The sequence below is a fragment of the Xanthomonas hawaiiensis genome (genome assembly GCF_031834635.1).
Lineage (GTDB): Bacteria > Pseudomonadota > Gammaproteobacteria > Xanthomonadales > Xanthomonadaceae > Xanthomonas_A > Xanthomonas_A sacchari.
Map to the genome: position 1 here is coordinate 3464483 of NZ_CP115873.1, position 57671 is coordinate 3522153.

Consider the following 57671-nt stretch of genomic DNA (forward strand, 5'->3'; position numbering starts at 1 on the left):
CGGCTTCTCAAACACCGCAATGCTCTCCACATGCGCGGTATGCGGGAACATGTCCATCGCGCCGGCGGCCTTGAGCTCGAAGCCCTGTTCGTTGACCAAATAACCGGCGTCGCGCGCCAGCGAGCCGGGATGACAGCTGACGTAGACGATGCGCTGGAACTGTTTCAGCGGCAGTTGCTGCAGCACCTCCAGCGCGCCGGAGCGCGGCGGATCCAGCAGCAGCTTGTCGAAGCCTTGGCGCATCCACGGTGCCTGGCGCTGGTCCTGGGTGAGGTCGGCGGCGAAGAACTGCGCGTTGTCCAGGCCGTTGCGCTGCGCATTCTCCCGCGCGCGCGCCACCAGCCCGGCGTCGCCCTCCACGCCGACCACCTCGCGCACGGTGCGCGCCAGCGGCAGGGTGAAATTGCCCAGGCCGCAGAACAGGTCCAGCACCCGGTCGCCGGACTGCGCATCGAGCAGCGCCAGCGCGTGCGCGATCATCTTCTCGTTGAGCGCAGCATTGACCTGGATGAAATCCAGCGGCCGGAACGCCAGCTCCACGTCCCACTGCGGCAGCCGGAACGACAGCGGCACGTCCTGCGGATACAGCGGATGCACGCTGTCCACGCCGCCGGGCTGCAGGAAGATGGCGAAGTCGTGTTGCTGCGCAAAGGCGATCAGCGCGTCCTGGTCGCGGGCGCTCAGCGGCTGCATGTGGCGGAAGGTCAGCGCCACCGCGGCGTCGCCGGCGATGAACTCGATCTGCGGGATGTCGCGCTTGCCGTCCAGGCTTTCGACCAGGTCCGCCAGCGCGGTCACCTTGAAGCCGATCTGCGGGATCACCGTGTGGCAGACCGACAGGTCGGCGACGAAGCGCGGGTCCTGCTCGCGGAAGCCGACCAGGGTCTTGTCCTTCTTCTCCACCCGCCGCACCGAGAAGCGGCCCTTGCGCCGGTAGCCCCACGGCGCGCCGGTCAGCGCCGGCAGCACCGCCTGCGGGGTCACGTGGCCGATGCGCTCCAGGTTCTCGGTCAGCACCCGCTGCTTGGCCACGATCTGCTGGTCCTCGGCCAGGTGCTGCAGCACGCAGCCGGCGCAGACGCCGAAATGCGGGCAGCGCGGCGTCACCCGCTGCGGCGAGGCCTGCAGCACCTGCACGGTGCGCGCCTCGTCGAAGTGGCGGTTGCGCGCGGTCGGTTCGGCCAGGACGGTCTCGCCAGGCAGCGCGCCGGCGACGAAGGCGACCTTGTCGCCCTCGCGGCGGGCCACGCCGCGGCCATCGTGGCTGAGGTCGGCGATGTCGGTCTGGAAGGGCGTGCGGTCGAGACGGTTTCTGGATCGGGCCACGTGGCAACAGGCTGCGGGCGGAAAAGGGCGGCCATTGTCGCAGATGGGCCGGGCCGGGACCGGCTTGCGATTGCCGCGCCGGCGAGGCAAAGTGGCGCGGACGCACGCGCGCCGCCGCGCGGGATGCGACACCACGCCGCATGGAGGCATCAGCATGGCATCGACCCAGGACCCGGTAACGCGACTGCTGCTCGTCGAAGACGACCCGATCAGCCGCGCCTTCTTCGACGCGACACTGCAGGCGCTGCCGGCCCAGGTGGACCTGGCCGACTCCGTCGCCAGCGCCCTCGACCGCGCGCAGACCCAGGCGCACGACCTGTGGCTGATCGATGCCAACCTGCCCGACGGCAGCGGCAGCGACCTGCTGCGCCAGTTGCAGCGGCAGCGCCCCGGCACCCTCGGGCTGGCGCACACGGCAGACGCCAGCGGCAGCGTTCGCGCGCAGTTGCTCGATGCCGGGTTCGCCGACGTGCTGCTCAAGCCGCTCAGCACCGAGCGGCTGCTGCAATCGGTGCGCCGGCTGCTGGCGCGCGGCCGCGCCGGCGGCACGCCCGGGACCGCCGAGCCGACCCTGGACTGGGACGAGACCACCGCGCTGGCCGCGCTCAACGGCGAACGCGCGCACCTGATCGCGCTGCGCGAGTTGTTCCTGGCCGAGCTGCCCGGCACCCGCGACGCGGTCGCCTCGGCCCTGCAACTCAGCGACGACCAGGCCGTGCGCAACCACCTGCACCGGCTGCAGGCCAGCTGCGGCTTCGTCGGCGCCGCGCGCCTGGCGCGCGCCGTGCGCCAGTTGCATGGCGACCCGGCCTCCTCGCAGGCCCGCCACCAGTTCAGCGAGGCGGTGGCGGCGTTGTTGCACTGAAAGCCGGGATTCGGGATTGGGGATTGGGGATGCCGATCGGCGTCCGCCTGGGCTGGGGGAGACGCGGCTTCGGTTGCGATGCGCGCGCTCCCGGACGTTGCCATAACGGTCCAAGCCGCGGTCGCCCTCGCCCACCTGCCGTCATCGATTCCTGCGACGGCGATGGTGCGTGATGGCACCGGCGGTGCGTGACCTGGGCATCTCCAATAACGTCACGAAATTCCTCGTAGGAGCGGCTTCAGCCGCGACAGGCTTCACTGGGAACGCCCATCGCGGCTGAAGCCGCTCCTACAGAAGAACAGCAGACGGTTGACGTGCGAGGAACCAGGTCGCCGGGGTACCCGGATGGCCGCGGCGCTCGCGCCGCCGACTCGGCGCGATCACGATGCCGCGGACGGCGGCACCTTCGCCTCTTCCGCCGTGGACTCCGCCATCGCGTCGGACGTGGAATCCGGATCGGCGTCCGCGTCCGGCGTCGCCGCGCGGAGCGCCGCCTGCGGCGCCGCGATGGCCGCGCTGCGCTGCCGTGCCAGGTCCTCGACCATTTCCCAGGATTTCAGACCACGGCCGCCGAGGTGATGCAGCAGCACCACGCGCATGCCGCGGCGCAGGCCGGGCAGATCCTCGGCGACCGGTTCGGTGTCGTCGGCCAGGGCCAGCAGGGCGCGGCCGGTGGCCATGCCGCTGCGCTGGTCGTGGCCGCGGTCGCTCAACAACCGGCGCGGCCCATGCTCGGCGTCGAGCACGTAGCGCGCGGCCGGGTCGATCGGCTCGCCGTCGCCGTCGTGACGCAGGTCGAAGCCCACGCCCAGCGCCTCCAGCAGATCGCGCTCGAAGCAGCGCAGCGACCAGGCCAGCGGCGCATCGGCGGCCAGCCGCGCGCGCACCCGCGCGTAGGCCAGGTACAGGTCCGGCGCCGGGTCGTCGCGCGGAGCCAGGCGCAGGGTCAGTTCGTTGATGTAGAAGCCGGCCAGCATCGCCTCGCCGCTCAACCGCGGCGCCGCATCCAGTGCCTCGGCCGCGCGCAGTTGCGCCAGTTCGCCGCGGCGCTGCGCGCTGAAGCGGATCGACTGCAGCGGCTGCAGCGCCGCGCGCAAGGCCTGCTTCTTCGGCCCCTGCACACCGCGCGCCAGCACCCCGAGCCGGCCGTGGTGCACGCTCAGCACCTCCACCAGCAGGCTGGTCTCGCGCCAGGGCCGGGCGTGCAGGACGAAACCGGGTTCGTGCTCGATCAAGGCGGCAGGGGCTGGGAATGGGGAGTGGGGAATACGGAATGGAACAGCATGCCGTCCCTAGCCGCATCATCGTTCAACGAACGGAAAGAGCCAGCGTCGTGTGGGAGCGGCTTCAGCCGCGACGGGCGTTACCGGGAAAGCGCGTCGCGGCTGAAGCCGCTCCTACGCGCACACCATGATTGTCCGGGAGGCGCGGAAATCCGATTCCCGATTCACCATTCCCGGCTTTACTCCCCGTACCCGAACGCCTTCAACGCCGCCTCGTCGTCGGACCAGCCCTCGCGCACGCGCACCCAGGTCTCCAGGAACACCTTGGCGCCGAACAGGCGCTCCATCTGCTGGCGGGCCTTGGCGCCGATGTCCTTCAGACGGGTGCCGCCCTTGCCGATCACGATCGCCTTCTGGCCTTCGCGCTCGACCCAGATCACCGCGCCGATGCGCAGCAGCGCGCCGTCCTCGGCGAAGCGCTCGATCTCCACGGTGGTCGCGTACGGCAGTTCCTCGCCGAGCTGGCGCATCAACTGCTCGCGCACCAGTTCGCCGGCCAGGAAGCGCTGGCTGCGGTCGGTGATCTCGTCCTCGCCGAACATCGGCGGCGCTTCCGGCACCAGGGCCAGCAGGTCGCGCACCAGCGCCTCCAGGCCCTTGCGCTTGAGCGCGGAGACCGGATGCACCGCGGCGAAGCTGCGGCCCTCGCTGACCTGCTGCAGGAACGGCAGCAGCGCGGTCTTGTCCTTGAGCCGGTCGACCTTGTTGACCACCAGCACCACCGGGATGCCGGCGTCGCTGAGCACGTTGAACGCCAGCGTGTCCTCCTCGTCCCAGCGCCCGGCCTCGATCACCAGCAGGCCGGCGTCCACGCCTTCCAGCGAGCCGCGCGCGGCGCGGTTCATCACCCGGTTCATGGCGCGCTTCTGCTCGCGGTGCAGGCCGGGGGTGTCGACCAGCAGCAACTGCCCGGCCGGGAAGCTGGCGATGCCCAGCAGCCGGTGCCGGGTGGTCTGCGGCCGGTTGGAGACGATGCTGACCTTGGCGCCCACCAGGGCGTTGGTCAGGGTGGACTTGCCCACGTTGGGGCGGCCGATCACGGCCACGCTGCCGCTGCGGTAAGGGGGAGTGGCTTGTTCGTTCACTTGCTCGAATCCAGTTGCTCGATGGCGGCGGCGGCGGCCTGCTGCTCGGCCAGGCGCCGCGAGGTGCCCTCGCCCTCGGTCACCAGGGCGGGCTCGGCGAGTACGCAGCGTACCCGGAATAGCTTGGCGTGGTCGTCGCCGGTCTCGCTGATCAGTTCGTAGGCCGGCAGGGTCCGCTGCCGGGCCTGCAGCCATTCCTGCAGGCGGGTCTTGGCGTCCTTCTCCACCTTGCCGACTGGCAGCGCCGCCAGCGCGGCCTCGAACCAGGGCAGGATGGTGGCCCGGCAGGTCTCGAAGCCGGCGTCCAGGTAGATCGCCGCAACCACGGCCTCGACCGCATCGGCCAGGATCGAGTCGCGGCGATGGCCGCCGGACTTCATCTCGCCCGGGCCCAGGGTCAGGCGTTCGCCCAGCTCCAGTTGCCGGCCGATCGCGGCCAGCGAGGCCTCGCGCACCAGTTCGGCGCGGGCGCGGGTCAGCGCGCCCTCGTCGGCCTTGGGCCAGCGCTGGTACAGCGCCTCGGCGATCAGCAGGTTGACGATGCCGTCGCCGAGGAATTCCAGACGTTCGTTGTGCGGCGCGCCGGCACTGCGATGGGTGAGCGCCTGCGCCAGCAACTGCGGCTCGGCGAAGCGGTGACCGATGCGGTCACCGCGCAGGATGGTCTTACTGGCCACCACGCGTCGTCAGGTCCTGGGTGGCGTCGAACTTGCCGACCACGTCCAGATTGGCGATCAGCGGGCGGCGCACTTCGTAGGCCACGTGCATCTTCACACCGGTATCGGTGCGCTCGAAGGTGACGTCGCTCGGCTTGACGTTGTCCGAATTGTTGATGTCCAGGCGCCGGAACAGCGAGGCCTTGGCCTGCGACGGATCCATCTCGGCGCTGCCGGCCTCGGTCGCCAGGCCCTTCATCGCCGAGCGCACGGCGTAGAACTCCATGTACATCGGGAACAGCTTCATGCCGATGTAGACGAAGAATCCGACCACCGCCAGCACGATCACGAACGAGGTCAAGGTCATGCCACTTTGCTTGTGCTTCATCGCGCTTCCCCTCACGCAAGTCACTGAATGGTCGTCCCGATCCGCGACGGATCGAAACTGCCGCTGCAAAACCAGCCTTCGCAATTGAGCCAGATCAGGAACGCCTTGCCGCGCAGGTTCTCCTCGGGCAGGAAATGGGTCTGGGTCCAGAACCGGCTGTCCTCGCTGTTGTCGCGATTATCGCCCATCACGAAGTACTTGCCCGGCGGGACCACCCAGTCGCCCTGGCCGGCCGGATTGTTGCGGTCGATCCACTCCAGCTCGGTGTGGGTCCGGCCCGGCAAGTACTCGGTGAGCAGCGTGGCGCCGGTCATTTCCGCGCCCTTGCCCTTGCCGACGTACTCGCCCATGACCTTGTACTTCATCGGCGTGCCGTTGATGTACAGGGTGTCGCCGTGGAAGCCGATGCGGTCGCCCGGCAGGCCGATCACGCGCTTGATCCAGTTCTCGTCCGGCTTGTGCGGCGGCTTGAACACCACCACGTCGCCGCGCTTGGGCTCGCCGACCGGAATGATCTTCTGGTTGGTGATCGGCAGGCGGAAGCCATAGGAGAACTTGTTGACCAGGATGAAATCGCCGACCAGCAGGTTCGGCATCATCGAGCTGGACGGGATCTTGTACGGCTCGGCGATGAAGCTGCGCAGGATCAGCACCACCGCCAGCACCGGGAAGAACGCCCGCGAGTAGTCGACGACCACCGGCTCGCTGTCGAGCAACCCGGCGCGCGCAGCGCGGCGCTTGGCGAAGAACAGCTTGTCCAGCAGGGTGATGATGCCGGTGGCGAAGGTCAGGACCACCAGCGCGATTTCAAACCATTTCATTCTTATTCCTTCGGAATGGGAATCGGGAATGGAGAATGGGGAATCGGGAAGGCAAGAGCATGCGCTCTTTCCATTCCCCATTCCCTATTCACGATTCCCAGCTACTTGTCCATCTGCAGCACAGCCAGGAAGGCTTCCTGCGGGATTTCCACGCGGCCGACCTGCTTCATGCGCTTCTTGCCTTCCTTCTGCTTTTCCAACAGCTTCTTCTTGCGCGAAACGTCGCCACCATAGCACTTGGCCAGCACGTTCTTGCGCATCGCCTTGACCGTGGTGCGGGCGATGATCTGCGAGCCGATCGCTGCCTGGATCGCCACGTCGAACATCTGCCGCGGGATCAGGTCCTTCATCTTCTCGCACAGTTCGCGGCCGCGGCGGTCGGCGTGGCTGCGGTGGGCGATCAGCGACAGCGCATCGACCTTGTCGCCGTTGATCAGCACGTCCACCCGCACGAACGGGCCGGCGTCGAAGCGCACGAAGTGGTAGTCCAGCGAGGCGTAGCCGCGGCTGACCGACTTGAGCTTGTCGAAGAAGTCCAGCACCACCTCGGCCATCGGCAGCTCGTAACTGATCTGCACCTGGCTGCCCAGGTAGTTGATACCGATCTGGCTGCCGCGCTTTTCCTCGCACAGCTTGATGATGTTGCCGATGTATTCCTCGGGGGTGAGGATGTTGGCGCGGATGATCGGCTCGCGGATCTCCTCGACCATGTTCAACTGCGGCAGCTTGGCCGGGTTGTCCATGCTGATGATGCTGCCGTCGGTCTTGAGCACCTCGTAGACCACGGTCGGCGCGGTGCTGATCAGGTCCAGGTTGTACTCGCGCTCCAGGCGCTCCTGCACGATCTCCATGTGCAGCATGCCGAGGAAGCCGCAGCGGAAGCCGAAGCCCATCGCCTCGGAGCTTTCCGGCTCGAAGCGCAGCGCCGCGTCGTTCAGGCGCAGCTTGTCCAGCGCCTCGCGCAGGTTGGTGTAGTCCTCGGCATCCACCGGGAACAGGCCGGCGAACACGCGCGGCTGCATCTCCTGGAAGCCCGGCAGCGGCTTGCTGGCCGGGTCGCCGGCCAGGGTCAGGGTGTCGCCGACCGGGGCGCCGTGCACGTCCTTGATGCTGGCGGTGACCCAGCCCACCTCGCCCGCGCGCAGCGCCGGCAGCACCTTGCGCTTGGGGGTGAACACGCCGACGCTGTCGACCTGGTGGGTGCGGCCGGTGGACATCACCAGCAGCTTGTCGCCAGCCTTGATCTCGCCCTGCATCACCCGCACCAGCGAGACCACGCCCAGGTAGTTGTCGAACCAGGAGTCGATGATCAGCGCCTGCAGCTTGTCGGTGTCGCGCGGCACCGGCGGCGGAATGCGCTGCACGATCGCCTCCAGCACGTCGCGCACGTTCAGTCCGGTCTTGGCGCTGACCGCGACCGCGTCGGTGGCGTCGATGCCGATCACCGCTTCGATCTCGGCCTTGGCGCGGTCGATGTCGGCGGTGGGCAGGTCGATCTTGTTCAGCACCGGCACCACTTCCAGGCCCTGCTCCACCGCGGTGTAGCAGTTGGCCACCGACTGCGCTTCCACGCCCTGCGCCGCGTCCACCACCAGCAGCGCGCCCTCGCAGGCGGCCAGCGAACGGCTGACCTCGTAGGAGAAGTCGACGTGGCCGGGGGTGTCGATGAAGTTCAGGTGGTAGACCTGCCCGTCCTGCGCGGTGTACGGCAGCGACACGGACTGGGCCTTGATGGTGATGCCGCGTTCGCGCTCGATCGGGTTGGAGTCGAGCACCTGCGCTTCCATCTCGCGCGCCTGCAGGCCGCCGCAGAGTTGGATGATGCGATCGGCCAGGGTCGATTTGCCGTGGTCGACGTGGGCGATGATGGAGAAATTGCGGATGTTCCGCATCGAATCAGAGGACATGAGGTGGGCGGCGGCCAGGACCGTCGTCAGGATAACGGGCCATTATCGCATGGCCGGCGGCCGCTGGTGACGGCCGCCGGATTCGCCCCTGCCCCGGGCGCCGACCCGTCTGGATCGGCGCCCGGGATGGCGCCCGGCCGCGGCCGGACGCGCGGGATCAACCGCCGGCGCGCACCGCGACGAAGCTGGTGGTGTCGCGCACGCGGATCAGCAGCATCACCACGTCGCCCTTCTTGTAGGCGCTCAGTTGCTGGTTCAGGGCGGCGACGCTGCCGACCGGGGTGCGCCCGACCTGCAGGATCACCATGCCCGGCACCAGTTGCGCGTCGCGCGCGGCGCGGCCGGTCACCGCGGTGATGCGCACGCCCTTGCCCGGCTCCACGCCCAGTTGCTGGCGGGTGGCGGCGTCCAGGTCGGCCACGTCGATGCCGAGCAGCGCGTTGGCGCCGGTGGCCGGGGCGGCGTTGTCGCCGACCGCCGGGCCGGCACTGGCCTGGGCGTCGTCGGCCAGCGCGGTCAACTGCACGGTCAGCTCGCGCGGCTTGCCGTCGCGCAGGATCCCCAGGCGCACCTTGGCGCCGGGCTGCATCGCGCCGATCATCGGCGGCAGGTCGCTGGAGGCGCCGATCTCGGTGCCGTTGACGGTGCGGATCACATCGCCCACTTCCAGTCCGGCCTTGGCCGCCGGGCTGCCCTGCACCAGTTGGTTGACCAGGGCGCCGCGGGTATCCGGCAGGCCCAGGCCCTGCGCCTTCAGCGAATCGATGGCGCCGACCATGACCCCGAGCTGGGCGCGGGTGACCTTGCCGGTCTTCTTGATCTGCTCGACCGCGCTCATCGCCAGGTCGATCGGGATCGCGAAGCTGATGCCCATGTAGCCGCCGGAGGCGGAGAAGATCTGCGAGTTGATGCCGACCACCTCGCCGCGGGTGTTGAGCAGCGGGCCGCCGGAGTTGCCCTGATTGATCGCCACGTCGGTCTGGATGAACGGCACGTAGCGCTGGTCGGCGTAGGGATTGCTGCGGCCGGTGGCGCTGACGATGCCGGCGGTGACCGAGTGATCCAGGCCGAACGGCGAGCCGATCGCCACCACCCACTGGCCGGGCTTGAGCAGGTTGGAATCGCCGATGCGCACCGTCGGCAGGTTCTTGCCGTCGATCTTCAGCAGCGCCACGTCGTACTGCTGGTCGCTGCCGACCACCTTGGCGGTGAACTCGCGGCGGTCGGTGAGCTTGACCTTGACCTCGCTGGCGCCGTCGACCACGTGGTGGTTGGTCAGCACGTAGCCGTCGGGCGAGATGATGAAGCCCGAGCCCATCGAGCGGCCCGCGGGGCCGTCGTCGTCCGGCGTGCCGCCGCGCGGCTGCCCGGGCATGCCCGGCATGCCGTCCGGGCCGAAGAAGCGGCGGAAGAACTCGGGCATCTGGTCGTCGTCGGGCATGCCGCCGCCGGAGCGCGCCGCCGCGGCGCGGCGGCTGATGGTGGTCTCGACGTTGACCACGCCCGGGCCGACCTGCTCGACCAGGCGGGTGAAGTCGGGAAGGTTGCCGACCAACTGCGGCGCCGGTGCGGACTGCGCGGCCGGCGGCGGGGTGCTGGCGGCACTGGGGCTGGGTTGCTGCGCACAGGCAGCCAACGGCACGGTCAGCGCCAGCAGGCCCAACAGATGGTGGCGGATACGGTGAGTCATCGGACGCGAGCCTCCGGTTCGGGAAGGGGAAGAACGAGGGGACGAAGCAACGGGGACCACGCGCCGGGACAAGACACGGACGCCGACCGGCGCGCGGGGTCAGGGCTGCTGCAGCGGCGGGTTGGCCGCGGCGTCGGCAGGCAATCGGGGTTCGAACGGATAGAACGCCGCCGGGTCCGCGCCGCTGCGCGGGAAGCTGGCGGTGAATTCACCGCCGGCGTCGGCGGCCGGCAGGGTCGAGCGTGGCCACGGCCGCGCCTGCAGCGGCGTTGCCGGATGTCCGAACGGATCGCTGGCGCGTTGCGCGACCATGGTGGGGGGCGCGACCGGCGCCACGAACGGGGTCTGCGTCGGCGCCTTGGCCTGCGACTTGGCGGGCGCCGCGGCGGCGTAGGCACGCTCGGCCGGGGCGTTGCGGGTGCGCACGGCCTGTTCGCTGCGGGTGGCCTCGCGTCGCGCTGCCGCGGCCGCCTCCTGGCGACGATTGGCGGCGATCGCCATGGCCGGCGCGGCGGCGACGGCCGCGGCGAGATCGCCCTGCGGATCGGCCGGCGCCGGTGCCGGCGTCGGGACCTGCGGCGTGGTGGCGGCAGGCGCCGGCGTCGGCGCGGTGGCATCGGCGACCTGCGCCGGCGGCAACGCCTCGGGCGTCTGCGGCAGGCGCTGGGTCACGAACAGCGCCAGCACCGCGACCGAAGCGGCCAGGGCCGCACTGCCGCCCCAGCGCCAGGTGCGGCGCTTGCCGGCCGCGCTGGCCGCCTCGGCACGCACGGCCTGCTGCGCTTCGGCGGCCACCGCCTGGCGCACGCGGGCGCTGAAATCGCTGGGCGCCGGCACGCTGACACGGCCGCGCAGGATGTCGCCGCACAGCTGCCAGCGTTCGTGGCAGCCGGACAATTCCTCGTCGTGCTGCAGCCGGCGCAGCACGAAGCGTGCTTCGTCGGCCGGCAGTTCGCCGTCGATCAGGGCGGACAGTTGCTGCCGGTAGTGCAGCTCGAACTTGTCCGGCGCTGCGCTGTCGGGCGCCGGCACTGGCTTGGGAAAGGGCGTGATATCGGTCATACGCGGTGTCGCTCACGGGTGGCGCTGTCGGTATCCAGCAGGGGACGGAGTTCGGCGTCGATGGCCTCGCGGGCGCGGAAGATCCGCGAACGCACGGTGCCGATCGGGCAGCCCATCTTCTGCGCGATGTCCTCGTAGCTCATGCCCTCCACCTCGCGCAGGGTGATGGCGGTGCGCAACTCTTCCGGCAAGGCGTTCACCGCCTTCATCACCGTTTGCTCCAGTTCCTGGCGCATCAACTCGCGCTCGGGCGTGTCGGTGTCGCGCAGCCGGGTGCCGCTGTCGAACTGCTCGGCATCGAGCACGTCGACATCGTCGGTGGGCGGCCTGCGGTTGTGCGCGACCAGATAGTTCTTGGCGGTGTTCACGGCGATCCGGTGCAACCATGTGGAGAACTGGGCGTCGCCGCGGAAACTTCCTATCGCGCGGTAGGCGCGGATGAAGGTGTCCTGGGCCACGTCCTGACATTCGCTCCAGTCGGCGATGTAGCGCCCGATCAGGCCGACGATCCGGTGTTGGTACTTGCGCACCAGCACATCGAACGCCGCGCTTTCGCCGCGCTGCACACGCCGGACCAGTTCCAGGTCCAGCTCCTGGGGTGTTTCGACATCGGCCATAGCGGGCCGCACTCCTGTCAGCCCAACCTACGTCGGACCCTCTGACCGCCAATTCGGAAAAAAGTTCAGCGCCCCTCAGCGGATCGCCGCCCCACGACGTTAACCGGCGTTCCGTTAGGCTGGCGCAAGGCCAGCGGTCGCGGGACGCGCCTCAATTCCCCTGCATTGGGATTTGACGCGACGGAAACAACCTCTGGATGATAACGATCTTCTCCATACACAAGCGGATGGTCCTCCCCATGCTTTCAGGCTTCGACGGGCTCCGATTCAGTCACTGGCAAGCGGATATCCGCGGCGACGGCGTCGTCGTGCTCAGCCTCGACCGCCAGGACGCGCCCGTCAACGCGCTGTCGCAGGACGTGCTGCTGGAGCTGGGCAATCTGCTCGAGCGCATCGCCATCGATCCGCCCAAGGGCGTGGTGATCCGCTCGGCCAAGGACAATGGCTTCATCGCTGGCGCCGACCTCAAGGAATTCCAGGAATTCGACCGCCGCGGCACCGTCAACGACGCCATCCGCCGCGGCCAGGCCACCTTCCAGAAACTGGCCGAGTTGCCCTGCCCCACGGTCGCGGCGATCCACGGCTTCTGCATGGGCGGCGGCACCGAGATCGCCCTGGCCTGCCGCTACCGTGTCGCCTCCAGCGATGCCGCCACCCGCATCGGCCTGCCCGAGACCAAGCTCGGCATCTTCCCCGGCTGGGGCGGCAGCGCGCGCCTGCCGCGGCTGATCGGCGCGCCGGCGGCGATGGACCTGATGCTCACCGGGCGCACCGTGTCGGCCTCGGCGGCACGCGCGATGGGCCTGGTCGACAAGGTCGCCGCGCCCGCCGTGCTGACCGACACCGCGGTGGCGCTGGCGCTGTCCGGCAGCACCCGCCCCTTCAAGCAGCGCGCCACCGCCTGGGCCACCAACACCTGGCCGGCGCGCAAGCTGCTGGCGCCGCAGATGCGCAAGCAGGTGGCGCGCAAGGCGCGCAAGGAACACTACCCGGCACCGTACGCGCTGATCGGGGTGTGGGAACGCAGCGGCGGCAGCGGCATCCAGGCGCGCCTGGACGCCGAGCGCAAGGCGGTGGTCAAGCTGGCCAGCACGCCGACCGCGCGCAACCTGATCCGCATCTTCTTCCTCACCGAGCGGCTCAAGGCGCTGGGCGGCAAGGAACACGGCATCCGCCACGTGCACGTGGTCGGCGCCGGGGTGATGGGCGGCGACATCGCCGCCTGGTCGGCCTACAAGGGCTTCGAGGTGACCCTGCAGGACCGCGAGCAGCGCTTCATCGACGGGGCGCTGAGCCGCGCCGGCGAGTTGTTCGCCAAGCGGGTCAAGGACGACGGCAAGCGCCCGGCGGTGGCGGCACGGTTGAAGGGCGACCTGGCCGGCGACGGCGTGCCGAGCGCCGATCTGGTGATCGAGGCGATCATCGAGAACCCGCAGGCCAAGCGCGAGCTGTACCAGTCCCTGGAACCGCGCATGCAGCCGCACGCGCTGCTCAGCACCAACACCTCCTCGATCCCGCTGACCGAACTGCGCGAGCACATCCAGCGCCCGGCGCAGTTCGGCGGCCTGCACTACTTCAACCCGGTGGCGCAGATGCCGCTGGTGGAGATCGTCTGTCACGACGGCCTGGCGCCGGAAAACCAGAAGCGGCTGGCCGCGTTCTGCAAGGCGATCGACAAGCTACCGGTGCCGGTGGCCGGCACCCCCGGCTTCCTGGTCAACCGCGTGCTGTTCCCGTACATGCTGGAAGCGGCCACCGCCTACGCCGAAGGCATTCCCGGCCCTGCCATCGACAAGGCCGCAGTCAAGTTCGGCATGCCGATGGGCCCGATCGAACTGATCGACACCGTGGGCCTGGACGTGGCCGCCGGCGTCGGCGCCGAACTGGCGCCGTTCCTGGGCCTGCCGATCCCGGCGGCGCTGCAGACGGTGGAACCGGGCAAGCGCGGCAAGAAGGACGGCCAGGGCCTGTACGCGTGGGAGAACGGCCGCGCCAAGAAGCCCGAGTTGCCGAAGGACTATCGCGCGCCGGACGACCTCGAAGACCGCCTGATCCTGCCGCTGCTCAACGAAGCGGTGGCCTGCCTGCACGAGGGAGTGGTCGCCGATGCCGACCTGCTCGATGCCGGCGTGATCTTCGGCACCGGCTTCGCGCCGTTCCGCGGCGGCCCGATCCAGTACATCCGCGCCGCCGGCGCCGATGTCCTGCTGGCACGTCTGCGCGCCCTGCACACGCGCTACGGCGAGCGTTTCGCCCCGCGCCCGGGCTGGGAGTCGCCGGCGCTGCGCGAACCGGTGGTCTGAGGCGCGCACGCGCGCCGACCTGCAGAAGTGGCTTCAGCCGCGACAGGCATGATCGAGAAAGCCCATCGCGGCTGAAGCCGCTTGTGTCAAATGAGGGTCTATCGTTGCAGGTGAGAGCGGAGTGCGGCAGGCCGTTTAGCCGTAGTGCCAGCAAGCACGAGTAGGAGTCAGCGCCGCCGCACCCCGTATCTCCTGCCTTATCAGCCCGAACAGTTGCCCGAGTCGCGAGCTCGAACTCCACAAGCATGGGCGTCGGCAGGAGTGCTCTCGTGACTGAGTCTACTGCGGAGAACGTCTATGCGACGCTATGTCGGGATCGATGTATCCAAGGCCGAACTGGTCATTCATGTCCTGCCGGACGAGCAGACCTGGACCCAAGCCAATACGCCACAGGGGCAGCGTGCGCTGGCCCAACGCCTGGCCGAGCTGGGCTGCGAGCGGATCGTGCTGGAAGCCAGTGGCGGCTACGAACATGCCGTGCTGCAGGTGCTCCGAGAGGCGGACCTGCCGGCAGTGCGGATGGCCGCTGATCGTCCGCGCAAGCTAGCCCAGGCCTTGGGCCTGCATGCCAAAACCGATGTCCTGGACGCGCGCCTGCTGGCCATCGCCGCCCAGCACATCCCGACCACCCCCACGCCCGTGGTGCCCGGGCACCAGCAGTCTCTTCGCGAACTGCTGGACCTGCGTGCCACCCTGGTGGGCCAGCGCGATGCCCATCGGCGGCGCCTGGAGCACATCACCCGCCCTGAGGTGCAACGCCACTGCCGAGAGGTGATCGCCCTGCTGAACCAGCAGATCCAGACGTTGACGCAGGAGATCGGGCAGCAGGGCAAGACCTGCTCGAGCCTCCCTAAGGTGCCTGGGCTCGGCACGATCCTGCGCGCGGTTCTGGCCGCGCGGTTGCCAGAGCTGGGCACGCTGCCGCCACGCAAGCTCGCTGCCCTGGTCGGGCTGGCCCCGTTCAATCACGACAGCGGCTGCTGGAAAGGCCAACGCCGCATCAAAGGCGGACGTGCCGACGTGCGGCGCGTGCTGTACATGGCCACCTGGGCCAGCATCCGCGCCAAATCCCCCTTGGCCAACACTTACGCGCGCCTGCGCGCAGGCGGCAAACCGGCCAAGGTCGCCATCGTCGCCTGCATGCACAAGTTCCTGCGCTGGCTCAACGCCATCGCGCGCGATCAGGCCCCGTACGCTCCTCCTGCCATCGCAGGTGCATGACAGTTGACTCCTACAAAAAACGCGTTGCGAGGACGGGCGCTTGCGCATGCGCCGTCCATCCACGTAGGAGCGGCTTCAGCCGCGACCGGCGTTCCCGGCGCGCGAAGGCGGCCGCTCGAGAAAGGGAAACATCGGTGGCGCCGGCATGCGCCATCCGCAACGTTATCGGCTATGGATGCGAATGCCCATGCGCATGACCGTGCCCGTGGTGGTCATGGGCATGACCATGATCGTGGTCCTCATGACCATGCCCATGAGGACCGTGACCACCACCCTCACCCGCCGCAGCGGGCGCGCCGCACGGCGTGGCGCCGCAATGGCCGGCTTCCATCTGCAGGGTGATGTGGTCGATGTCGAACTGCGCATGCAGGCCATCGCAGAGCGCGGCGCGCACTGCATCGGCGTCACTGCCGTCGGCGACCACCACGTGCGCGGTCAGCGCCGGGGTGCTGGAGGCCAGCGCCCACACGTGCAGGTCGTGCACGCTGGCCACGCCGGGCGCCGCTTGCAAATAGCCACGCACCGCATCCAGGTCCACGCCCTTGGGCACGCCTTCCAGCAGCACGTTGACCGCTTCGCGCAGCAACACCCAGGTCCGCGGCAGCACCCACAGGCCGATCAGCACCGCCAGGATCGGATCGATCAGCTTCCAGCCGGTGACGCGGATCGCCAGCGCGCCGACGATCACCGCGACCGAGCCGAGCATGTCGCTCCACACTTCCAGGTAGGCGCCCTTCATGTTGAGGCTCTCGCCGCTACCGGCCTTGAGCAGGCGCATCGAAATCAGGTTGATCAGCAGGCCGAACGCGGCGATGCCGAGCATGCCGACGGTGGCGATCTCCTGCGGCTGGCGGAAGCGCTGCACCGCCTCCCACAGGATGTAGCCGGCGACCACGAACAGCAGCGCGCCGTTGACCAGCGCGCCCAACGCCTCCAGCCGCGCGTAACCGTAGCTGCGCTTGGCATCGGGCGGGCGCCGGCTCAGCCGCACCGCGATCAGCGCGATCATCAGCGCCAGCGTGTCGGTGGCCATGTGCGCGGCGTCGGACAGTAGCGCCAGGCTGTTGGTGAGGAAGGCGCCAGCGACCTCCACCACCAGGAACAGCGCAGTCAGGCCGAGCGCCCACCACAAGGGGCGCTCGTGGCGGATTTCGGTGGGGGCGTGGCTGTGATCGTGTCCCATGGGGCGACCGGGCGGCGATGCGGAGGAAGATGGCCGCTACCTTAGGACGCCGTCTGCGCGGAGACTATTACACCACGGGCACCGCCGCCTGCCCCGGAACGAATACCGCGCGCACGCAGCCGTCCTGCTTGTGCTTGAACATCTCATAACCGCGTGCCGCCTCGTCCAGCGGCATGCGGTGCGTGGCCAGGAAGCGGGTCTTGAACGCACCGCTGCGCGCCAGCTCGAGCAGGCGCGGCACGTAGCGCTGGCCGTGCTGCTGCGCGGTGCGCACGGTCAGCCCCTTGTTCATCACCGCGCCCAGCGGGAACTTGTCCATCAGGCCGTAGACGCCGAGGATCGACAGCGTGCCGCCCTTGCGACAGGCCAGGATCGCCTCGCGCAACGCCTGGCCGCGATCGGTGTGCAGGTGCAGCGCCTGCTTGACCCGATCATAGGCATGACCGAGACCGGTGCCGTGCGCCTCCATGCCGACCGCATCGATGCAGGCATCGGGGCCGCGTCCGCCGGTCATTTCGCGCAGCATCTCGACCACGCTGTCGACGGCGCTGTAGTCGATCACCTCGTTGCCCAGCACGTCGCGCGCCAGCGCCAGCCGCTCGGGCAGGCGGTCGATGGCGATGACCCGCTCGGCCCCCAGCAGGCGCGCGCTCTGCTGCGCCATCAACCCGACGCCGCCGCAGCCCCACACCGCCACGGTCGTACCGGGCTGGATCGCGCAGAAATCCGCGCCCATGAAGCCGGTGGGACCGGCATCGGATAGGAACAACGCATCCTCGTCGCCGAGTTCGTCCGGGATGGCGAAACAGCCGACGTCGGCGTGCGGCACCCGGATGTACTCCGCATGCGAACCGGCGTAGCCGCCGAAGGCATGGGTGTAGCCGTAGATGCCGGCAGTCGGATAGCCCAGCAGCGGCTCCTGCATCTCCCAGTTCGGATTGGTGTTGTCGCACAGCGAGAACTCCTGACGCGCGCAATGCCAGCACCCGCCGCAGGAAACGAACGACGGCACCACCACACGCTGGCCGACGCGCAAGCCACGCACCTGCGGCCCGACCTCGACCACCTCGCCCATGAATTCGTGGCCGATGATGTCGCCTTCGCGCATCGTCGGCAGATAGCCGTCGATGAAATGCAGGTCCGAGCCGCAGGTGGTGCTGAGGCCGACCTTCAGGATCACATCGCGTGGATTGACGATGCGCGGATCGGGAACCGTTTCCACCCGCAGATCGTTGACCCCGTTCCAGCATAGTGCGCGCATGGCGGACTCCTAGTGTTCGTGGTGGTCGCGGCCGCGCGCGGATGGGTTGTCGCGCAGCGTCGGCACTTCGCCGCACTCGATCCAGGCCTTGAACCGGTGCAGCACCTTGCCGATCAGCGCATCCGGCGCCGCGCCCACCAACTTCGCCACGGCCTGGGCGAGCACCCCGCCCTCGACGCGATACTCCACCGCCAGCGTGGCCTCGCAACCGAAGCCATCGGGCGCGCGACGCACGCTCAACGTGGTCTGCAGGTGCAGTCCGTGCTCGCCGCTGCCGGCATAGCTGACCGACTCGCCGAGATGGACTTCGCCGCGCCGGTAATCCAGATCGAGATGGCGCTCCAGCGGCAGGCGCAGGCGCCATCGCGAAGCGTAGCCGTCGCCAGACTGCAGGTCGGCCAGGTCCGCCAGCACCTGCTGCTGGACGCCCATGTCGCACCAGGCGTCGAGGATCTGATCGGGCTCGCCGAGAATGCTGAGAGTGCGCACCAGGCGCGTACCGTCCAGGGTGACGGGCGCGTCGGCCGCCGGGGATTCGCGCATGAGAAGCTCCTGGCAGGACCGGAATGTTCGTGGTGCGGGTCACGGCGCATCGGCCGCGATCCGCAGCACGGCTCAGCGGGTGGAACCGGCCGGCGAGGCGGCGGCGCTCTGCAACTGCTGCGCCTTGGCCAGATGCTCGGCCACATGGGTACGCGTGGTACGCAGATGCGCGACCACCTCCGGGGTCTTGGCCGCGGGAATCAGGGTGCTGTCGAGCATCTGCAGGGCGGCCTGATGATCCTTGACCATCGCCATGACGTAGGCCTGTTCGAAGCGGTCGCCGTCCAGGGCCTGCAGCTTGCCTGCTTCCGCCTTGGCCTTCTGCATCTGCTGCTGCGCCGGCGCGGCCTTGGTGTCGGGTCCCCAGGGCGCGATCTTGGCATTGTTGTCGGAGTGCTCCTTGACCATCTGCATGGCGTAGTCGCGCACCGGCCCTTTGACCTGCTTCTGCAAGGCCAGGTTGCCGGCGTTGATCTCGCTGGTATTGATCGCCGACAGCACGCCGAGCGCCTGTTTCTCGTCGAGCGCGGACGCGCGTGCACCTTGCGCGCCCTGCATGCCGGACGACGTCTGCGCCGCAGACGTCGACGGCGCTTGCTGTTGCATCGCGCCGGGATCGTGGCCGCCGGCCTGGCCGGACGTATCGGTCTGCGCATGAGCGAGGCCGACGCCGAGAACCGACATCAGCGCCAGAGAGAAAGCGGAACGGGAATGACGCATGACAATCTCCTTTGCATGGCAGGTATCGCCATGCTCCGCCGCCTTTCGTGAGCGCTTGGTTGAACGTGGGTGCAGGCGATGCGAAATGCTGCAGATGCACCTGGACTGCGGCGCCACGCCTACGGCAACCAGCGCAGCAGCAACACGCTGAGGCTGGCCAGTGCCAGCAGCGACAGCGTGCCGGCTGCCAGTACGCGGCCGCCGGACGCGAGCACGGTGCGCAGATTCACCGACAGGCCCAACGCGGCCATCGCCACCAGGGTGAACAGCAGCGACAGCGACTGCGCCGCGTCGATGAGCAATGCCGGCAGCACACCCAGCGCGCGCAGGCCCATCATGCCGACGAAGCCGAACACGAACCACGGCACCAGCGCGTGCGCCGGGCGCCGCTGCGCCGGCGATCCACCACGGATCACTCCCAGCAGCAGCATCACCGGCCCCAGCATCAGCACCCGCATCAGCTTGACCAGCGCACCGACCTGCGCGCTCAGCGCACCCACCGGCACGGTCGCCGCCAGCACCTGCGGCACCGCGTACACGGTCAGGCCGGCGAGGATGCCGTAGTGGCGCTGGTCCAGACCCAGCACGGGCACCGCCAGCGGCAGCAGCAACACCACCAGCACGCCGAGCGCAGCGGTGAAGGCGATCGCCGCGGCGACGTCGTCGGAGTCGGCGTCGATCACCGGCGCCGCCGCCACGATCGCCGAGTTGCCGCAGATCGCATTGCCGCACGCGACCAGCGTGGCCAGCCGCGACGGCAGGCCCAGCACGCGACCGATGCCGTAGCCGAGGGCGATCGCCAGCAGCACCACCGCGGCGATGGCGCCCAGCAACAGGCCGCCGGCCGCGCCGATGGCGCCGATCCCGACCGAGGCGCCCAGCAGCACGATCGCCAGTTCCAGCGGCAGCTTGGCGGCGAAGGCGATGCCGGCGTGCGTGGACGGCGGCAGGCGCCACGCCGTGCGCAGCAAGGTGCCGAGCACGATCGCGAACACCAGCGCATCGATCCAGCGCCGGCCCAGCCACTGCAGTTGCACGCGCTCGGCCAGCCAGGCCAAGGCCGCCACGCCGATGGCCAGGGCCAGCCCAGGCAGCAGGGTCGAAGGTCGGTGCAGTGGCGCGTGCATGGAAGTCATCCGGATCGAAGTGGCGACAGGCTGCGCCCGCAAACCGTTCCGATCCATCGCATAATTGTGCACACTTCATTCGGCTCATCCGAACAGTTGCCCCTATGACCCTGGAACAACTCGCGCTGTTCGTGGCGGTGGCCGAGCGCCAGCATCTGACCCTGGGTGCGCAGGCCGCGCACCGCACGCCGTCGGCCGCCAGTGCGGCGATCAAGGCGCTGGAGCAGCAGTACGGGGTGGCGCTGTTCGACCGGGTCGGCCGCGGCCTGGTGCTGACCGCGGCCGGTGCGGCGTTCTGCGAGGACGCCAAGGCGATCCTGGCGCGCAGCCGGGCGGCCGAACTGGCCCTGAGCGAATGGCGTGGCGTGCTGCGCGGCACCCTCGACCTGCACGCCAGCCAGACCGTCGCCAGCTATTGGCTGCCGACCCGGCTGATGGCGTTCCATGCGCGCTATCCGCAGATCGAGATCCGCCTGAGCGTGGGCAACACCGACAGCGTGGCGCGCGCGGTGCGCGAGGGACGCGCCGAACTGGGCTTCGTCGAGGGCCGCGTGCAGGCCGCCGAACTGCTGAGTTCGGCGCTGGACCACGACCGGCTGCGCGTGGTGGCCGCACCGGACCACCCGCTGGCCGGGCGCCGCCGCCCCGGGCTGGCGCGGCTGATCGCCGACAGCACCTGGATCATGCGCGAACCCGGCTCGGGCACGCGCTCGGCGTTCGAAGCGGCGTTGCGCGATGCCGGCATCGCCCCGGAACGCCTGCGCGTGGCCCTGTCCCTGCCCTCCAACGAAGCGGTGCTGTCGGCGGTGCAGGCCGGGCGCAGCCTGGCGGCGATCTCGCAACTGGCCGCGGCGCCGTGGCTGGAGAGCGGCCGCCTGCAGGGCATCGAGGTGACGCTGGCCGAACGCACCTTCCATGTCCTGCGTCACCGCGAACGCGGCCTGGGCGCGGCGGCGGCCGCCCTGCTCGACCTGCAGGCGCAGGCAACCGCGGCCTGAGCGCCGCGTGGCGGGGAGGAACCCGCAGCGCGCGACATCCATTCCAAAACGAGATAGCCCTCGGCAAATGCTTCATTGGAATGGAATGCCTGTCGCTTCTATCCTCGCTCCCGGTCTCTCGCGCGCCAGGGCAGCGGAAAGGGGATGTCCACGGCGCCGCCGCCGGACATGCCGCGCACGCCCTGCCGTGTCGACCGACACGCCATCGAGGACAGCGATCGGGACAGCCTGCAGACATGCACGGCGCCCTGCCGATGCCTCCCGGGCCGGATGCCTCCGGCCCACGCCAACTTGCTCGGTCACTTTTTGTCCTGGGAGGGAACAAAAATGCCTTTGGAACAGTCCCGTCGCCCGCTCGGCCGGCGCGCGCACCGCCCTGCCGCCCGCACCCTGCTGGGCGCGGCCATCGTCCTGGCCCTGTCCGGCAGCTTCGCCGCGCACGCGCAAAGCGCCAGCGCCGATCCGGCAGCCACGCCACCCGCCAAGCCCGACGCCACGACCGACACCAAGAACGGCCAGCAACCGGTCACCCTGGACAACGTGATGGTGGTCGGCCAGCGCGCCAGCCTGGAACAGGCCGTGCAGGCCAAGCAGCTCGACGACCACGTGGTCGAGGTGATCTCCGCCGACAACATGGGGCAGATGCCCAACGTCACCGTGGCCGAGGCGCTGGTGCGCCTGCCCGGCGTCAACGGCACCCGCGACCGCGGCAACGAAAGCCTGGCCACCGTGCGCGGCCTGGGCCCGCGCATGACCATGGGCACGGTCAACGGCCGCGAGATCGCCTCCTCCGAACCCAACCGCGCGGTGCGCTGGGAGGTGTTCCCCACCGAGATCGTCTCCACCGTCAAGGTCTACAAGACCCCGTCGGCGGACCTGATCGCCGGTGGCATCGCCGCCACCGTGGACATCTCCACCATCAACCCGCTCGACCACACCGGCCCGACCTTCGTCGCCACCGCCGGCCCGGTCTACTACGACGAGGCCAAGGACGCGCGCGACTACTCGCCGTGGGGCCAGCGCCTGGGCGCGAGCTGGATCCACCGCATCAACGACAACCTGGCGGTCGCGCTCGGCGCCACCTACCAGAAGCAGAAGAACGCCGGCGTCTCGATCGGCAGCTGGGGCTACACCGACGCCAGCAACGCACGCGATGTGGATGGCGACGGCAAGGTCGACTACACGCCCTGGGGCGCGGCCGACCAGCTCAAGCTGACCGAGCAGACCCGCACCGGCGCCATGGGCACCGTGCAGTGGCGCTCGGGCAACCTGGAACTCAAGCTCGACGGCCTGTACTCGCGCATCCGCATCGACGAGGACCAGCGCCAGAACTGGTTCAACAACCTCGGCTACAGCATCTACTCGGCCAGCAACCCGTACACCACGCCCGGCTCGTCCTACACCATCGTCGACGGCGATGTGGTCGCCGGCACCCTGGCCAACTCCAACCTCCAGGTCGACCACGTCATCGCCAACTACAACGAGGTCAAGACGCTGGCCGCCGGCGGCCTCAACGCCAAGTGGAGCGGCGACGTGTGGACGCTGGGCAGCGACCTGTCGTTCTCGCAGGCCAAGCGCGACAACGACTGGCGCGCGGTGCGCTTCGGCAGCAACCCGGACACGGTGTCGTTCGACTTCCGCCACGGCGTCACCCCCACCATCAGCACCAGCTCCGATGCGCCGGAATGGGGCATCAGCGGCCAGACCGAACCGCAGGCGCTGCGCGACCGCATCGCCGCGCTGGCGCTGAGCGCCAGCCGCGCGATCGAGGATTCCCCTGTCACCGCGCTGGAGTTCGGCGCGCGCGCCTCGCGCCGCGAGAAGCAGAACCGCCACTTCACCAGCTTCCAGTCCGGCTACAGCCAGCCGATCTCGGCCTATCAGGACCTGATCTATCCGGTGACGATGCCGGACCTGAACGTGCCGACCCTGACCGGTGGCGACCTGGACGCGATCGCCAAGCTCGGCTTCGGCGGCTTCGATCCCAGCCTGGCCACCGAGCAGCGTCTGGATCACTGGAACGTCGAGGAGAACGTGCGCGAGGCCTTCGCCAAGGCGGTGTTCAGTGCGCAGTGGTTCGGCGTCGACGTCACCGGCAACGCCGGCGTGCGCGTGGTCCACACCGACACCGACAGCCATGGCTACGACACCGTCGGCGGCGTGGTGCAGCCCAGCAGCGCCGGCAAGACCTACACCGACGTGCTGCCCAGCGCCACGGTCAACTTCCTGATCGATCCCGAGCGCATCCTGCGCGTGTCGGTGGCCAAGGTGATGGCGCGGCCGCCGCTGGACGAACTGCGCACCGGGCGCGCGCTCGACGATCCCAACACCACCGTCGGCCAGCTCACCGGCAGCGGCGGCAACCCGCAGCTCAATCCGTTCCGCGCCACCCAGCTCGACCTGTCCTACGAGTGGTACTTCCACAAGGAGGCGCTGGCGGCGCTGGCGCTGTACCGCAAGTGGGTGGATTCGAGCATCGGCTACAAGACCCAGCACGAGACCATCGACGGCCGCGACTACCTGATCAGCGGCCCGTTCAACGGCGGCGGCGGCTACATCAACGGCGCCGAGCTGACCTTCCAGACCCCGTTCTTCTTCATCCCGCACATGGAGAACTTCGGCATCTACTCGAACTACTCGTACGTGGAATCCAACCTGCACGAGTTCTCGCCGGCGGACAATCCGCTGCCGCTCAGCGGCCTGGCGCGCAACACCGGCACGCTGGACCTCTGGTACAACAACAGCAAGTTCGAAGCGCGGATCGGCTACAAGTACCACAGCCCCTACACCGTGGTGTACGGCTGGAACGCGGCACGGCTGGCGCGGCTGGAGAGCGAAGGCACGGTGGACCTGAGCCTGGCGTGGCGGTACAGCGAGCACCTGGGCTTCAAGTTCCAGGTCGGCAACCTGACCAACGAACCGCTGCGCGCCTACAGCGACAACAAGCGCAACCGGCTCGCCAACCAGGACGATGGCGGTTACCAGCTGTTCGGCCGCCGCTTCGCCCTGGAAGCGACCTACACGTTCTGAGCCGGTGGAGACCCGCATGCGATCCAAACGCACCTGGCTGCCGGCGCTCGCGCTGGCCCTCGCCGCCGCCCTGGCCGCGCCCATGGCCGGCGCCGGCACGCTGTACCTGGGCGCCGACCTGTCCTACGTCAACGAGATGGAGGATTGCGGCGTGCAGTACCGCGACCACGGCGCGGTGCGCGACCCGTTCGAGCTGTTCCACGCGCACGGCGCCAACCTGGTGCGCGTGCGCCTGTGGAACGATGCACGCTGGACCCGTTACAGCGACCTGAGCGACGTCAAGAAGACCATCCGCCGGGCGCGCGCGCAGGGCATGCAGGTGCTGCTGGACTTCCACTACTCCGACGACTGGGCCGACGGCGAGAAGCAACTGATCCCCAAGGCCTGGGCCAACATCACCGACCAGGACGAACTGGCGCGCACGCTGTACGGCTTCACCTACGACACGCTCAGCGCACTGGACCGCGCCGGGCTGATGCCGGAACTGGTGCAGGTCGGCAACGAGAGCAATTCCGACCTGATGGACAGCCAGCCCTGGGACAAGCGCCGGCCGATCGACTGGACCCGCAACGCTAAGCTGTTCAACGCCGGCATCCAGGCGGTGCGCGACGCCGGCGCGCGCTCGACGATCAAGCCCAAGGTGATGCTGCACATCGCCCAGCCGGAGAACGTGGAGCCATGGTTCGCCGACGCCGCCAAGGCCGGCGTGCGCGACTTCGACTTCATCGGCATCAGCTACTACCGCAAGTGGTCGCGCGAGACCATGGACCAGCTCGGCGCCACCATCAAGCGCCTGCGCCAGCGCTATCCGGCCGAGGTGATGGTGGTGGAGACCGCCTATCCGTGGACGCTGGAAAGCGGCGACCCCTCGCCCAACCTGCTCGGCGCCGATTCGCTGATCAAGGGCTACCCGGCCACCCCGCAGGGCCAGTTGAACTACCTGGTCGACCTCACCCAACTGGTGGTCGACAACGGTGGCAGCGGCGTCGTGTACTGGGAGCCGGCCTGGACCAGCAACACCTGCAAGACCCGCTGGGGCGTCGGCTCCTCGTGGGAGAACGCCAGCTTCTTCGATTTCCGCCACGGCAACGAACTGCTGCCCGGCATCGGCTTCATGCAGCACGCCTACCGGCCGGCGCCGGCCACGACGACCGGCAAGCGTGCCGCGCCGGCGCAGGACGCGCAGCCATGATCGAACTGAGCCGCCGCGACCTGCTGCGCTCGCTGGTCGCCGGCGGCGTGCAGGTAGCGGTGCCGGGTGCCGCCGCGGCGCTGGCGCCGGCCGCGCTGGCCGCCACGCCCGCTGGCGGCAATGCCATTGCGCCGCTCTCGCCGGACCTGGACGACGACGCGCCGCGCCGGCGCCTGCTGTGCGATGGCGGCTGGCGTTTCCATCTCGGCCACGCCGACGACCCGGCGCGCGACTTCCATTTCGGCACCTTCCAGCGCACCTACGCCAAGGCCGGCAAGGACACCGCCGATGCGGCCCTGCTCGACTTCGACGACAGCGCCTGGGAGCGCATCGACCTGCCGCACGACTGGGCGGTGGCGCTGCCGCCGCGCCAGGATCCGACCTCCAGCCTGGTCAACGGCGAAGACCCGGCCGCCGCGCACGGCTACAAACCGCTGGGCCGCACCGATCCGCAGACCAGCATCGGCTGGTACCGGCGCGTGCTGGAGATTCCGGCCGAGGACCTGGGCAAGCGGATCAGCCTGGAATTCGACGGCGTGTTCCGCGACTGCATCGTGTTCTGCAACGGCCACATCGTCGGCCGCAACGGCAGCGGCTACTGCGGCTTCGAGGTCGACCTCAGCGACGTGCTCGACTACGGCGCCAGGAACATCATCGCGGTGCGCGTGGACGCCACGCTCGGCGAAGGCTGGTTCTACGAAGGCGCCGGCATCTACCGCCACGTCTGGCTGCGCACCACCGACGCGCTGCACGTACCGATGGACGGCGTGTACGTGCGCAGCGTGTGGGACGGCGGCGACGCGCAGGCGCTGGTGGAAACCGAACTCGGCAACAACGGCGGGACGCCACGGCAGTGCAGCGTGGTCTCGGTGATCCGCGCGCCGGACGGGCGCATCGTCGCCCAGGCCAGTTCGGCGCCGATCACGGTCGAGCCCGGCGTGGTGCAGCGCGTGCAGCAGACCCTGGACCTGGGCACGCCCGCGCCGTGGTCGCCGGAAAACCCGCAGCGCTACATACTGTCCACGCGCCTGCTCGGCGACGGCCGTACCTGCGATGCGACCACCACCCACTTCGGCGTGCGCCGCCTGCAGTTCGACCCGCAGCGCGGTCTGCTGCTCAACGGCGCGGCCTACAAGCTGCACGGCACCAACAACCACCAGGACCATGCCGGCGTCGGCACCGCCATTCCCGATCGCCTGCACGAATGGCGCCTGCGCCAGCTCAAGTCGATGGGCTGCAACGCCTACCGCAGCGCACACAACCCGGCCTCGCCGGCAGTGCTGGAGCTGTGCGACCGGCTGGGCCTGCTGCTGATCGACGAGACCCGGCGCATGTCCTCCGACGACGAGGCCATGGCCGAACTGACGGCGATGGTGCGGCGCGGCCGCAACCACCCCTGCGTGATGCTGTGGTCGCTGGGCAACGAAGAGCCGCAGATGGTCACCGCGCGCGGCGCGCGCATCGTCGCGCGCATGCAGCGCCAGGTCCGGCGCCTGGACCCGACCCGCCCCACCACCTTCGCCATGGACAAGGGCTTCGACGACGGCGTCGGCCAGGTCGTGGACGTGGTCGGCTTCAACTACCGCACCACGCAGATGGACGCCTTCCATGCGCGCCATCCGCAGATCCCGGTCTACGGCAGCGAAACCGGCAGCACCGTCGGCGTGCGCGGCAACTACCGCACCGACGACGTGCGCGGCTACGCCCGCGCCTACGACCTCGACTACCCCTGGTGGGCCAGCAGCGCCGAAGCCTGGTGGAGCTATGTCGCGCAGCGCCCGTACATCGCCGGCGGTTTCGTCTGGACCGGCTTCGACTACCGCGGCGAGCCGACCCCGTACAACCGCTGGCCGAACGTGGCCTCGCAGTTCGGCATCCTCGACAGCTGCGGCTTCCCCAAGGACAACTACTGGTACTACCGCGCGCAGTGGACCGCCGAACCGGTGCTGCACCTGTTCCCGCACTGGAACTGGGACGGCCTGCTGGAGGAGCGCGACAACGGCATGGTCGACGTGTGGTGCCACAGCAACCTGGACGCGGTGGAACTGCTGGTCAACGGCGTCAGCCAGGGCCTGCAGCAGGTGCCGGCCTACGGTCACGTCGAGTGGCGCGTGCGCTACGCGCCCGGCCGCATCGAAGCGCGCGGCTACCGCGACGGCAGGCAGGTGCTGACCCAGTTCCGCGAGACCGTCGGCGCCCCCGCCGCGGTACGCCTGCGCTGCGAACGGGCGAGTCTGCTGGCCGACGCCGAGGACGTGGCCGTGGTCGCGGTGGAGACCGTCGACGCCAAGGGCCGCGTCGTGCCGACCGCCAGCGACACCGTGCGCTTCGCCGTCCACGGCCCCGGCCGCCTGATCGGCGTGGGCAACGGCGACCCGTCCAGCCACGAACCCGACAAGGCCGACCAGCGCCGGGCCTTCAACGGCCTGTGCATGGCCTTGCTGCAGACCACCCGCGATGCCGGCACGCTGACACTGGAAGCGACCGCGCCCGGATTGATGCCTGCGCGGCTGGCGCTGAAGAGTGTGCGCACCAGGCCGCGGCCGTTCGTCGCCTGATGCGGGCGCGCGCGTTCAAGGAACTGCGCGGCGCCATCGTCATGCGCTCCCGACCCGGTGCTCCTACGCGGCGCTGACGCGCCATCTACGCGCGCCCAAGCCGTGGTCGGCACGATCGCGACGCACACTGAAGTGAGGCGGCTGGCGTTTCATTCCGAAGCCGGTCCACGACGCCTCGCCAGCATCGCCGCACCCACGAAGCTGCATCGCCCCAGCGATGCACGCTCCCCCACCGCGCAGCGCGGCGCGGGAGCGCCAGCCCTCACCGCAAGCGCGAGAAGGCACCGATACCGGCGATCGCCAGCCGCTCGGCGGGCAGCGCCGTTTCGGCGAACGACAGCCGCAGGTAACGGATCTGACGGACCTCGGGGAAATTCAGCCGCTGGGTCGAGAGCGCGTAGGCGATATTGGACAACTCGCCGCCGCCGGCCGGCTGCCAGTGCTGGCCATCCTCGCTGCTTTCGGCGCGATAGCCCTTCGGCGGCGCCGCACCGTTCATCACCGTGCGCGAAGGGGTGAGGCTGAAGCCGGCGACCTGGCGCAGCGCACCGAGGTCGATGGTCACCTGCGCGGGATGGCCCGGCGTGGGAGCGGGCACGACCCAGATCGTGCCGGCATCGTCGTCGAGCAACTTCTCCGCTCCCGGCGCGCTGGCCGCGACGATGCGCCAACCCGCGGTGGACAGCACGTCCGGCGCGCTCGTCGTGGGCCGCGCGACCGCAACGGGCGCCACCGCGCGGAACAGCGCGAATTCGCTGATCGCCGGACAGACCGGTGCCTCGAGCACACGCAGGCGCACACGGCGCGCGGCAACCGGACGATCGAGCCGCAGGATCCGCTGCGCGCCGATGCATTGCGCCTCGGCCAAGCGCTGCCATTGCCCATCCACCTCGGCGTCGATCGCGAAGCGGGTGACGCGCACGCCCAGCGGCAGGTATTCGCGCAGCCGGATCAGGTCGAAGCTATGCGCCGCCGACAGGTCCAGCGTCAGCGTCGGCGTGGTGACGTCGTCCGGCGTGGACCAGTAGCTGTCCGGCTGGCGGTCGAGCACACGCTCCGGCTCGAACCCCGGACCGCGCGACGCGCTGGCGCTGGCCTTGGCGCCCTTGGCCAGATCGATGGCGAAGCTGGCGCGGATCGCGTCGCCGAAGCTCTTCAACACCGCGACGTCGTGGTCGGCGATGCGGCCGCGTCGGTCCGGCGGAAGATTGAGGTTCATGTTGGTGCCGCGCGCGACCGAGGTATCGAAGTAGCGCACCAGATTCTCCGGGCTGCGCACCTTGCCGTCTTCGTCGGCATGGTAGAACCAGCCCGGGCGGATCGAGGTGTTGGTTTCCGCAGGCCACCACAGGGCCGCGCCACGCACGCCCGCGTTGCCGTTTTCCTGCGTGTAGGGCGCATTGGGCATGGTCGGCCAGCACGGATCGCCGGCCACGCCCTCCTCGTTGCCGACCCAACGGATATCCGCGCCCAGCGGGTCGAAGGTGCAGGCCATCGGCTGGTGTTGGTGGACCAGCTCGATCATCCGCGGCCAGTTGTAGTACGCGGGGGCATCGATCTTGCGCGTTTCGCGCGCTCCGCCGTAGTAACCGTCGCCACCATTGGCGCCGTCGAACCAGAACTCGAACAGGTCGCCATACCCCGTGCACAGCTCGACGATCTGCTTGCGGAAATAGTCGAGATAGCCGGTACGGCCATACTCGGCGTGGTTGCGATCCCAGGGAGAGAGATAGATGCCGAAGGCCAGGCCGGCACGCCGGCACGCCGCGGCCATTTCGCCGACGATGTCGCCCTTGCCGTTCTTGTAGGGCGAATTGCGAATGCAATGCTCGGTCAAGCGCGTCGGCCACAGGCAGAAGCCATCGTGGTGCTTGGCAGTAAAGATGATGCCTTTGAGATTGCCGGCCTTGGCCGCGGCGACGATTTGATCGGCGGAGAAATCGCTGGGATCGAATCTGCGCGGATCTTCGTCGCCGTAACCCCATTCCTTGTCGGTGAAGGTGTTCATCGCAAAATGCACGAAGGCGTATTGCTCCCACCGGTGCCACCGCAGCTGCCGCGCGCTCGGCACGGCGCCCCACGGTGCCGGCCCTTTCGGGCGCGACGCGGCCACGAGCTGGGCGGCGGATGCGCTGAAGCCCGCGGCGACGGCCACGACACCCGTGGCAAGAAAGGTACGACGATCGATCATTGACGCCTCCGGCTCTGCACAAGCTCGGATCTTAGCTTTTCCAACGGCGAAACAGTCCTGCCCGACGCGACACACGGCCGTTCGAAGGACACAACGTCACCGTGTGGCCGATCCTCCGCCGCATGCTCGGGAAGTGCACTGCGTGCTGTCGTCGATCCACGTTTTTACGGACAATTGCAGCTGATGCCGAGACGACTCGCACGCAGCTGCTGCGGACTCGGCATTGCACGTGATGCGTGCGCACCGGACATTCGCTGTCTCCCGATTGGCTTCCTGCCGTTGCCCGTGGAAACGGTGCGGCCCCGACGTTGCACCGTGGATCGGCAGGTGGCGCATCGAACCATGCACCGGGCTAGCGCCGCGCCACGCTGTCATTTGCTGCCGGCACCCGTCCATACTTGTCCACAGACAGTCACCCCGAAATCCATTAAGTCACTGAATCAGATGCAGAATCGAGAAAAGACCCAAGCTCCTGGAAGCGCAGCGGAACATACCCCGCTGATGAAACAGTTCTTCGCCGCAAAGTCCGAATACCCGGACCTGCTGCTGTTCTTCCGCATGGGCGATTTCTACGAACTGTTCTACGACGACGCGCGCAAGGCCGCGCGGCTGCTGGACATCACCCTGACCCAGCGCGGCAGTTCCGGCGGTGCGCCGATCCCGATGGCCGGGGTGCCGGTGCACGCCTACGAGGGCTATCTGGCGCGGCTGGTGGCGCTGGGCGAGTCGGTGGCGATCTGCGAGCAGATCGGCGATCCGGCGCTGGCCAAGGGCCTGGTCGAGCGCAAGGTGGTGCGCATCGTCACCCCCGGCACGGTGACCGACGAGGCCCTGCTGGACGAGCGACGCGACACCTTGCTGATGGCCATCGCGCGCACCAAACACGGCTACGGCCTGGCCTGGGCCGACCTGGCCGGCGGCCGCTTCCTGGTCAACGAGGTGGACAGCGAGGACGCGCTGGAGGCGGAACTGGCACGGCTGGAGCCGGCCGAGCTGCTGGTGCCCGACGAGGACCAGTGGCCGGAGTTCCTGCGCGAGCGCCGCGGCGTGCGCCGCCGGCCGCCGTGGCTGTTCGATGCCGACAGCGGCCGTCGCCAGTTGCTAGCCTTCTTCCAGTTGCACGATCTGAGCGGCTTCGGCATCGACGACAAGCCGCGCGCCACCGCTGCCGCCGGCGCCCTGCTCGGCTACGTGGAGGAAACCCAGAAACAGCGCCTGCCGCACCTGACCGCGATCGCGATGGAGACCGCCGGCGAGGCGATCGCGATGAACGCGGCCACGCGACGCCACCTGGAACTGGACACGCGCGTGGACGGCGACACCCGCAACACCCTGCTCGGCGTGCTCGACAGCACGGTCACGCCGATGGGCGGGCGTCTGTTGCGGCGCTGGCTGCACCGGCCGTTGCGTCTGCGCGAGGTGCTGGTGCAGCGCCACCACGCGGTCGGCACGCTGATCGACCGCGGTGCCGACGCCGACCTGCGCGAGGCGTTCCGTGCGCTCGGCGACGTCGAACGCATCCTCACCCGCGTCGCCCTGCGCTCGGCGCGCCCGCGCGACTTCTCGACCCTGCGCGACGGCCTGGGCCTGCTGCCGAAGGTGCGTGCGATCCTCGCCGCGCTGGATTCGCCGCGGCTGGCGGCACTGGCGGCGGAACTGGGCCAGCACGACGAGATCGCGCACCTGCTGGCCTCGGCGATCGCCGAGCAGCCGCCGCTCAAGCTCAGCGACGGCGGCGTGATCGCCGCCGACTACGACGCCGAGCTGGACGAGCTGCGCCGGCTCAGCACCAACGCCGACCAGTTCCTGATCGATCTGGAAGCGCGCGAGCGCGCCAGCAGCGGCATCGCCACGCTGAAGGTCGGCTACAACCGCGTGCACGGCTACTACATCGAGATCAGCAAGGGCCAGGCCGACAAGGCGCCGGTGCACTACAGCCGGCGCCAGACCCTGACCAACGCCGAGCGCTACATCACCGAGGAACTGAAGAACTTCGAGGACAAGGTGCTGTCGGCGCGCGAGCGTGCGCTGTCGCGCGAGAAGCTGCTCTACGAAGGCCTGCTGGACACGCTGGGCAAGCGCCTGGAGCCGCTCAAGCGCGCCGCCGCCGCGCTCAGCGAACTGGACGTGCTGGCCGGCTTCGCCGAACGCGCGCAGGCGCTGGACTGGACCCAGCCGGAGCTTGAGACCGGCGCCTGCCTGCGCATCGAACGCGGCCGCCACCCGGTGGTGGAAGCGGTGCGCGAGCAGCCGTTCGAACCCAACGACCTGGATCTCCACCCGGACCGGCGCATGCTGGTGATCACCGGCCCGAACATGGGCGGTAAGTCGACCTACATGCGCCAGAACGCGCTGATCGTGCTGCTGGCGCACATCGGCAGCTACGTGCCGGCACGGCGCGCGGTGATCGGCCCGATCGACCGCATCCTCACCCGCATCGGCGCCGGCGACGACCTGGCGCGCGGGCAGTCGACCTTCATGGTGGAGATGGCCGAGACCAGCTACATCCTGCATCACGCCACCGCGCAGTCGCTGGTGCTGATGGACGAGATCGGCCGCGGCACCTCCACCTACGACGGCCTGGCCCTGGCCGACGCGGTGGCGCGCCACCTCGCCCACCACAATCGTTGCTACACGCTGTTCGCCACGCATTATTTCGAGCTGACCGCGCTGGCCGACGAATCGGTCGAGGGCGGCCCCAGCGGCATCGCCAACGTGCACCTGGACGCGGTCGAACACGGCGACCGCCTGGTGTTCATGCACGCGGTCAAGGACGGCCCGGCCAACCGCAGCTTCGGCCTGCAGGTGGCGGCGCTGGCCGGCCTGCCCAGGGCCACCGTGGCGCAGGCGCGGCGACGCCTGGCGGAACTGGAGCAGCGCGGCGGCGAGAGCCACGCCTCACAGATGGCGCCGCAGGCGCTGGACGCGCCGCAGCAGTTCGGCCTGTTCGCGGCCACGCCCTCGGCCGCGCAGGAGGCGCTGGCCGCACTGGATCCGGACGAACTCACGCCCAAGCAGGCGCTGGAAGCGCTGTACCGGCTCAAGTCGCTGCTGTAGGCGGCCTGCGGCTTTAGCCCCTCTCCCCCCCCGGGAGAGGGGTTGGGGTGAGGGTTCGGCGCGAAGCGTCTCGCGGCGTTAGGGAACACGAGGCGGCGCCCGTACCCTCATCCGCCCCTTCGGGGCACCTTCTCCCGAGGGGAGAAGGAAGGGCTGCAAGCCCCTCTCCCACCGGGAGAGGGGTTGGGGTGAGGGTTCGGCGCGAAGCGTCTCGCAGCGTTAGGGCACACGAGGCTGCGCCCGCACCCTCATCCGCCCCTGCGGGGCACCTTCTCCCGGAGGGAGAAGGAAAGGCTGCAAGCCCCTCTCCCCCCGGGAGAGGGGTTGGGGTGAGGGTTCGGCGCGAAGCGTCTTGCAGCGTTAGGACACACGAGGCGGCGCCCGCCCCCTCATCCGCCCCTGCGGGGCACCTTCTCCCAAGGGGAGAAGGGAAGCGCTAGAGCCCCTCTCCCACCGGGAGAGGGGTTGGGGTGAGGGTCCGTCCACACGGCACCCCCAACCGCCAGTCCTCCAGATCCCCCTAGGCGCTCGCCGGCACGGCATTCGGACGCGGCATGAACGGATTCGGATGCGCCGCCAGCAACGCGTCGTCGATGGCCGCCGCCCGCTGCGCCGCCGGCCGCGCCATGTGCCGCTGCGCGAACGCGAGGAACGCCGGCCGCGCCTGCAGCACGCCGATGCGCGTGTAGAAGCCGAGGAACGCGGCGGCGTACAGGTCGGCCGCACTGAACTGGTCGCCGGCCAGGTATTCGCGACCGGCGACACCCTGCTCCAGCATGTCCAGCAGATCCTCGCCATGGCCGTAGCCGGCACTGTGCGCCGGCGCCAGCGTGCCGTGCTGCTTGGCGGTCAGGAAGGCCTCGGCCGGCCCGGCCAGCAGGAACAGCCAGCGGTAGTAATCGCCCCGCGCCGGCGATCCGAGCGGCGGCGCCAGGTGCCGCTCCGGCACCAGGTCGGCCAGGTAGGCGCAGATCGCCGCGTTTTCGGTGACGATCGTGGTGCCGTGGACCAGCGCCGGCACCTTGCCCATCGGGTTGATCGCCAGATACGCCGGCGCCTTCATGCCGGTGCCGTAGTCGAGGATCTGCGCGCGGTACGCCAGGCCGGTTTCTTCGAGCACCCAGCGCGCGATGCGGCCGCGCGACATGGGGTGGGTGTAGAGCACAGGATCGTGGGACATGGTCGGACTCCGTGGTGGACGCCGTGCAGTCTGCGCGGCCCCTGCTGACACCTGCTGTCAGGAGCCGACGCCGTACCCGGTGGCGGCGCGCCAGCGTCGGATCAGCTGATGCCGCCGCGTCGGGTAGCGCTCGCCCTCGTCGCGTAGCGCCAGCACCCGGTCGGCACGGAAATGGCGGAAATCGCCGCGCAGTTCGCACCACGCCGCGATCATGCCGTAGCCGCCCAGGAAGGCCATCGCGAACGGCCAGATGCGCCGTTGCGAGGCGCTGCCGCCGGCGTCGGCGTAGTCCATGTGCAGCACATGCTCCAGGCGGATGCCGCGGCGCAGCACCGGCAGCCACGGCGCCGGCGGCTGCGCGGGCGTGGCCGCCGGCACCAGCAGCCCGCTGGTCTCCAGCGCCAGCCGCAACGGCGCCGGCAGCGTCGCCCCGATCCGGGCGATGGCGCGCTGCGCGGCCTGCGCCAGTTCCGGGTCGGCCTGGCTCGCCACCCAGCGCGCGCCCAGCGTCAGCGCCTCCAGTTCGTCCTCGCTGAAGTTCAGCTCCGGCAGCAGGAAACCCGGGCGCAGCACGTAGCCCACGCCGGGATCGCCGAGGATGTCGGCGCCCTGCCCGCGCAGGCTGGCGATGTCGCGGTACAGCGTGCGCAGGCTCACCCCCAGGTCGGCGGCGAGTTGCGCCCCGGCCACGGGCCGACGGCGCCCGCGCAGGGCGTCGAGCAGGCGCAGCAGACGGGTGGCGCGTTGGGTCATCGCGACAGGATAGCGAGCGCAGCCAGCAGCCGGCATGGCGCCCAGAGGGCGAACACAGCGATACGCGCCCCGGTGTGCACGCGGCCACCCGTTGTACCGAACGCAGCGATAGTCAGCCACTATCGATTGATTAGAATAATTCGAATTCTATAGATGGACACTTGCGCCTATCGTGTCTCCAGTTTCACCGCAGCGCCGCCGTATGATCGGCGGCGCCACGCCACCCCATCGTCCGTCGAGACAGAGGCAGCCTCCCATGACCAGCGAACCGAAATGCCCGTTCCACCAGGCTGCCAGCGGCAGCGGCACCAGCAATCGCGACTGGTGGCCCAAGCAGTTGCGCGTGGACCTGCTCAACCAGCACTCCACCCGCTCCAACCCGCTGGACCCGCAGTTCGATTACGCCAAGGCGTTCAAGCAACTCGATCTCGACGCGCTCAAGCGCGACCTGCATGCGCTGATGACCGATTCGCAGGACTGGTGGCCGGCCGACTTCGGCCACTACGGTCCGCTGTTCGTGCGCATGGCCTGGCATAGCGCCGGCACCTACCGCACCGGCGACGGCCGTGGCGGCGGTGGCCGCGGCCAGCAGCGCTTCGCTCCGCTCAACAGCTGGCCGGACAACGTCAGCCTGGACAAGGCGCGGCGCCTGCTGTGGCCGATCAAGCAGAAGTACGGCCAGGCCATCTCCTGGGCCGACCTGATGATCCTCACCGGCAACGTCGCGCTGGAATCGATGGGCTTCAAGACCTTCGGCTTCGCCGGCGGCCGCGCCGACACCTGGGAGCCGGACCAGGACGTGTACTGGGGCCGAGAGACCAAGTGGCTGGGCGGCGACGAGCGGTACGCGCACGGCTCGCCGGGCGTGGACGAGGCGCACGGCGTGCTGGTGAAGGACGACGACAGCGAAGTGCGCCATACCCGCGACCTGGAGAACCCGCTGGCCGCGGTGCAGATGGGCCTGATCTACGTCAATCCGGAAGGCCCCGACGGCAATCCCGACCCGCTGCTGGCGGCCAAGGACATCCGCGACACCTTCGGCCGCATGGCGATGAACGACGAAGAGACCGTGGCGCTGATCGCCGGCGGCCACACCTTCGGTAAGACCCACGGCGCCGGTCCGGCCGACCACGTCGGTGCCGAGCCGGAAGCGTCCGACCTGGAAAGCCAGGGCCTGGGCTGGTCCAACAGCTTCGGCAGCGGCAAGGGCGGCGACACCATCACCAGCGGCCTGGAAGTCACCTGGACCACCAAGCCGGCGCAGTGGACCAACGAATTCTTCGAGCACCTGTTCAAGTTCGACTGGGAACTGAGCAAGAGCCCGGCCGGCGCCCATCAGTGGGTGGCCAAGAACGCCGAGGCGGTGATTCCGGACGCGCACGATCCGTCGAAGAAGCGCCTGCCGACCATGCTCACCACCGACCTGGCGCTGCGTTTCGACCCGGCCTACGAGAAGATCTCGCGCCGCTTCCTGGAGAACCCGCAGCAGTTCGCCGATGCCTTCGCCCGCGCGTGGTTCAAGCTGACCCACCGCGACATGGGCCCGCGTGCGCGCTACCTCGGCCCCGACGTGCCGGCCGAAGAACTGCTGTGGCAGGACCCGATCCCGGCCGTGGACCACCCGCTGGTCGACGCACAGGATATCGCCGCACTGAAGAAGACCCTGCTCGACTCCGGGCTGAGCGTGGCGCAACTGGTCTCCACCGCGTGGGCCGCGGCGTCCACCTTCCGCGGCTCGGACATGCGCGGCGGCGCCAACGGCGCACGCATCCGCCTGGCGCCGCAGAAGGATTGGGAGGTCAACCAGCCGGCGCAACTGGCCCAGGTGCTGGCCACGCTGGAGCGCATCCAGGCGCAGTTCAACGGCGCGCAGAGCGGCGGCAAGAAGATCTCGCTGGCCGACCTGATCGTGCTCGGCGGCGTCGCCGCGGTGGAACAGGCGGCCAAGCTGGCCGGGCAGACCGTCCAGGTGCCGTTCGTGCCCGGCCGCATGGACGCCTCGCAGGAACAGACCGACGTGGAGTCCTTCGCGGTGCTGGAACCCATCGCCGACGGCTTCCGCAACTACGCCAGGCGCCGCTACGCGCTGTCGGCCGAAGCGCTGCTGATCGACAAGGCGCAGTTGCTGACCCTGACCGCGCCGGAGTTGACCGTGCTGGTCGGCGGCCTGCGCGTGCTCGGCGCCAACAGCGGCCAGTCCGCGCATGGCGTGTTCACCGATCGCCCGGGCGTGCTCAGCAACGACTTCTTCGCCAACCTGCTGGACATGGGCACCGAGTGGAAGGCGACCTCGGAGATGAAGGACGTCTACGAAGGCCGCGACCGCAAGAGCGGCGCGCTGAAGTGGACCGGCACCCGCGCCGACCTGGTGTTCGGCTCCAACTCGGTACTGCGCGCAGTGGCCGAGGTCTACGCCAGCGCCGACGCGCAGGCGAAGTTCGTGCGCGACTTCGTCGCCGCCTGGACCAAGGTGATGCAGCTGGATCGCTTCGACCTGGCCGCCTGACGGCCGCAGCGCCCGTCCCGACAACGCCCCGCTCGCCGGGGCGTTGTCGCGTCTGCGGCGGGCGATCGCCATGCTGCGATCGCATGGCGGAACAACAGAGTCCGCCGATGCGGCGGACGCGTCGTCGCCCGCCTCAGGCCGGCTTGAACCACAGCGTCGCGACCACGCCCTTGGTGGCGCCCGGGCGCACGTTGACCTGCCAGCCATAGAGATCGCACAGACGGCTGACGATCGACAGGCCGATGCCGCCGCCCTGCGAATGGCCGGCGTGGGTGCCGCGATAGCCGCGCTGGAACAGCTTGGCCGCGTCTTCCTCGCTCAGGCCCGGGCCGGAATCGATCACCTGCACCGCATCGCTCAGCACCCGCACCACCACCTGGCCTTCCTGGGTGTACTTGACCGCGTTGCCGATCAGATTGCCCAGCGCCACCGACAGCGCCGCTTCCGGCGCATCGATGGTGAGGTTGCGCTCGCCTTCCAGCAGCAGCTGCAGCGGCTTGCCGCCCAACTGCGCACGATGCGATTCGATCAACTGCTCGGCGACCTTGGCGACGTTGCTGTGGCCCTGCCCGCGCTCGTTGCGCGACAGCAGCAGCAGCGATCCGATCAGGTCGCTGCACTGCTGTTCGGCGCGCTGGATGCGCTGCAGGCGCTGCAGCACCTTGTCGTCGAGATTGGGCCGGGTCAGCAGCAGTTCGGTGGCGCCGCGGATCACCGCCAGCGGCGTGCGCAACTCGTGGCTGACGTCGGCATTGAACTCGCGGTCGCGCTGCACCACTTCGGTCAGGCGCGCCGAGTAGTCGTCCAGCGCCTCGGCCAACTGGCCGACCTCGTCGTCGGGAAAATGCGGCGCCAGCGGCTTGGGATCGCTGCTGCCGCGATACGCGCGCAAGCGCGCCGCCAGGTCCGACACCGGCCGCATCACCCGCGACGCCGACCACCAGCCGATCACCAGCGACAGCGCGCTGAACACCAGCACCGACAGGATCAGGGTGCGCTTGAGCTGCACCTCACCCTGCATGGTCTGAGTCAGATCGTAGGCCATGAAGAACCACGCGTCCGGGGTCTTGCGCACGCCGACCTTGTAGGCGAACGGTTTGCCGTCCGCGTCGGTGCCCGACATCATGTGGATGCCGTCGCTCAGACGCTCCCACTCCGGGAAATCGCGACGCAGGCCATCGAGCTTGTCGGGGCGATAGACGAAGCCCTTCATCTGCTGGACCGGAATCGCCAGGTTGCGTCCACCGCTGGCCACGTAGCTGCGCCAGGACGCTTCCAGGTTGCGGTTCATCACATCCTCGACAAGCTGGTTCTCCACGCGCGCCCGCGCCCAGTTGGTGGCGAACGCGAACAGCGCGGTCAGGCCGAAGCCCAGCAGCACGAACGAAAGGATGATGCGGCTGCGGAGGCGGCGGCGGTAGCGTCCGCGCCGCCGCACGACCCGCGGCAACGCCGGCGTTTCAGGCATCGGGCGCGGCGATGCGGTAGCCGATGCCGTGGCGGGTCTGGATCATCGGCACGTCGAACGGCTTGTCCACCACCGCGCGCAGGCCATGGATATGCACGCGCAGGGAGTCGGAATCGGGCAATTCCTCGCCCCACACGCGGGTTTCCAGCTCCTGCCGGGTCACCACCGCCGGGGCGGCCTCCATCAGCGCCTGCAGGATCTTCAGCGCGGTGGGATTGAGCTGCAGCAGCTTGCCCTGGCGGCGCACTTCCAGCGTATCCAGGTTGTATTCCAGGTCGCCGGTCTCCAGCACCCGGGTGTGCACGCCCTTGCCGCGGCGCGACAGCGCGTTGAGCCGCACCTCCACTTCCTGCAGCGCGAACGGCTTGATCAGGTAGTCGTCGGCGCCGGAATCGAAGCCGGCCAGCTTGTTGTCCAGCGAATCGCGCGCGGTGAGCATCAGCACCGGCGTCTGCTTGCGCGCTTCGTTGCGCAGCTTGCGGCAGACCTCGATGCCGTCCATGCCCGGCAGGTTGAGATCGAGCACGATCGCATCGAACTCGTGCACCACCGCCAGGTGCAGGCCAGTGACGCCGTCGGCGGCGAAATCGACGGTGTGGCCGCGATCCTCGAGGTAGTCGCCCAGATTGGCAGCGATGTCGCTGTTGTCTTCGATCACTAGAATTCGCACCAACATTTACCCCGTCAGTCGTACTACGTGTCAGTGGAGCGCCGCACCGATGCCGCGCCTCCCGATCGTCCGCGGCGGCACGCCGCCATGGTCCTTGCAATGCATTTCAATGGGTGACGGAGCAACGTTTCGCCCTTGCAACCCACCTGACGATCGCTGCCTTGGACAGCGCGTCGCCGCTATCAGTTCTCGTTCCAGCCATTACGCTCGCGACCTACAGCGATCGCAAACGACATAGCCTCTGCCAATCGTGCTCGGCAAAGTCTGCGTCAAGCCACAGCCGCGGACTTCTTGAACACGTTCACTCAAGCCGGATCGCTGCCGAATTGTACTGAGTTGCTGTGCGAACACGTTCTTCACGTTCATGGGCGCCTCACGTTTGGCGCCATGACCCATCTGTCTGCGTCCGCGGCACAACCCTGCATCGCAATGTATCCGCCGCACAAACATGGCCGCAAGCGAGCCCGGCACGGCCCGGTGTGGCGATAGCACACAAAAAGACCCAGGCAGCGGGGCTGCCTGGGCCGAAAGTTTTCTATCCCGATTACCGTTCCTGCTGAGGAGGGCAGAGCTGCGGTCCGATGAAGCTTACGCAGGGCGGAATTAAACCGGCGTTAAGCCAGAACCCGCGGCCACAGAGTCGGCTAAGCCACTGATTTCTTTCGCTTCAGGCAGGCTTCGAGGTGGTCGATGACCTTGCCGGCGATATCCAGCCCGCAGACCGTCTCGATCCCTTCCAGGCCCGGCGTGGAATTGACCTCCAGCACCAGCGGGCCGCGTCGCGAGCGGATCAGGTCGACGCCGGCCACGCCCAGGCCCAGCGCCTTGGCCGAGCGCACCGCCACCTCCTGCTCGCCGCGGCTGGCGGTGGTGCGCTCGGCGGTGCCGCCCAGATGCAGGTTGGAGCGGAAGTCGCCCTCCGGCGCGGTGCGGCGCATCGCCGCCACCACCTGGTTGCCGACCACGAAGCAGCGCAGGTCGGCGCCCTCGGCCTCGCCGATGAACTCCTGCACCAGGAAATTGGCGTACAGCCCGCGCAGCGCCTCGACCACGCCGCGCGAGGCGCTGGCCTTCTCGGTCAGGATCACCCCGGTGCCCTGGGTGCCCTCGTTCAACTTCACCACGTGCGGCGGCGGGCCGAGCATGGACAGCAGATCGCCGGTGTCGTCCGGGTTGTCGCCGAACACGGTCATCGGCATGTCGATGCCCTTGGCCGCCAGCAGCTGGTGCGCACGCAGCTTGTCGCGCGCGCGCAGGATCGCGTCGGACGGGTTGGGGGTGCAGACGCCCATCATCTCCAGCTGCCGCAGCACCGCGGTGCCGTAGCGGGTCACCGAATTGCCGATGCGCGGAATCACCGCGTCGTAGCCGGTGATCGGCTTGCCCTTGTAATGCATGGTGAAGGCGCCGGCGGCGATGCGCATATAGCAGCGCAGCGGATCCAGCACGCGCACCGTGTGCCCGCGTTCGCGGCCGGCCTCGACCAGGCGCCGGGTCGAGTACAGCTTGGTGTTGCGGGACAGGATGGCGAGCTTCATCGAAGGCGGCGGCGGTGGCAGGCCCGGCATCATACGTCGCGCCACCGGCACTGCGATGCCGCGCGCCGCCGCCGCCGTCGCCCGCGCGGCAAGGCCGGGATCGGCGGTGATCGCCATCACCCGCGGTCCGCGCGCTGTCCCACAGCCGACACCGGACCGCCCCGAAACGTTCACAAAACCGTTGCATCGTGGCGGGCGGGCCGCGTACCGGCCCGGTGCCGGCTGCCCGCGCCCCGCGCGGCAGGACCGGAACGTCCCCCCCTCATGATTGGTGACTTTCGATGACCCCCACTTCCAGATCCTTGCGCCCGCACGCGCTGGTGCTCGCCGTCGTGTCCGCCCTGCCGGCCTTCGCCGCGCTGGCCGAGACCGCGCCGGCCGCCGCCACCGCAACCGCCGATGCGGCGGCCAGCGCGAGCGGCAACGATGCCACCATGCTCGACGCGATCACCGTCGTGTCCAGCGGCACCACCCGCCAGGTGCAGCGCATCACCCGTGAGGACATCGGAATCGCCGCCCCCGGTACCAGCGCGCTGAAGGTCCTGGACAAACTGCCGGGCGTGCAGTTCCAGTCGGCCGACCCGTTCGGCGCCTACGAGTGGTCCACCGCGATCAGCCTGCACGGGTTCGACCAGAGCCGCCTCGGCTTCACCCTGGACGGCGTGCCGCTGGGCAACATGAGCTACGGCGTCACCGACGGCCTGCAGGTGACCCGCGCGATCATTTCCGAGAACGTGGCCTCGGTGGAACTGGCGCAGGGCGCCGGCGGCCTGGGCACGCCGTCGAGCAGCAACCTCGGCGGCACCGTGCGCTACTACTCCGCCGATCCGGATGCCGAGGCCGGCATGCGCTTCAGCCAGACCCTCGGCTCCGACAGCACCCGCCGCACCTACCTGCGCGCCGACACCGGCGACATCCACGGCTTCTCGCTGTACACCTCGCTGGTGCACGGCGAAATGGACAAGTGGAAGGGCTACGGCAACAACGAGTACAACCAGGCCAACGCCAAGGCGCTGTACCAGTGGGGCGACGGCAACCGGGTCAGCCTGTACCTGGACAGCTCGCACCGCAAGGAATACGACATCATGGACCTGTCGCTGACTTCGCAACGGGTCCTCGGCTGGGACTGGGACTACCTGATGCCGGACTGGAACAGCGCGGTGCAGATCGCCAACGCGCTCAACGGCAAGGGCAGCTACCCGGCCAGCCTCAACGGCCTGCCGGCCGACTACGACAAGGCCGACGCGTCCTACTACTCCGGCGCCGGCCTGCGCCGCGACAACCTGGCCGCGCTCAGCGGCACCTTCAACCTCGGCGGCAGCGCCACGCTGAACCTGACCGGCTACTACCACGACAACAACGGCGAAGGGCAGTGGACCACGCCGTACGTCGCGTCCTCGGCCAGCGTGCCGCTGTCGATGCGCACCACCGACTACCGCCTCAATCGCCATGGCGTCACCGGCTCGCTGAACTTCACCGTGGCCGGCAACGAGATCGAGGTCGGCGGCTGGTACCAGAACGCCAAGACCGTGCAGGAGCGCAACTACTTCCTGCTCGATGGCCCGTTCACCGATCTGTACTACTTCAACAAGAACGGCACCCTGTTCGCGCGCGGCTTCGCCCAGCACTACGACACCGACACCACCATGGTCTACGCGCAGGACACGCTGCGCCTGATGGACGAGCGCCTGACCCTGAACTTCGGCGCCAAGAAGCTGATCGTCGACACCACCGCGCAGTCGCAGGTGCCGTCCGCGTCCAACGCCGCCGGCGAGATCAAGGCCGATTCGGACCTGCTGCCGCAGGTGGGCGTGAACTTCAAGATCGACGAGCACCAGGAGGTCTACGCCTCCTACAACAAGAACATGGCCGGCTTCGGCTTCACCCCGTTCCAGGAATCGCAGGCGGCGTTCAACGCGATCAAGGGCTCGCTGGAGCCGGAGACCGCGCAGACCTACGAACTGGGCTACCGCGTGCGCGGCGCCGGCGTGGAAGCGTCGCTGGCGCTGTACCACACCACCTTCGACGACCGCCTGCTGGTGACCTCGCCATGCAGCGCGATCCAGACCTGCTCGGCCACGCTCAACAACGTCGGTTCGGTGCGCAGCCAGGGTGCCGACCTGGCGGTGATCTGGCGCCCGATCGAACAACTGCGCTGGCTGAACTCGCTGTCCTACGACGACTCGACCTACCAGGACGACTACCTCAACGGCGGCGTGGTGGCCACCTCCGGCAAGCGCGTGGTCGGTATTCCCGAGTGGATGTTCTCCAGCAGCCTGGCCTACGAGAACGCCGGCTGGCACGCCTCGCTGGACGGCAAGTACACCGGCCGCCGCTACATCAGCTACCTCAACGATTCGTCGGTGCCCAGCTACTGGCGCTTCGACCTGAGCGCCGGCTACGACTTCGGCCAGGTCGGCATGTTCCAGAACCTGGGCGTGAGCGCGAACGTCACCAACCTGTTCGACAAGCGCTACTTCGCCACCGTCGGCACCAACGGCTATGTCGTCTCCGACCCCAACGGCTACAACCAGACGCTGATGGCCGGCGCGCCGCGCCAGTTCTTCGTCACCTTCAACGGCAAGTTCTAAACCGACGCGACACCGCCAGGGAAGGCACCACGCGCCGCCGCTGCTCTTGCAGCGGCGGCGTTTGCGTTTTGGGCTAGGCAAATGCGTGTTGCGCGATACGCCTCGACAGGATGGACCGGCGGTTCGGAGCGCATGCGTTCGCAGCGGTCGCGGCTGAAGCCGCTCCTACGGACCATGCCGCTGTCGTAGGAGCGGCTTCAGCCGCGACCGGGTACCGCCAGAAACCGCTACCTGCCTTGCACCGCGACGATCGCTACGCGTCGACCGCGCGGCCGATCGCCGGATCGCTCATGCTCGGACGGCCGGTTTCGATATGCCCGGCCAGGCGCCGCCGCCATTGCGGCAGGGTCGCACTGTCGATGGTCAGATCGTACCAATGGTGCTGCGCCTGCAACGGCAGACGCAGCACGGTGCGATCGCCGGCGGCGAGCGGGATCGCCTGCTCGCCGCCATCGCCGCGATACCCGTCGCGCACGCGCAACACGCAGGGCTGCTGACCAGCATTGCCGAGGGTCAGCAGCAGGCACTGCGCGGCGGCATCGTAGTCGGCCTCCGCCTGCAGCCCGGCATCGCCGATCCCGTCGCCATCGAACTCGCGCAGGAACCCGTTGGGACCATGCACGCGCAACGCATAGCCGGCGTCGGCGGCATCGCCGCGCCACGCGCGGGCATCCTGCAGCTCGCTGCCGGCGGCCAGCGTGTAGAACCAGGGTCCGGCCGTGCCACCGTCGGCATAGGCATTGAGCGCCACGCCAGCGTCGCCGCGATTGCGCATGCGCAACACCCGCGCATCCGCCTGCACCTGCAGCCGCACGTCGAAATCGTAGGGCAACGCGCGCGCCGGACGCTGGCCGGCTTCCTGCACCGGCAGCGCCTGCTGCGCAGGACGCTGCGGCGGCGGCAACGTCGCGGTGGCGTCGATACGGGCGATGTAGTCGCGCGTGTCCGGCAACGCCACCGGGACCGGATCGTGGCCGACGAAATCCAGCGTGGAGGTCAGATCGCCGGCGACGGCGCGGCGCCACGGATTGATGTTCGGCTCCATCACGCCGAAACGGCGTTCGAGGAAGCGCAGCACCGAGGTGTGGTCGAACACCTGCGAGTTCACCCAGCCACCGCGGCTCCACGGCGACACCACCAGCATCGGCACCCGTGGGCCCAGGCCGACCGGCACGCCGTGATAGTCCTCGCCATGCAGGTCCACGTTGCTGGCGCCCAGCTCCGGCCGGATCGCCGGCAACGCCGGCGGCACGTGGTCGAAGAAGCCGTCGTTCTCGTCGTAGTTGATCAGGAACACCGTCTTCGACCAGACCTCCGGCGAGGCCGCCAGCACCTCCAGCAGGCGCGCGCTCAAGGATTCGCCATAGGCCGGGGTGGCCTCGGGATGCTCGCTGAGCAGGTACGGCGCGACGATCCACGACACCTGCGGCAGCGTGCCGGCGCGCACGTCGCGCGCGAACGCCGCGACCAGGTGCTCGCCGCGCGAGGCCTTGGCATTGTCGGCAGTGGAGCCGGGCACGATGGCGCGGCCGCGGCGATACAACGGCGAGGCGCGGTCCAGCTTGCGAAACTTGGCGAAGTAAGGATGGCTGTTGTCGCCGTAGTTGTCGAACTCCTGATACACCTGCCAACTGATGCCGGCGGCCTGCAGGCGCTCGGAATAGGTGCTCCATGTGTAGCCGGGAAAGCGCGGATTGTCGCGCGCCATGTCCGCGGTCCAGTTGCCGTCGTCGCGGTTGTTCACCGCCTGCTCGCCATCGTTGCCGACGCTCAGGCCGCTGGTGCCTGTGAACATGTACATGCGGTTGGGATTGGTCGGGCCGAACAGCGAGGCGTGGTAGCCGTCGCAAATGGTGAAGGCGTCGGCCAGTGCGTAGTAGAACGGCAGATCCTCGCGCTGAAAGTGGCCCATGCTCATCGCGCTCTTCTGCGCGATCCAGGCGTCGTGATGCTTCCAGGTCTCGTGCGAGCCCTTCCAGTCGTGGTTGAGATCCTTCATCCACTGCGCGCTGCTGGTCTGGCTGTTGAGCCGGAACGGCAACACGTAGCGATCGCTGCCCTTGCGTTCGGGCTGGTACCAGACCGGCTTGCCGCTGGGCAACCGCAGCGGCCGCGGATCGCCATAGCCGCGCACCCCGCGCAGGCAGCCGAAGTAATGATCGAAGGAGCGGTTCTCCTGCATCAGGATCACCACGTGCTGCACATCCTGCAGCGTGCCGGTGACCCGCGCCGGCGGTACCGCCAGCGCGCTGCGGATGACGCCCGGCAGCAGCGGCATGGCCGCACCGGCCCCCAGGGCCATGGACGTGCGGGCTAGAAAACGACGGCGGCTGTGATCGACCACGGAGAGAGACCGGCGACGAGCTTGCGCTCACTGACCGCCCAGCGTAGACGCCGCGAATGAAGCGGGTTTGACAGGACGTCGCCGCCGCGCGGAACCGCCGAGATGCTCGAGCAAGGAGATGGATGCCCGAAAGCGCCTGGATCACCCACGCTGCGCGGCCAGACAATGGCTGCCGTCGGCAGTGCCGTGCGCGCAACCGTATCCTGGCACCGATTCAAGATTGACGGAAAGCGGCCGATCTGTGAGCGAATGAATACTACCGGACGAGCGATGGGCGCGGATCGCGGACGTCATCCAGCGCGCAAATCAGAGCCCGGCCAACCACAGCAAAGCCGCCGCTCGATTGGATGTCCCTTAAGGAGCATCATGAGATCGCATACGCCTTCACACCGCGTCGCCCTGTGCTGCAAGAGGACCTTTGCCGCCCCTGGAATCTACCCCTCCCGCATGCGCTTTCGTCCCGATGCCGAACGCAAGGCCTCCCCAAGCAGGCACGATCGGGATACCACGCAAAGGCGCAGCAGCCCTCTTGCGCGCATCATGATGTCGCAGACCCCTTGTATGGATACATACGTCGCCATTCACTAGCGTAGCGCACGGCTAAAAATGTCCTTCCTCAACTGGCACTCGGGTGCCTCCAAGACGCCTGCGCAAGACCATCACTTCCGCATCGCGCAATACCGCTCGTTTGCGGCGAAGATGCCGATGCTGCTGGCTTGCCTGGTCGGATCGAGCTTGATCGAGTTCTTCATGCTGGACGATCTGGACCCGGTCTCAGCGGCAGGAGCGACCGAAGTCGGTATTTGCCTGATCGCCCTGGTCACCGCGATCTGGTGGGTCAGGCACGGGGAGGACGAGATCGACCGCGATGGGGCCATGCGCCGGATGATGTACAGCATGATGATCTGCGTTGTCGGCGGCTTCATCAGCATCGTCAACGACATCCTGATCTACCTGGCGTCCGATCAGGGCATGCGGCTGTATCTGGCATTCAGCATCTTCGGCGTGGGCATCTGCTGTTTCGTCTGTACCATGCACATCCGCGTGATGTCGCTGATCGTCATCTGCCTGACGACGCTCCCCTGCACCTGGATGTTCGTCGAGTTGGGCCTGCCCGGCGGGACGGCGGCGGGGTCCCTGGCGCTGATCATGGCCTGCACGATGGTCGTCTCGATGTTCAGCTACCAGCACGATTTCAAGAAGCTGATCGCGACGCGGGTCGAGGCCGAGTTCCTCGCGGCCGAAAACATCCGGTTGGCCAGCGTCGATGAGCTGACCGGGCTGCCCAACAGGCGATATTTCATCCAGCAGTGTCGCTCGCGTACCGCCAATGGCGCGACGGACAGTACCGCCCTGGCGATCGGCATCATCGACATAGACGGCTTCCGCTCGATCAACGAGCATCACGGTCATCAGATCGGCGATATCGTGTTGAAGGAAGCGGTCAAGCGGATCGAAAGTGCGGTTCCGGCCAATTCCACCGTCTGCCGCATCGGAGGCGATGAATTTGCCCTCCTGATCTTCGATCCGATCGTCCCGAAGGCGCTGCTGCAAATCGGCACAAGTCTCAAGGCTGCATTCGAACAGCCCGTTGCGGCCGGGGATATCCGCGCGGCCATCGGCTGTTCGGTGGGCTTTGCCTGTTACCCCAAACATTCCCGCTATGTCGAGACGGTCTTCGAACTTGCCGAATACGCCCTTCGCCACGGCGATGGCGAGGGAAGCGGCAGATGCACCATTTTCAATGAGGATCTGGAACGTCTGCGCGCGTCGGAAGCGTCTTTGGAGAGGGCCCTGCGGCGCGCCGTTTCGCTAGGCCGGCTGTTTCCCGTCTACCAACCGATCACCCGCTCCACCACAGGCGACATCATCGCCTTCGAATGTCTCTGCCGCTGGACGGACCCGCAACTGGGCGCCGTGCCGCCCGACATCTTCATCAGACTGGCGGAGAAGCTTGGACTCATTCAGACCCTGACCAAACAGATCCTGGCGTGCACATTGGTCAACATGCAGCACTGGCCGCACGAGATGAAGGTCTCCATCAACATCTCGGCCACGGATGTGGCGGACCGCGCCTTCATGGAGGAGCTGCTTTGCCTGATTGGGGAGTCTTCGATCTCGCCGAGCCGCCTGATCTTCGAGATCACGGAAACCGCCGTCCTTTCCGATTTTGCAGGATCGCGGCGTCAGCTGGACCTTGCAAGGCGGTCAGGCATCGAAATCGCACTCGACGATTTCGGCACCGGCTTTTCCAGCATGAGCCACCTGCACCAACTCCCGCTGGACAAGGTGAAAATCGACAGGCGCTTCATCACCGACCTGTGCGACAACGTGGCAAGCCGCAACATCGTCTCCGGCATCGTTTCGCTCTGCGACAATCTCGGCGTCGCCTGTGTCGCCGAAGGCGTGGAACATGCGGCACAGCTGCAAATCCTGACGGATCTCGGCTGCACCTATAGCCAGGGTTATCACATCTCCCGGCCTGTGCCGGCCGACGAGGTCCCGAAGCTGATCGCCGCGCTGCCTTGACCTGTTCCGGCCTGGCGCTGTCGCGCGACGGCACGACAGCTGTTCGGTCCGACGCTGTGAATGGACGGATCGCCCGGCTACGCAGAACAAAGAGGAGGCACATGGCGGAAGCGGAACAGCGACGCCCCACCCGGCTCTTGGCTGCTCCCTGTACAGAGATGACTGCATGCAAGCAGAAATGGACTGGAGCGGGCGATGGGAACCGAATCCAACTCACCCTAACCCATTGATTCACCTAAATTTCGGGCAGAATTAAAGGGTCGAAAACCTATACATCGAACGATACCTTGCTAGCTATGAACCATAGCTTAGAACCGCACGCCGAGGCAAGCGAGCAGAGCCCCCGGACCATGCGCTATCCTGCCCTTGGGGATGGCGGCATGGGAGCTGCCAGCGGGAGGAACCATGCGTGTTGCTCGCGTCAAGATCGAGAACTTTCGGGGTATCCGCAGCGCTACCCTGCACATAGCGGGGACTACGGTCCTCCTCGGCGACAACAACACCGGCAAGTCCACCGTTTTCGAGGCAATCGAACTAGCCATTGGCGCTGATCGGCTGGCCCGGCACCAGGTGATTGACGAGCACGACTTCTTCGGTGGCGCCTACCAAGCCGCAGGCGACCAGCCAGCGCCCAAAATCACGATCGAGGTTGTGATTGCTGATCTGGACGCAGAGCACTGCCAGCGCTTCCGCACCAACCTCGAATTTTGGCGGGAGACGGATCAACGTCTGCTGGAACCTGGCGAGGCTCGGCAAGTCGCCCAAGAAGGCGTCGTGCCCGCAGTCCGTATCCGATTCGAGGGGAAATACGATCCGGAAGGAGACGAGTTTGAAGCTAAAACCTGGTTTGCCGTGCCCCGGGCAGAGGATGGAACTCCTACGAGCGAATGCCGCTCCGGCGACAAGCGCGAATTCGGCTTTTTGCACCTCAGGGCCTTACGCACTGGTTCGCGCGCGCTCTCGATGGAGCGCGGCTCGCTTCTCGACATCATCCTGAGAACCTACGAAGTCCGGACGAAGATGTGGGAGGGGCTGCTTGACAAGCTACGTCCCCTAGATGTCGTCGGTGCCGAGGATGAGGAGTTCGGACGAATTCTCAATGCTATTCAGGAGGCCATGCGAGACATTGTGCCCGGAGAATGGGCAGACGCTCCGCATCTGCGCGTTTCCGAGCTGACACGCGAAGATCTCAGGCGGGTTCTGAAATCATTCCTGGCAACGGGAGTTGCGGGCTACGCCGCCCCGTTTCAGCACCAGGGTTCGGGCACGATCAATGCGTTGGTTCTCTCAATGCTGGGCCTCATCGCTGAGCGCCGCCGGGGACGCGTAATTTTTGCCATGGAGGAACCTGAGCTTTCACTCCCCCCTCATGTCCAACAGCGGGTCGTCGACAAGGTCCGAGGGCTTGCCTCACAGGCGCTGTTCACGTCGCACTCCCCCTACGTAATCGAGCAGTTCGAGCCAGAGCAGATGACGGTAATGCGACGCGACCCGACTGGTGTCATGTCTGCAACACCAGTCTCACTTCCGATCAACTTGAAATTGAAGCTCTTTCGCGATGGCTTTCGCACCCGCTTCTGTGAAGCCCTACTCGCCCGCCGAGTCGTTGTCGTTGAAGGAAAGACAGAATTCGTCGCTTACAGTGCTGTGTCCCGTCGCCTGGCATTGCTGGCACCTCAAAATTTCAAGCGGCTTGACTCGCTTGGCTGGGTGCCTTTTGACGCTGGCGGCGAAACAAACGTCGCCTCATTCGCAGCGTTCTTCCGACAGCTAGGAAAGACGGTCGCAACCATCTTCGACCAGCAGTTAGCAGCGGCACGCGCGGCGATCGCCGCGTCATGTGATCGAGCCTTCGAGCAACCCTATGCAGGTTTTGAGCACTTGCTAAGAGCGGAGGTTCGAACCGATATGCAGAGTTGGTTCGTCAAATGGCTGGTTGCCAACCAAGAGTGGCCGCATGCCTTAGCAGGCATTGTTCCTCCAGAAGGCAGCCCGGATGAAGCTTATATAGAACCATTCATGACATTGATGCGCCATAAGAAGGGCGACGACTACCTGACACTGTTCTTTGAGCAGTGTCAGGTCGGACATATGCCAGCATCGATGGTTCAAACACTGCGCAGTCTGCGCGAGATGGTAGAACGCCCGGCTGCACATCCGGTTCTGCCCCTTCCCCTCATCGTGCCGCCGGTGGCATAGCGAACGTTAGGGAACGCAATGGCCATTGTTCTTTGCGATCAACGGCTGCGCCTTCTCGCAACAGAAGGGCATATCGCGGTGCGAGGTGGAGCCGGCTCGGGCAAAACCACCATCGCACTTGCAAAGGCATGCGAAGACTTGAGGGCTGGCCGACTGGGACGCACGGGCAAGGCCCTGTTCGTCAGCTTCGCCCGCGCCACTGTGGCGCGGGTTGCTGAGCAGGCGACCGCATCATTGCCGCGCGATCAACTGGCTCGAATCGAGATCAATACTTACCACGGCTTTGCATGGTCGATCCTAAGAAGCCACGCCTATCTGCTAGGCACTCGCCCGGGTGTATCGCTACTTCTTCCAGCTCACGAGCGATCTCGTCTAGCGGGCGTGTTGGAAGAAAACCGCGCACGCGAGCTGCGACGCTTGTTCGAAGAAGAAGGTCTAGTAGCCTTTGATCTTTTTCCAATCCTCCTAGCTGAGCTGCTCGACTTGCTACCCGTAGTCGCTCGCGCCATTGGTGACGCCTATCCGGTGATCATCCTCGACGAATTTCAGGACACGAACGCCGAGGAATGGGCAATGATTGCCTGCCTTGGACGCCGTAGCACTTTGATCGCGCTCGGGGATCCAAAGCAACGCATTTATGATTTCAAAGGCGCCGACCCAAGGCGGTTCGATGACTTCATCGAAGCTTTCGACCCAACGACCTTTGACTTTCAAAGCGAGAACAACCGCAGCGCAGGAACAGACATTGCGCTATTCGCTGATGCACTTGTAAGCGGGAACTACCGAGCTGAACCCTATGTTGGAGTCTCCGTTGTGCGTTATGGCGGCCAAAGTCTCCACCCGCTGAAAGAGCGAGTTCTTCGCACTGCGGGCAGATATCGCCGTCGCCCTGAATGGTCAATCGCGGTGCTTGTGCCCACCAACAAGCTCGCAGTGAACGTCTTTGATTACATGAGAAGGGAGGCCAATGGTCTGCCGAGCTATCCGGTTGATATCGCAGTGTCGATGGAAGGACCAATGCTTGCGGGCATGATCATCGCCTTACTGTTGGAGCCAAGAGTTCCGAACCACTCTCTCGGCGCGGACGTTCTAGACGCCATGGCTTTGTTGGAAACCGGACGCAAGGAACGGGCGTCCGCCACGGCAATCGAAACAGCTCGCAAGCTCCTCGACCGAGCTGCACGAGTCCGCCAACGCGGCGAAACCGGTTACGGCCAAGCGGTTGGAGCCGGCGTGCGCCAATTGGTCGCTGATGTAGAAGAATTAGCACTAAGTGGAGATCCGTTCTCTGACTGGCTGTCCATTCGTAACCTGATGACAGGCAACGCCAGGAAAGAGATTCAGGCAGTAGCCACAGAGGCACGACACATGAGGCTATTGCGCCGTGGAACGCAGATCGAGACTCGTCTGGCGGAGGCCTGGCGCGCTCACGGTTCTTATCTCAATGCGAGAGAGCTGCTGCGCGCTGCTCTTGTGGAGGACCAATTCGCCGCTAGCTCGCGAACACAACAGGGGGTTATCGTCATGACGATCCACAAGGCGAAGGGAAAAGAGTTCGATGAGGTGGTTGTATTTGAGGACCTATACAATCGATACCTTCGCAATCATGGGGCTGACTCAGAGCGGTCCGCACGTTTCAATTTGCATGTTGCTGCCACCCGTGCACGCTCGGCCGTTGCAATCATGACGCCATCGAGGGACCCCTGCCGTCTGCTGCCTTAATGACGGAAGCCGCTCTAGGCCAGCACGTTCAAAAAATTATAAATTGCCTTCACAAAAGGATTTTAAAATGGATTTTAATACTAAAAAGCGAGCGCTCATCATTGTCGGTGCGGGCGCCTCCATAGAATATGGCATCCCTGCCACAGCAGCATTTGGAAAACTCATCGAAGATCACCTGGCTAACGACGAATATTGCAGAATCCAGGGCGGTTATGACGCCTATTGCAAAATAAAGTCGAAGCTTGAATCTTACTATGCCCCTCACTCAAATGAAGCTCATTTCGAGAGAATTTATCACGTCCTCCATGAACTGGCGGCTATGCACGTCACTGAAGGCGCCGTCCCAAAATTCAAACCCATACTTAATGAATTCGTCAAACCGAATTACTCCATCAGCATTTCCGCTCTAAGAGCAGCCTGCAGAAGCACTTTGGAAGCCATTTACAAGATTTGCTCAGAGAGATCTGAACACCCCAATTTGCCACTATACGAACTAAAAGATTTTCTGAAAAAACTATCTAACAACTTCACCCCCAGGATCTACTCAACCAATTACGACACATTTTTTGAGCAAGCTTGGCCAGGTCTTTTTACAGGATTTACAAATCAGCTTGCGCCCGGAATTTTTAGCTTTAGCCCTAGTGATTACTTAAAAGACTGGGATCAGCCTGGGATATTTCACCTCCATGGATCCGTGCATCTTGGATTCCCACACCTCGGAAGAGATATTGGAGAACTGGCATGGTTTGAATCCACTAAGGAGGCGATCAGACATTCAAGCTTTTCTGGCTCCGGGATCAATAGGATGGATGGCACCACAATTGATCGTAGCGCCGTGCTAACCGGATTAGATAAATTGGGACGCATTCAAGAGAAGCCATTTTCCTTTTATTATGCGGGCCTTGGAGCAGAACTAACGGAAGCAGATCTCATACTGGTAATAGGGAGCGGGCTTGGAGATCTTCACCTGAACAATTGGCTTCGCGATGCAAGAACACAGAACCCAAACACCCCATTAGTTTATGTCAGCTATTGGCCGGATGCATTTTCCTTATACAACAATTATAACTTTGACCCAACCGACCAGACCATTTCAATGTTTCATGACCTAAAGATAAATTTCAGCAATTTGCGAGCGAGTGACTTTTGCAACGTTGAGAGCTGGACCGTCGATGAAAATAGCCGGTCCGCCGTATGGTCCGGGGGCTTTTCTTCATTTCTCTCAAGCGAGCATTTCGATGCTGTTTTAAGAAGAATCGAGGTTTTTTGAATGCATTCGTTTCCGATAATAACCTCGGACCAGGTGGAAAAGAGAAAGCCAAATTGACAGCCCCGCATACAGCGCTACTGTGTCGCTGGCATTGGACCGCAGTCTCCGCGCTGGGTGCCCATGGCAGGCGGCGCTGCTCCGATCATTCGGCGAGGACCTTTCGCGACAGCCCTATCCTTGGGCTCAACGCCTCCATGCACCATCAGTCTATTGCTCGGTCACGATCACAAGCCTCTGAGCTGTCACAGCCCCGGTCTTGGCGGCCGAAACTTCAACTCCCAATGCGCTACTCCAGCCTCGCCATCAGGCAAAGGCAAATCCCCAACCGTTGTCTCAGGCGTCACCACTTCGATCGACTGGATCTTGAAGTTCTTTTCTAAGGCCTCAGCCGCTTCCACCATCGCCTTCCTAGCCTGCTTGATCCGCCACGCTTGGATCGCCTGGATCCGAGGGGATACATGCAGCCTGGCTCGCGCCACACGCTGCCTGGCTCTTGCCACCACTCGCGCGTCTGGACTGTCTGCCTGCTCGGCAAGCTTGGCCTGTGCATCGAGCACGGCCATGCGCGCTTTGTAGGGCCGCACCAAGGTGTGCGCATACTTGTTGATTGACCGAGAGAGCATCTCGGTGTCTTCGAAGAGAAACGGCTTGGTGGGGTAGCTATCCACTCTCCGGCAAACAAGCGTGGCGTAAGCACGCTCGAACTCTGGCTCAATCTGGATGCCTGGGATCTGGCGAAGCACTTCCAAAGACTGCTGCGCGACCTCTCGCTGGGCTTCCAGCCAGTCTTCGATCAGCTGCGCTTCGGCATTGAGCACCTCTGAGTCTGGTCGGCCCGAGGAGCGAGCCAGACGCGTCACCTTACTGAGATGTCGAGCTTGTCCACTGTAAGGCGTGTAAAGCCCTGGGCGGGGGGCAGCTTGGCGAGCCAAGCGTTCTTTGATCTGTTGGACGCGCCCCGCCCCCCGCGCTCTAAGCTGTGCGGATTGCCTTTTGCCCCTTGTTGAGGTCTGTGCCATAGCCCGGTCTCGAAGCGCTGCAGCGTGACTGTGTGACGACGGCACTGGCTGCACAAGCGCACCACTGGCTTTCATATGCGCAGCAACGATGTTCGAGAGCGCAATGGCTGCGTCTGCCCCGTGCCGCCCCCGCACTTCTGCCGTGAAATTGGTCTTCCTCATCAGCGCGACCTTCGCTTTGCCCATGTGCTTGCCGGGACGGCGCGTTAGTTCCCGGGCGCGCTCGAAGTCTCCGTTCAATGCCGCTTCCCGGGCTTGGGCTTGCAGGGTTCTTGGGTCGACGGTCTTATGAATGCCCGCTCTTCGAAGGTGCCGGTTGATCTCGGCCGCAATCTCTTTGCGAAGCGCACGCACTGCGCGCGTGCCCTCCCCTTGCCTGGCATCGAACTCCGTTCCTGCGCGCTCACCGAAGCCGTTAGGCCCGACCTGGCGCGAGGACATGAGCAAATGCACATGGTGGTTGCGCCGGTCTCCATCGCGACTCGGCAGATGGACGGCAACCAGCACAGCAACCTGGTGGCGATCAACAAGCAGTTGCCCAAGGCTCAATGCCAGGTCCTTGCGCTGCTCATCGGTGAGGCTTTGCGGGAGCGCAACCTCCACCTCGCGGGCCACGAGCGCGTTCTTTCTGGTCTCGGCAGCCTCGTTTGCGTTCCAGAACTTCTCGGCGTCTAGGCACCAATTGGGCGAGCCCTTGGGTGCAAGCATCTGGGCGAAAGCAACGCCATAACGGCGCGAGTATTCGTGGCGCAGACCTGTGGCCTCGTCGACCAGATCAAAGCCCGCTCGGTAAGCTGCTGCCGCGACGGATGAGTCGCCTTTGCCGCGACCAAAAGATTTCATGTGTGAGTGATAAATAGCCATCTAGGCCCCTATTCATGTTTGTGGAGAAAACATAAAACAAGAGCATCTTCGAGTTGTCTAGGCGCCGATGACAGTGGCGTTTGTGTGCCTAAAATCTCAGGGTTTTTTGATCTGTTGACCGGCTTACGCCGGTCAACGAGGTGGCCAACGGCCACCGCACCGACGCGCCAGCGGCGGCGCACGGTTTTCGAGAATCGAAAACCATCAGTGCGCTCTTGCTTTCAAATTCGGGGTTTAGCCGTATCCGAGGCAAACGCTCGCAACCAAAGCACTCGCCTCCACACTCCAAAGAGCCAGCAAAGGCTCCTTTATAAACATTAACTGTAGATAAACAAGCGTGATTTATTTCTGATTGCCACGCTTGCGGGCGCCTGCCGAGGCCGGCTTTTTGAAGCCGGCTTTGCGCTGCAATCGGAGGCTCTCTTTGCGCTGCTCATCTACTGAAAGCTTGGTCAGCGCAGTGATGGCATCGGCAATCTCGGGGGTCTCGGCGTATAGAGCAGCCAGTGGCATGTCCAGTTCGCTGGCAAGGCGCTTAGCGGTGCGTAAGTCGCACTCGTTGACGCCCTTCTCGTAGCGATTGATGCGAGTCCTGGCCACCTCAGGTGCCAGTCCAATGGCAACCCCCAAGGCTTCCTGGGTCAGCTCGGCCTGCTGGCGCGCGTGACGGAGGCGGTTGGCGAAGATGAGACGAGCGTCGTTCGGATCCAAAACGTGACCACAGGCATGCAATGTGACGAACGAGCATGGCGCCTCCTACTTGTCGTGTCTGTTACTTTTTCAGTAACATACCAGCGCGTCAAGTTCAAGCTCCCCATTGCCCTCTCACTCTTAGGAACTTTGTATGCGCAACGCACGCCTTACCGTTGTCGGGATGTTGATCGTCTTTTTGGCTGGTTGCTCAGGCGGCGGGCCTTCCAAGGACCAACGACAGCGAGCCTTCTTGCAATACATGAAAGAGGAAGGCAGCGATAACGCGAAGATCCGAGACTTCGAAAGCAGTAGGTGTGATAAGTCGGAAAGCGCACCAAGCTACTCGTGCGACGTGAGCGCCAAAGTTCAAGCAGCCGAACACGACTTCGGAAACGAGCTGGACGGGATCTACACCTTTTCCGAAATCCGAGGCGAATGGAAAGTGACTGGTCGTATCCAGTGACGCCAATGCTCGCACTCCTCACTACAAGGAATGACTCATGACGATCTGGAATCTGCTGTTTTTCTTCGCACTTGGCGCTGGCACCTTGATCGCACTCGCCATGAGCAAGACGCTGAAAACGCGGCGCACAAGTGCTGACTTTCAAGAAAATTTCGAACGCTACTACGGCTATAAGAACACCGACATTGCACTTTCTACCGCTCGCTCAGCAGTGAAGGTGCGGTCCGGCCGGGACATCAAGACTTATCAGTTCAGCGATGTGCGAGCTTGGGAAAAGCATTGGCACAACTCGCGTCATGAGGGCACGCTCACGCTCAATGTTCGCGACATTGACCATCCCGTCTGGACGATCAAGTTCGGGAACGAGACGGAGATGAACCGCTGGTACGAACTTGTTAGTCAAGCGATCAACGAGAAGTTGAAGCTCTGACCAAGCAATCACGAGGCGAGGTGCCCGGGCTTGACGGCGAAGTGTTCTCTGCTACGAATCGAAGGATCTCAACACTGGATTCGTCATCATGCCTTCTGCCGTCCACTCCCCTGCTACGCCCCTCGACCCGCAAGAGCATCAACTCCGCCAGACCCATGTCGAAGGTTGGATCACCCAACAGCATGCAGCTGGCTTTGGCATTGATCAGCACATGGCCAATGCGCTCAACGACTATCTGGATGGTCGTGTGGATCTCCCTGGGCTGCTGACAGAGCTTCGTCGTCCCTACTTGAACTGAGTCCGTCAGTGGATGCCCGCATGATGGGCATCTGGGCCACCGAAGTCTCA

The 57671-nt window shown here is 66.7% G+C and carries 41 protein-coding genes (2 of these 41 running past the window's edge); 16 read left to right on the forward strand and 25 right to left on the reverse strand.

The window, feature by feature from the left end:
- Window positions 1-1326, reverse strand: partial view of a 23S rRNA (uracil(1939)-C(5))-methyltransferase RlmD gene (rlmD, locus tag PG878_RS14860; protein WP_209031625.1) — the 5' portion only. Its footprint begins 21 nt before the window's first position; only the first 1326 of its 1347 coding nucleotides appear in the window; the start codon lies at window positions 1324-1326; its stop codon lies beyond the left edge, outside the window.
- A 148-nt stretch (window positions 1327-1474) separates the two neighbouring features.
- On the opposite strand from rlmD, the gene PG878_RS14865 reads away from it, so the two are divergent.
- Window positions 1475-2191 (forward strand): Hpt domain-containing response regulator, encoded by a 717-nt coding sequence (locus PG878_RS14865; protein ID WP_209031674.1) that lies wholly within the window; start codon window positions 1475-1477, stop codon window positions 2189-2191.
- 380 nt (window positions 2192-2571) lie between these two features.
- Here the strand turns inward: PG878_RS14865 and recO are convergent, their stop codons facing one another.
- The 9 genes from recO to rpoE all read right to left on the reverse strand — a co-directional run bounded on the left by recO (window position 2572) and on the right by rpoE (window position 11700).
- The gene (gene recO, locus PG878_RS14870; RefSeq protein ID WP_209031624.1) at window positions 2572-3426 is read right to left on the reverse strand and encodes a DNA repair protein RecO; all 855 of its coding nucleotides are present in this window, start codon (window positions 3424-3426) and stop codon (window positions 2572-2574) included.
- Between the two features lie 227 nt (window positions 3427-3653).
- The gene (era, locus tag PG878_RS14875; protein WP_209031623.1) at window positions 3654-4559 is read right to left on the reverse strand and encodes a GTPase Era; all 906 of its coding nucleotides are present in this window, start codon (window positions 4557-4559) and stop codon (window positions 3654-3656) included.
- Window positions 4556-5236, reverse strand: a complete 681-nt coding sequence (gene rnc, locus PG878_RS14880) for a ribonuclease III (protein WP_026143959.1) — start codon at window positions 5234-5236, stop codon at window positions 4556-4558. Before rnc ends, era begins: the two co-directional genes overlap by 4 nt.
- Window positions 5226-5603: a DUF4845 domain-containing protein gene (locus tag PG878_RS14885; RefSeq protein ID WP_160948336.1), complete on the reverse strand. Its 378-nt coding sequence runs from the start codon at window positions 5601-5603 to the stop codon at window positions 5226-5228. Before PG878_RS14885 ends, rnc begins: the two co-directional genes overlap by 11 nt.
- A 20-nt stretch (window positions 5604-5623) precedes the next feature.
- Complete coding sequence (gene lepB, locus PG878_RS14890; protein WP_209031622.1) at window positions 5624-6424, reverse strand: signal peptidase I; 801 nt, start codon at window positions 6422-6424, stop codon at window positions 5624-5626.
- A gap of 101 nt (window positions 6425-6525) precedes the next feature.
- Window positions 6526-8316 (reverse strand): translation elongation factor 4, encoded by a 1791-nt coding sequence (gene lepA, locus PG878_RS14895; RefSeq protein ID WP_048492482.1) that lies wholly within the window; start codon window positions 8314-8316, stop codon window positions 6526-6528.
- A 172-nt stretch (window positions 8317-8488) separates the two neighbouring features.
- Window positions 8489-10021: a DegQ family serine endoprotease gene (locus PG878_RS14900; RefSeq protein ID WP_209031621.1), complete on the reverse strand. Its 1533-nt coding sequence runs from the start codon at window positions 10019-10021 to the stop codon at window positions 8489-8491.
- 99 nt (window positions 10022-10120) lie between these two features.
- Window positions 10121-11083, reverse strand: coding sequence for a sigma-E factor negative regulatory protein (locus PG878_RS14905; RefSeq protein WP_209031620.1), 963 nt, complete (start codon window positions 11081-11083; stop codon window positions 10121-10123).
- Window positions 11080-11700 (reverse strand): RNA polymerase sigma factor RpoE, encoded by a 621-nt coding sequence (gene rpoE, locus PG878_RS14910; protein ID WP_209031619.1) that lies wholly within the window; start codon window positions 11698-11700, stop codon window positions 11080-11082. The genes PG878_RS14905 and rpoE overlap by 4 nt, the downstream gene beginning before the upstream one ends.
- Window positions 11701-11939: 239 nt before the next feature.
- On the opposite strand from rpoE, the gene PG878_RS14915 reads away from it, so the two are divergent.
- Both PG878_RS14915 and PG878_RS14920 read left to right on the forward strand, forming a co-directional pair.
- On the forward strand, window positions 11940-14003 hold the full coding sequence (locus tag PG878_RS14915) for a 3-hydroxyacyl-CoA dehydrogenase NAD-binding domain-containing protein (RefSeq protein ID WP_209031618.1): 2064 nt from the start codon (window positions 11940-11942) through the stop codon (window positions 14001-14003).
- Between the two features lie 297 nt (window positions 14004-14300).
- Window positions 14301-15224, forward strand: coding sequence for a transposase (locus PG878_RS14920; protein WP_311185976.1), 924 nt, complete (start codon window positions 14301-14303; stop codon window positions 15222-15224).
- 169 nt (window positions 15225-15393) lie between these two features.
- Here the strand turns inward: PG878_RS14920 and PG878_RS14925 are convergent, their stop codons facing one another.
- The 5 genes from PG878_RS14925 to PG878_RS14945 all read right to left on the reverse strand — a co-directional run bounded on the left by PG878_RS14925 (window position 15394) and on the right by PG878_RS14945 (window position 20058).
- Entirely contained in the window at window positions 15394-16407 is a 1014-nt protein-coding gene (locus tag PG878_RS14925) for a cation diffusion facilitator family transporter (protein WP_209031062.1), read from the reverse strand.
- 67 nt (window positions 16408-16474) lie between these two features.
- Entirely contained in the window at window positions 16475-17668 is a 1194-nt protein-coding gene (locus tag PG878_RS14930; protein WP_209031061.1) for a zinc-dependent alcohol dehydrogenase, read from the reverse strand.
- Window positions 17669-17677: 9 nt separating this feature from the next.
- Window positions 17678-18211: an SRPBCC family protein gene (locus PG878_RS14935; protein ID WP_209031060.1), complete on the reverse strand. Its 534-nt coding sequence runs from the start codon at window positions 18209-18211 to the stop codon at window positions 17678-17680.
- Between the two features lie 72 nt (window positions 18212-18283).
- Window positions 18284-18895, reverse strand: a complete 612-nt coding sequence (locus tag PG878_RS14940) for a DUF4142 domain-containing protein (RefSeq protein ID WP_209031095.1) — start codon at window positions 18893-18895, stop codon at window positions 18284-18286.
- A gap of 155 nt (window positions 18896-19050) precedes the next feature.
- Window positions 19051-20058: a YeiH family protein gene (locus PG878_RS14945; protein WP_244672582.1), complete on the reverse strand. Its 1008-nt coding sequence runs from the start codon at window positions 20056-20058 to the stop codon at window positions 19051-19053.
- A gap of 104 nt (window positions 20059-20162) precedes the next feature.
- Here PG878_RS14945 and PG878_RS14950 point away from each other — a divergent pair, with 104 nt between their 5' ends.
- From PG878_RS14950 to galA, 4 genes are all read left to right on the forward strand, one after another.
- Window positions 20163-21056: a LysR family transcriptional regulator gene (locus PG878_RS14950; RefSeq protein ID WP_209031059.1), complete on the forward strand. Its 894-nt coding sequence runs from the start codon at window positions 20163-20165 to the stop codon at window positions 21054-21056.
- 327 nt (window positions 21057-21383) lie between these two features.
- Window positions 21384-24086: a TonB-dependent receptor gene (locus PG878_RS14955; protein ID WP_244672581.1), complete on the forward strand. Its 2703-nt coding sequence runs from the start codon at window positions 21384-21386 to the stop codon at window positions 24084-24086.
- Between the two features lie 16 nt (window positions 24087-24102).
- Window positions 24103-25278, forward strand: a complete 1176-nt coding sequence (locus PG878_RS14960; RefSeq protein WP_209031058.1) for a glycoside hydrolase family 53 protein — start codon at window positions 24103-24105, stop codon at window positions 25276-25278.
- Window positions 25275-27836 carry a beta-galactosidase GalA gene (galA, locus tag PG878_RS14965; RefSeq protein ID WP_209031057.1) on the forward strand — a complete coding sequence of 854 codons (2562 nt, stop codon included), beginning with the start codon at window positions 25275-25277 and terminating at the stop codon, window positions 27834-27836. Before PG878_RS14960 ends, galA begins: the two co-directional genes overlap by 4 nt.
- 262 nt (window positions 27837-28098) lie before the next feature.
- Here galA and PG878_RS14970 read toward each other — a convergent pair whose 3' ends face one another.
- Window positions 28099-30027: an alpha-L-fucosidase gene (locus tag PG878_RS14970; RefSeq protein ID WP_209031092.1), complete on the reverse strand. Its 1929-nt coding sequence runs from the start codon at window positions 30025-30027 to the stop codon at window positions 28099-28101.
- 444 nt (window positions 30028-30471) lie between these two features.
- On the opposite strand from PG878_RS14970, the gene mutS reads away from it, so the two are divergent.
- Window positions 30472-33084, forward strand: coding sequence for a DNA mismatch repair protein MutS (gene mutS, locus PG878_RS14975; RefSeq protein ID WP_209031056.1), 2613 nt, complete (start codon window positions 30472-30474; stop codon window positions 33082-33084).
- A 520-nt stretch (window positions 33085-33604) separates the two neighbouring features.
- On the opposite strand, the gene PG878_RS14980 is transcribed toward mutS, so the two are convergent.
- Window positions 33605-34264 (reverse strand): glutathione S-transferase family protein, encoded by a 660-nt coding sequence (locus PG878_RS14980; protein WP_209031055.1) that lies wholly within the window; start codon window positions 34262-34264, stop codon window positions 33605-33607.
- A 57-nt stretch (window positions 34265-34321) separates the two neighbouring features.
- The gene (locus PG878_RS14985) at window positions 34322-35017 is read right to left on the reverse strand and encodes a helix-turn-helix transcriptional regulator (protein WP_209031054.1); all 696 of its coding nucleotides are present in this window, start codon (window positions 35015-35017) and stop codon (window positions 34322-34324) included.
- A gap of 256 nt (window positions 35018-35273) precedes the next feature.
- Between PG878_RS14985 and katG the strand changes: the two genes are divergently transcribed.
- Window positions 35274-37523 carry a catalase/peroxidase HPI gene (katG, locus tag PG878_RS14990; protein ID WP_209031053.1) on the forward strand — a complete coding sequence of 750 codons (2250 nt, stop codon included), beginning with the start codon at window positions 35274-35276 and terminating at the stop codon, window positions 37521-37523.
- Window positions 37524-37656: 133 nt separating this feature from the next.
- On the opposite strand, the gene PG878_RS14995 is transcribed toward katG, so the two are convergent.
- The 3 genes from PG878_RS14995 to rimK form a co-directional block, all read right to left on the reverse strand.
- Window positions 37657-38991 (reverse strand): sensor histidine kinase, encoded by a 1335-nt coding sequence (locus tag PG878_RS14995; protein WP_209031051.1) that lies wholly within the window; start codon window positions 38989-38991, stop codon window positions 37657-37659.
- The gene (locus PG878_RS15000; protein WP_010340533.1) at window positions 38984-39661 is read right to left on the reverse strand and encodes a response regulator transcription factor; all 678 of its coding nucleotides are present in this window, start codon (window positions 39659-39661) and stop codon (window positions 38984-38986) included. Before PG878_RS15000 ends, PG878_RS14995 begins: the two co-directional genes overlap by 8 nt.
- Window positions 39662-40305: 644 nt before the next feature.
- Complete coding sequence (gene rimK / locus PG878_RS15005; RefSeq protein ID WP_209031091.1) at window positions 40306-41199, reverse strand: 30S ribosomal protein S6--L-glutamate ligase; 894 nt, start codon at window positions 41197-41199, stop codon at window positions 40306-40308.
- A gap of 281 nt (window positions 41200-41480) precedes the next feature.
- Between rimK and PG878_RS15010 the strand changes: the two genes are divergently transcribed.
- A complete protein-coding gene (locus PG878_RS15010) occupies window positions 41481-43790 on the forward strand; it encodes a TonB-dependent receptor family protein (protein WP_209031050.1) in 2310 nt (769 codons plus the stop codon).
- Between the two features lie 253 nt (window positions 43791-44043).
- Here PG878_RS15010 and PG878_RS15015 read toward each other — a convergent pair whose 3' ends face one another.
- Complete coding sequence (locus PG878_RS15015; RefSeq protein WP_244672580.1) at window positions 44044-46092, reverse strand: phosphocholine-specific phospholipase C; 2049 nt, start codon at window positions 46090-46092, stop codon at window positions 44044-44046.
- Between the two features lie 648 nt (window positions 46093-46740).
- Between PG878_RS15015 and PG878_RS15020 the strand changes: the two genes are divergently transcribed.
- From PG878_RS15020 to PG878_RS15035, 4 genes are all read left to right on the forward strand, one after another.
- Window positions 46741-48663 (forward strand): putative bifunctional diguanylate cyclase/phosphodiesterase, encoded by a 1923-nt coding sequence (locus PG878_RS15020; protein WP_209031046.1) that lies wholly within the window; start codon window positions 46741-46743, stop codon window positions 48661-48663.
- Window positions 48664-49068: 405 nt separating this feature from the next.
- Complete coding sequence (locus PG878_RS15025; RefSeq protein ID WP_209031045.1) at window positions 49069-50862, forward strand: ATP-dependent nuclease; 1794 nt, start codon at window positions 49069-49071, stop codon at window positions 50860-50862.
- Between the two features lie 18 nt (window positions 50863-50880).
- Window positions 50881-52584 carry a UvrD-helicase domain-containing protein gene (locus tag PG878_RS15030; protein WP_209031044.1) on the forward strand — a complete coding sequence of 568 codons (1704 nt, stop codon included), beginning with the start codon at window positions 50881-50883 and terminating at the stop codon, window positions 52582-52584.
- 67 nt (window positions 52585-52651) lie between these two features.
- Window positions 52652-53854: an SIR2 family protein gene (locus PG878_RS15035; RefSeq protein WP_209031043.1), complete on the forward strand. Its 1203-nt coding sequence runs from the start codon at window positions 52652-52654 to the stop codon at window positions 53852-53854.
- A 242-nt stretch (window positions 53855-54096) separates the two neighbouring features.
- On the opposite strand, the gene PG878_RS15040 is transcribed toward PG878_RS15035, so the two are convergent.
- Window positions 54097-55737, reverse strand: coding sequence for a MobA/MobL family protein (locus PG878_RS15040; RefSeq protein WP_209031042.1), 1641 nt, complete (start codon window positions 55735-55737; stop codon window positions 54097-54099).
- Window positions 55738-56079: 342 nt separating this feature from the next.
- Window positions 56080-56448: a helix-turn-helix domain-containing protein gene (locus PG878_RS15045; RefSeq protein WP_209031041.1), complete on the reverse strand. Its 369-nt coding sequence runs from the start codon at window positions 56446-56448 to the stop codon at window positions 56080-56082.
- 133 nt (window positions 56449-56581) lie between these two features.
- Here PG878_RS15045 and PG878_RS15050 point away from each other — a divergent pair, with 133 nt between their 5' ends.
- Both PG878_RS15050 and PG878_RS15055 read left to right on the forward strand, forming a co-directional pair.
- Window positions 56582-56893, forward strand: coding sequence for a hypothetical protein (locus PG878_RS15050; RefSeq protein ID WP_209031040.1), 312 nt, complete (start codon window positions 56582-56584; stop codon window positions 56891-56893).
- Window positions 56894-56930: 37 nt separating this feature from the next.
- Window positions 56931-57323 (forward strand): hypothetical protein, encoded by a 393-nt coding sequence (locus PG878_RS15055; protein ID WP_425611750.1) that lies wholly within the window; start codon window positions 56931-56933, stop codon window positions 57321-57323.
- Between the two features lie 224 nt (window positions 57324-57547).
- Here the strand turns inward: PG878_RS15055 and PG878_RS15060 are convergent, their stop codons facing one another.
- Window positions 57548-57671, reverse strand: the final stretch of a protein-coding gene (locus PG878_RS15060; protein ID WP_209031038.1) for a MobA/MobL family protein. It continues 767 nt past the right edge of the window; only the last 124 of its 891 coding nucleotides appear in the window; its start codon lies beyond the right edge, outside the window; its stop codon occupies window positions 57548-57550.

Bases quoted from the DNA above. Each gene is read 5' to 3' on its own strand.
- PG878_RS14885 (WP_160948336.1), bottom strand. From the start codon at position 5,603: ATGAAGCACAAGCAAAGTGGCATGACCTTGACCTCGTTCGTGATCGTG.
- lepB (WP_209031622.1), bottom strand. From the start codon at position 6,424: ATGAAATGGTTTGAAATCGCGCTGGTGGTCCTGACCTTCGCCACCGGC.
- lepA (WP_048492482.1), bottom strand. From the start codon at position 8,316: ATGCGGAACATCCGCAATTTCTCCATCATCGCCCACGTCGACCACGGC.
- PG878_RS14900 (WP_209031621.1), bottom strand. From the start codon at position 10,021: ATGACTCACCGTATCCGCCACCATCTGTTGGGCCTGCTGGCGCTGACC.
- PG878_RS14905 (WP_209031620.1), bottom strand. From the start codon at position 11,083: ATGACCGATATCACGCCCTTTCCCAAGCCAGTGCCGGCGCCCGACAGC.
- rpoE (WP_209031619.1), bottom strand. From the start codon at position 11,700: ATGGCCGATGTCGAAACACCCCAGGAGCTGGACCTGGAACTGGTCCGG.
- PG878_RS14915 (WP_209031618.1), top strand. From the start codon at position 11,940: ATGCTTTCAGGCTTCGACGGGCTCCGATTCAGTCACTGGCAAGCGGAT.
- PG878_RS14920 (WP_311185976.1), top strand. From the start codon at position 14,301: ATGCGACGCTATGTCGGGATCGATGTATCCAAGGCCGAACTGGTCATT.
- PG878_RS14925 (WP_209031062.1), bottom strand. From the start codon at position 16,407: ATGGGACACGATCACAGCCACGCCCCCACCGAAATCCGCCACGAGCGC.
- PG878_RS14930 (WP_209031061.1), bottom strand. From the start codon at position 17,668: ATGCGCGCACTATGCTGGAACGGGGTCAACGATCTGCGGGTGGAAACG.
- PG878_RS14935 (WP_209031060.1), bottom strand. From the start codon at position 18,211: ATGCGCGAATCCCCGGCGGCCGACGCGCCCGTCACCCTGGACGGTACG.
- PG878_RS14940 (WP_209031095.1), bottom strand. From the start codon at position 18,895: ATGTCGGTTCTCGGCGTCGGCCTCGCTCATGCGCAGACCGATACGTCC.
- PG878_RS14945 (WP_244672582.1), bottom strand. From the start codon at position 20,058: ATGCACGCGCCACTGCACCGACCTTCGACCCTGCTGCCTGGGCTGGCC.
- PG878_RS14950 (WP_209031059.1), top strand. From the start codon at position 20,163: ATGACCCTGGAACAACTCGCGCTGTTCGTGGCGGTGGCCGAGCGCCAG.
- PG878_RS14955 (WP_244672581.1), top strand. From the start codon at position 21,384: ATGCCTTTGGAACAGTCCCGTCGCCCGCTCGGCCGGCGCGCGCACCGC.
- PG878_RS14960 (WP_209031058.1), top strand. From the start codon at position 24,103: ATGCGATCCAAACGCACCTGGCTGCCGGCGCTCGCGCTGGCCCTCGCC.
- galA (WP_209031057.1), top strand. From the start codon at position 25,275: ATGATCGAACTGAGCCGCCGCGACCTGCTGCGCTCGCTGGTCGCCGGC.
- PG878_RS14970 (WP_209031092.1), bottom strand. From the start codon at position 30,027: ATGATCGATCGTCGTACCTTTCTTGCCACGGGTGTCGTGGCCGTCGCC.
- mutS (WP_209031056.1), top strand. From the start codon at position 30,472: ATGCAGAATCGAGAAAAGACCCAAGCTCCTGGAAGCGCAGCGGAACAT.
- PG878_RS14980 (WP_209031055.1), bottom strand. From the start codon at position 34,264: ATGTCCCACGATCCTGTGCTCTACACCCACCCCATGTCGCGCGGCCGC.
- PG878_RS14985 (WP_209031054.1), bottom strand. From the start codon at position 35,017: ATGACCCAACGCGCCACCCGTCTGCTGCGCCTGCTCGACGCCCTGCGC.
- katG (WP_209031053.1), top strand. From the start codon at position 35,274: ATGACCAGCGAACCGAAATGCCCGTTCCACCAGGCTGCCAGCGGCAGC.
- PG878_RS14995 (WP_209031051.1), bottom strand. From the start codon at position 38,991: ATGCCTGAAACGCCGGCGTTGCCGCGGGTCGTGCGGCGGCGCGGACGC.
- rimK (WP_209031091.1), bottom strand. From the start codon at position 41,199: ATGAAGCTCGCCATCCTGTCCCGCAACACCAAGCTGTACTCGACCCGG.
- PG878_RS15010 (WP_209031050.1), top strand. From the start codon at position 41,481: ATGACCCCCACTTCCAGATCCTTGCGCCCGCACGCGCTGGTGCTCGCC.
- PG878_RS15015 (WP_244672580.1), bottom strand. From the start codon at position 46,092: ATGGCCCTGGGGGCCGGTGCGGCCATGCCGCTGCTGCCGGGCGTCATC.
- PG878_RS15020 (WP_209031046.1), top strand. From the start codon at position 46,741: ATGTCCTTCCTCAACTGGCACTCGGGTGCCTCCAAGACGCCTGCGCAA.
- PG878_RS15025 (WP_209031045.1), top strand. From the start codon at position 49,069: ATGCGTGTTGCTCGCGTCAAGATCGAGAACTTTCGGGGTATCCGCAGC.
- PG878_RS15030 (WP_209031044.1), top strand. From the start codon at position 50,881: ATGGCCATTGTTCTTTGCGATCAACGGCTGCGCCTTCTCGCAACAGAA.
- PG878_RS15035 (WP_209031043.1), top strand. From the start codon at position 52,652: ATGGATTTTAATACTAAAAAGCGAGCGCTCATCATTGTCGGTGCGGGC.
- PG878_RS15040 (WP_209031042.1), bottom strand. From the start codon at position 55,737: ATGGCTATTTATCACTCACACATGAAATCTTTTGGTCGCGGCAAAGGC.
- PG878_RS15050 (WP_209031040.1), top strand. From the start codon at position 56,582: ATGCGCAACGCACGCCTTACCGTTGTCGGGATGTTGATCGTCTTTTTG.
- PG878_RS15055 (WP_425611750.1), top strand. From the start codon at position 56,931: ATGACGATCTGGAATCTGCTGTTTTTCTTCGCACTTGGCGCTGGCACC.